The 43,656-nt window shown below is 72.3% G+C and carries 38 protein-coding genes (1 of these 38 running past the window's edge); 26 read left to right on the forward strand and 12 right to left on the reverse strand.

The window, feature by feature from the left end:
* Nucleotides 1-471, forward strand: the 3' portion of a protein-coding gene (locus AC07AW_RS11895; RefSeq protein ID WP_478815265.1) for a winged helix-turn-helix transcriptional regulator. It extends 159 nt beyond the left edge of the window; 471 of the gene's 630 nt are visible here — the last part of the coding sequence; its start codon lies off the left edge, out of view; it ends in the stop codon at nucleotides 469-471.
* A gap of 2 nt (nucleotides 472-473) precedes the next feature.
* Here the strand turns inward: AC07AW_RS11895 and AC07AW_RS11900 are convergent, their stop codons facing one another.
* The 3 genes from AC07AW_RS11900 to AC07AW_RS11910 all read right to left on the reverse strand — a co-directional run bounded on the left by AC07AW_RS11900 (nucleotide 474) and on the right by AC07AW_RS11910 (nucleotide 2,081).
* Nucleotides 474-821: a MerR family transcriptional regulator gene (locus AC07AW_RS11900; protein WP_478815266.1), complete on the reverse strand. Its 348-nt coding sequence runs from the start codon at nucleotides 819-821 to the stop codon at nucleotides 474-476.
* Between the two features lie 26 nt (nucleotides 822-847).
* Entirely contained in the window at nucleotides 848-1,600 is a 753-nt protein-coding gene (locus tag AC07AW_RS11905; RefSeq protein WP_478815267.1) for an SDR family NAD(P)-dependent oxidoreductase, read from the reverse strand.
* Nucleotides 1,601-1,664: 64 nt separating this feature from the next.
* Nucleotides 1,665-2,081 (reverse strand): VOC family protein, encoded by a 417-nt coding sequence (locus AC07AW_RS11910; protein WP_478815268.1) that lies wholly within the window; start codon nucleotides 2,079-2,081, stop codon nucleotides 1,665-1,667.
* 117 nt (nucleotides 2,082-2,198) lie between these two features.
* Between AC07AW_RS11910 and AC07AW_RS11915 the strand changes: the two genes are divergently transcribed.
* On the forward strand, nucleotides 2,199-2,834 hold the full coding sequence (locus AC07AW_RS11915) for a nucleoside/nucleotide kinase family protein (RefSeq protein WP_478815269.1): 636 nt from the start codon (nucleotides 2,199-2,201) through the stop codon (nucleotides 2,832-2,834).
* 30 nt (nucleotides 2,835-2,864) lie between these two features.
* Here the strand turns inward: AC07AW_RS11915 and AC07AW_RS11920 are convergent, their stop codons facing one another.
* The gene (locus AC07AW_RS11920; RefSeq protein ID WP_478815270.1) at nucleotides 2,865-3,779 is read right to left on the reverse strand and encodes a carbohydrate kinase family protein; all 915 of its coding nucleotides are present in this window, start codon (nucleotides 3,777-3,779) and stop codon (nucleotides 2,865-2,867) included.
* Nucleotides 3,776-4,744 (reverse strand): pseudouridine-5'-phosphate glycosidase, encoded by a 969-nt coding sequence (locus tag AC07AW_RS11925; RefSeq protein ID WP_478815271.1) that lies wholly within the window; start codon nucleotides 4,742-4,744, stop codon nucleotides 3,776-3,778. The genes AC07AW_RS11920 and AC07AW_RS11925 overlap by 4 nt, the downstream gene beginning before the upstream one ends.
* Before the next feature lie 275 nt (nucleotides 4,745-5,019).
* On the opposite strand from AC07AW_RS11925, the gene AC07AW_RS11930 reads away from it, so the two are divergent.
* The 4 genes from AC07AW_RS11930 to AC07AW_RS11945 all read left to right on the forward strand — a co-directional run bounded on the left by AC07AW_RS11930 (nucleotide 5,020) and on the right by AC07AW_RS11945 (nucleotide 9,309).
* A complete protein-coding gene (locus AC07AW_RS11930) occupies nucleotides 5,020-5,376 on the forward strand; it encodes a cupin domain-containing protein (protein ID WP_384565537.1) in 357 nt (118 codons plus the stop codon).
* Between the two features lie 326 nt (nucleotides 5,377-5,702).
* A complete protein-coding gene (locus tag AC07AW_RS11935) occupies nucleotides 5,703-7,043 on the forward strand; it encodes a discoidin domain-containing protein (protein ID WP_478815272.1) in 1,341 nt (446 codons plus the stop codon).
* Nucleotides 7,043-8,332, forward strand: coding sequence for an MFS transporter (locus tag AC07AW_RS11940; protein WP_478815273.1), 1,290 nt, complete (start codon nucleotides 7,043-7,045; stop codon nucleotides 8,330-8,332). Before AC07AW_RS11935 ends, AC07AW_RS11940 begins: the two co-directional genes overlap by 1 nt.
* Nucleotides 8,329-9,309, forward strand: coding sequence for a TolB family protein (locus tag AC07AW_RS11945; RefSeq protein WP_478815274.1), 981 nt, complete (start codon nucleotides 8,329-8,331; stop codon nucleotides 9,307-9,309). The genes AC07AW_RS11940 and AC07AW_RS11945 overlap by 4 nt, the downstream gene beginning before the upstream one ends.
* A gap of 167 nt (nucleotides 9,310-9,476) precedes the next feature.
* Here AC07AW_RS11945 and AC07AW_RS11950 read toward each other — a convergent pair whose 3' ends face one another.
* Nucleotides 9,477-10,769 (reverse strand): MFS transporter, encoded by a 1,293-nt coding sequence (locus AC07AW_RS11950; protein ID WP_478815275.1) that lies wholly within the window; start codon nucleotides 10,767-10,769, stop codon nucleotides 9,477-9,479.
* Between the two features lie 67 nt (nucleotides 10,770-10,836).
* Nucleotides 10,837-11,415, reverse strand: coding sequence for a methylated-DNA--[protein]-cysteine S-methyltransferase (locus AC07AW_RS11955; protein ID WP_478815276.1), 579 nt, complete (start codon nucleotides 11,413-11,415; stop codon nucleotides 10,837-10,839).
* Between the two features lie 332 nt (nucleotides 11,416-11,747).
* Here AC07AW_RS11955 and AC07AW_RS11960 point away from each other — a divergent pair, with 332 nt between their 5' ends.
* The 5 genes from AC07AW_RS11960 to AC07AW_RS11980 all read left to right on the forward strand — a co-directional run bounded on the left by AC07AW_RS11960 (nucleotide 11,748) and on the right by AC07AW_RS11980 (nucleotide 18,828).
* Nucleotides 11,748-12,659 carry an MHYT domain-containing protein gene (locus AC07AW_RS11960; protein ID WP_478815277.1) on the forward strand — a complete coding sequence of 304 codons (912 nt, stop codon included), beginning with the start codon at nucleotides 11,748-11,750 and terminating at the stop codon, nucleotides 12,657-12,659.
* Between the two features lie 71 nt (nucleotides 12,660-12,730).
* On the forward strand, nucleotides 12,731-14,869 hold the full coding sequence (gene uvrB, locus AC07AW_RS11965) for an excinuclease ABC subunit UvrB (RefSeq protein WP_478815278.1): 2,139 nt from the start codon (nucleotides 12,731-12,733) through the stop codon (nucleotides 14,867-14,869).
* Between the two features lie 152 nt (nucleotides 14,870-15,021).
* Nucleotides 15,022-15,600: a TerD family protein gene (locus AC07AW_RS11970; protein ID WP_478815279.1), complete on the forward strand. Its 579-nt coding sequence runs from the start codon at nucleotides 15,022-15,024 to the stop codon at nucleotides 15,598-15,600.
* 109 nt (nucleotides 15,601-15,709) lie between these two features.
* Nucleotides 15,710-17,599: a TerD family protein gene (locus tag AC07AW_RS11975; protein ID WP_478815280.1), complete on the forward strand. Its 1,890-nt coding sequence runs from the start codon at nucleotides 15,710-15,712 to the stop codon at nucleotides 17,597-17,599.
* Nucleotides 17,600-17,829: 230 nt separating this feature from the next.
* A complete protein-coding gene (locus tag AC07AW_RS11980; protein ID WP_478815281.1) occupies nucleotides 17,830-18,828 on the forward strand; it encodes a TerC/Alx family metal homeostasis membrane protein in 999 nt (332 codons plus the stop codon).
* A 75-nt stretch (nucleotides 18,829-18,903) separates the two neighbouring features.
* Here AC07AW_RS11980 and AC07AW_RS11985 read toward each other — a convergent pair whose 3' ends face one another.
* From AC07AW_RS11985 to AC07AW_RS11995, 3 genes are all read right to left on the reverse strand, one after another.
* A complete protein-coding gene (locus AC07AW_RS11985; protein WP_478815343.1) occupies nucleotides 18,904-20,190 on the reverse strand; it encodes an MFS transporter in 1,287 nt (428 codons plus the stop codon).
* Between the two features lie 135 nt (nucleotides 20,191-20,325).
* Complete coding sequence (locus AC07AW_RS11990) at nucleotides 20,326-20,982, reverse strand: MBL fold metallo-hydrolase (RefSeq protein ID WP_478815282.1); 657 nt, start codon at nucleotides 20,980-20,982, stop codon at nucleotides 20,326-20,328.
* Between the two features lie 35 nt (nucleotides 20,983-21,017).
* Nucleotides 21,018-21,707 carry a maleylpyruvate isomerase family mycothiol-dependent enzyme gene (locus tag AC07AW_RS11995; RefSeq protein WP_478815283.1) on the reverse strand — a complete coding sequence of 230 codons (690 nt, stop codon included), beginning with the start codon at nucleotides 21,705-21,707 and terminating at the stop codon, nucleotides 21,018-21,020.
* A 156-nt stretch (nucleotides 21,708-21,863) separates the two neighbouring features.
* Here AC07AW_RS11995 and uvrA point away from each other — a divergent pair, with 156 nt between their 5' ends.
* Nucleotides 21,864-24,908: an excinuclease ABC subunit UvrA gene (gene uvrA / locus AC07AW_RS12000; protein WP_478815284.1), complete on the forward strand. Its 3,045-nt coding sequence runs from the start codon at nucleotides 21,864-21,866 to the stop codon at nucleotides 24,906-24,908.
* Between the two features lie 293 nt (nucleotides 24,909-25,201).
* Nucleotides 25,202-25,627 (forward strand): Rieske (2Fe-2S) protein, encoded by a 426-nt coding sequence (locus AC07AW_RS12005; protein WP_478815285.1) that lies wholly within the window; start codon nucleotides 25,202-25,204, stop codon nucleotides 25,625-25,627.
* Nucleotides 25,628-25,637: 10 nt separating this feature from the next.
* Here AC07AW_RS12005 and AC07AW_RS12010 read toward each other — a convergent pair whose 3' ends face one another.
* Entirely contained in the window at nucleotides 25,638-26,567 is a 930-nt protein-coding gene (locus AC07AW_RS12010) for a hypothetical protein (protein ID WP_478815286.1), read from the reverse strand.
* Between the two features lie 236 nt (nucleotides 26,568-26,803).
* Between AC07AW_RS12010 and AC07AW_RS12015 the strand changes: the two genes are divergently transcribed.
* Nucleotides 26,804-27,454 carry a papain-like cysteine protease family protein gene (locus AC07AW_RS12015; RefSeq protein WP_478815287.1) on the forward strand — a complete coding sequence of 217 codons (651 nt, stop codon included), beginning with the start codon at nucleotides 26,804-26,806 and terminating at the stop codon, nucleotides 27,452-27,454.
* Between the two features lie 5 nt (nucleotides 27,455-27,459).
* On the forward strand, nucleotides 27,460-28,197 hold the full coding sequence (locus tag AC07AW_RS12020) for a hypothetical protein (RefSeq protein WP_478815344.1): 738 nt from the start codon (nucleotides 27,460-27,462) through the stop codon (nucleotides 28,195-28,197).
* Nucleotides 28,198-28,753: 556 nt separating this feature from the next.
* On the opposite strand, the gene AC07AW_RS12025 is transcribed toward AC07AW_RS12020, so the two are convergent.
* The gene (locus AC07AW_RS12025) at nucleotides 28,754-29,506 is read right to left on the reverse strand and encodes an SDR family NAD(P)-dependent oxidoreductase (protein WP_478815288.1); all 753 of its coding nucleotides are present in this window, start codon (nucleotides 29,504-29,506) and stop codon (nucleotides 28,754-28,756) included.
* Between the two features lie 58 nt (nucleotides 29,507-29,564).
* On the opposite strand from AC07AW_RS12025, the gene uvrC reads away from it, so the two are divergent.
* From uvrC to pgi, 11 genes are all read left to right on the forward strand, one after another.
* Nucleotides 29,565-31,571: an excinuclease ABC subunit UvrC gene (gene uvrC, locus AC07AW_RS12030; protein ID WP_478815289.1), complete on the forward strand. Its 2,007-nt coding sequence runs from the start codon at nucleotides 29,565-29,567 to the stop codon at nucleotides 31,569-31,571.
* Nucleotides 31,568-32,530, forward strand: a complete 963-nt coding sequence (rapZ, locus tag AC07AW_RS12035; RefSeq protein ID WP_352019132.1) for an RNase adapter RapZ — start codon at nucleotides 31,568-31,570, stop codon at nucleotides 32,528-32,530. Before uvrC ends, rapZ begins: the two co-directional genes overlap by 4 nt.
* Nucleotides 32,527-33,552 (forward strand): gluconeogenesis factor YvcK family protein, encoded by a 1,026-nt coding sequence (locus tag AC07AW_RS12040; RefSeq protein WP_392153201.1) that lies wholly within the window; start codon nucleotides 32,527-32,529, stop codon nucleotides 33,550-33,552. Before rapZ ends, AC07AW_RS12040 begins: the two co-directional genes overlap by 4 nt.
* Nucleotides 33,543-34,532 carry a DNA-binding protein WhiA gene (gene whiA, locus AC07AW_RS12045; protein ID WP_030205188.1) on the forward strand — a complete coding sequence of 330 codons (990 nt, stop codon included), beginning with the start codon at nucleotides 33,543-33,545 and terminating at the stop codon, nucleotides 34,530-34,532. Before AC07AW_RS12040 ends, whiA begins: the two co-directional genes overlap by 10 nt.
* A 186-nt stretch (nucleotides 34,533-34,718) precedes the next feature.
* The gene (locus AC07AW_RS12050; RefSeq protein WP_478815290.1) at nucleotides 34,719-37,670 is read left to right on the forward strand and encodes a M14 family metallopeptidase; all 2,952 of its coding nucleotides are present in this window, start codon (nucleotides 34,719-34,721) and stop codon (nucleotides 37,668-37,670) included.
* 217 nt (nucleotides 37,671-37,887) lie between these two features.
* Entirely contained in the window at nucleotides 37,888-38,898 is a 1,011-nt protein-coding gene (gap, locus tag AC07AW_RS12055; RefSeq protein WP_392153204.1) for a type I glyceraldehyde-3-phosphate dehydrogenase, read from the forward strand.
* Between the two features lie 105 nt (nucleotides 38,899-39,003).
* Nucleotides 39,004-40,215, forward strand: coding sequence for a phosphoglycerate kinase (locus tag AC07AW_RS12060; protein ID WP_478815291.1), 1,212 nt, complete (start codon nucleotides 39,004-39,006; stop codon nucleotides 40,213-40,215).
* 7 nt (nucleotides 40,216-40,222) lie between these two features.
* Nucleotides 40,223-40,999, forward strand: a complete 777-nt coding sequence (gene tpiA, locus AC07AW_RS12065; RefSeq protein ID WP_478815292.1) for a triose-phosphate isomerase — start codon at nucleotides 40,223-40,225, stop codon at nucleotides 40,997-40,999.
* A 97-nt stretch (nucleotides 41,000-41,096) separates the two neighbouring features.
* Entirely contained in the window at nucleotides 41,097-41,327 is a 231-nt protein-coding gene (gene secG / locus AC07AW_RS12070) for a preprotein translocase subunit SecG (RefSeq protein ID WP_086827885.1), read from the forward strand.
* Between the two features lie 77 nt (nucleotides 41,328-41,404).
* On the forward strand, nucleotides 41,405-41,740 hold the full coding sequence (locus AC07AW_RS12075; protein ID WP_078908267.1) for an RNA polymerase-binding protein RbpA: 336 nt from the start codon (nucleotides 41,405-41,407) through the stop codon (nucleotides 41,738-41,740).
* A gap of 161 nt (nucleotides 41,741-41,901) precedes the next feature.
* A complete protein-coding gene (gene pgi / locus AC07AW_RS12080) occupies nucleotides 41,902-43,563 on the forward strand; it encodes a glucose-6-phosphate isomerase (protein WP_478815293.1) in 1,662 nt (553 codons plus the stop codon).
* Nucleotides 43,564-43,656 lie beyond the last annotated feature (93 nt).

Consider the following 43,656-nt stretch of genomic DNA (forward strand, 5'->3'; position numbering starts at 1 on the left):
ACCGACATGCTCGCCGGCCGTCTCAAGGACATGGAGGGCGCCGAGCTCGTCACCCGCCGCCGGCTGCCCCCGCCCGTCTCGGCGTACGTGTACGAACTCAGCCCGCGCGGACGTGACCTGCTGCCCGTCCTGCGCACCCTCGCCGCCTGGGGCGCGCCCGACCTCGGCGAGCCGCGGCCCACCGACGCGGTCCGCGCCCACTGGTACGCGATCCCGCTCCTCGGCGCGCTGACGGAGCTCGGCGCGGGGGTCGTCCAAGTGACGCTCGACGAGGGCGAGTTCCACGTACGGATCGGGGCCGACGGGGGCATGGCGTACGGGGACGGGGCCGTGGACGCCCCCGACGCCCGGCTGCGGACCGACGCGGCGACCTGCCGGGCCCTCGCGGCGGGAGAGCTCACGCTGGGCGAGGCGGTGGATGCGGGCCGCGCCGTGCTGGAACGCCCCGCGGCGGTCGTCGCGTCGGCCTGAGCTCAGGACTGCGCCGCCAGGGCCTTCGCCAGGCGGTCGCGGGCCGCCGTCTGGGCCGCGATGCGCGCGTCGATCACGGCGAGCCGCTCGCGGGCGATCTCCAGGGCCCGGGCGGACGGCGGGGCCGCCGAGATGTCCCCGTCCAGACAGGTGCGGAACGCCGACACGTCGTCCAGGGTGAACCCCGCGTCCAGCAGGTACCGGATGTTCGCCACCCGCGCGACGGCGATCTCCTCGTACACCCGGTACCCGTTGGCCGCGCGGCACGACGTGATCAGCCCCGCCTGCTCGTAGTGCCGCAGCGCGCGGGCCGACACCCCCGTCCGCCGGGCCAGTTCACCGATGCGCAAGGACGCCACCTCCTCGCGCAGTCGTATCACGAGACCAGCGCGCCCCCGTCGACCGGCAGGACGGTGCCGGTCAGGAAGGCGGCGTCCGGGGCGGCGAGCGCGGTGATCGCCCAGGCGACCTCCTCGGGCCTGCCGACCCGGCCCAGCGGGGTGTGCGCGAGCTGCCAGGCCCGCACCGCCTTCCGCTGCTCGGGGGAGAGGCCCATGTGGTCTGCGATCGGGGTCTCGATCGCACCGGGCGCGACCGCCACGACCCGGACACCGGCCGGCGCCAGCTCCACCGCCCAGCAGCGCGTCAGGGTCTCCAGGGCGCTCTTGGTCGCCGGATAGAAGGAGTTGGCGGGCCAGCCGCGCTGACCGATCGTCGTCGTCACGTTCACCACGACGCCCCGGGACTCCCGCAGCGCGGGGACGGCCGCCTGGGTGAGCAGGACCGGGGCGACGAGGTTCGTCTCCAGCAGCGGGGCCATCACGGAACGGTCGAGGGTGCCGAGCGGGCCGCCGGCGGAGATCCCCGCGTTGTTGACGAGGACGTCGAGCCGGCCGTGGGCCGCCAGCGTGGCGCGGACGATCTCCTCGGCCGCGCCCTCCGCCGTGATGTCGGCGGCGAACGGGTGGATGCCCGGGTGCCCCTCGGCGGTCTCCCGCAGCGGCTCCGCCCGGCGGCCGACGGCGACGACCGTCGCCCCCTGCCCGGCGAACGAGCGCGCGGTGGCCCGGCCGATGCCGGTGCCCGCGCCGGTGACGACGACGACCCTGGTGGGTGTGGTGGTGTCCATGGACCGATCGTCGAACCCTGACGCCAGTGACAAGGTCAAGCCCGGCTCCCTGCCGGGGCCCGGCTCACTGCTGGGGGCAGAGGAACTCCAGCCGGTTGCCGTGGCAGTCGGCGACATAGAAGCGCCGGTGACCCGGGAAGTTGTCGTCCCACGTCACCTCGGTGCCCAGGCCGGTCAGCCGCTCCGCCAGGCCCTCGATGTCGGCGACCAGGATGCCCGGGTGCCCTTTGCGGGACGGCCGGAAGTCCTCCTCGACGCCCAGATGGATCTCCAGCGCGTCCGAGCGCACCCACAGACCGCCGCGCGCCGCGAGCACCGGCGGCTTCCGGATCTCGGTCATGCCGAGGACGTCCACGTAGAACCGGCGGCACACCTCCTCCTCGCCCGGCGGCAGGGAGAGCTGCACATGGTGCAGCCCGAGGCCGAAGGGCGTCGTCGCCTCCGTGGTCTCGTAGGGCAGTGCTTCCTGACGCCGGCTCATCGGGAACGGGTCCTCTCCTCCGTGGCTGCCGCGCGGTCGCGCAGCCACGTCACCGTACGGCCGAAGATGTCGGCCGGTACACGTCAGGGGTGGGGTGCGGCAGGCAGGATGGGCGTCATGCGATACGAGGCGATCACCTGGGACCGGCTGGCGGAGACGCTCGCCGGCCACCTCGACACGTCGCCCGCCGCGGCGGGCGACGACTGGCTCAAGGTGGGCATCGACGGCCCGCCGGCCGTGCCCGGGGGCGAACTCGCCGGGCTCCTCGCCGAGGCGCTGCGCACACGCGGGCGAGCGGTCCAGGTCGTGAGCACCGGCGGCTTCCTGCGGCCTGCTTCCCTCCGGTACGAGTACGGGAAGCAGGACCCCGACGCGTACTACAGCGGGTGGACCGACACCGGGGCCCTGTGGCGGGAGGTCTTCGGGCCGCTGGACCCCGGCGGCACCGGGCGCGTGCTGCCCGACCTGTGGGACCCGGTCACGGACCGCGCGACCCGCAGCCCCTATGTCACGCTGCCGCCGCGCGGGGTGCTCGTGCTGTACGGGACCTTCCTGCTCGGCCACTGGTTCCCCTTCGACCTCACCGTCCATCTGCGCCTCTCGCCCGCCGCTCTCGCCCGGCGCACGGAGGAGTCCTGGACCCTGCCCGCCTTCGCCCGGTACGAGATGGAGGTCGGCCCCACCGAGGCGGCGGACGCCGTCGTACGCGCCGACGACCCGCGCCACCCGGCCTGGACGGGGCTGCGGACCTAGGGCCCGTCCGTCGGGGGCCGGCCCGGCCCCTCAGTCGTCGGCCGGGCCCGCCGGGGGTCTGCCGCCCACCGTGGTGACCGCCTCCGCGCCCGCGCGGCAGCCCGCCTCGGCGGCCCGTGCCGGGTCCTCGCCCGCGAGCCGCGCCGCCAGGAACGCCCCAGTGAACGCGTCGCCCGCGCCCGTCGAGTCCACCGGCCGCACCGGGGGCGCCGCCACCCGCGCGGTGACCGCACCGCCCTCGGCGACCAGCGCGCCGGCCGCCCCGAGGGTCACCACGACCAGCGGGAACCGCCGGCTCAACTCCGCGGCCGCCGACTCCGGTTCGCCGCACCCGGTGAGCGACCGGGCCTCGTCGGCATTGGGCAGCAGCGTCTCGGCGCCCTCCGCCGCCGCGAGGAACCGGTCCGCGCCCAGCTCCGCCAGGAACCCGGCCGACGCCGGGTCCACACTCACCGGGACTCCCGCCGCCCGCGCGTCCCGCAGCGCCCGGCAGGCCGTCTCGCGGCTCGACGCGGCGAAGAACAGGTACCCGGAGAGGTGCAGCCGGGCCACACCGTCCAGGAGGCCGGGCGACCAGTCGGCGGGGGAGAGGCGCAGCGCGGCGCCGCTGTCCGTCAGGAAGGTGCGCTCCGCCGAGCCGTCCACGAGCGCGATCACGGTGGCCGTCGCCGCCTCCGCGTCCGGGACGAGCAGGGGGCGCACGCCCGCCCTCCGCAGCGCCCGTTCGTGCCAGCCGGCCGCGTCCGTCCCCACCCGGCCGAGCAGCCGCACCTCCCCGCCGCCCGAACGCGCCGCCCAGCAGGCCGCGTTCGCCCCGGCGCCGCCCGGCAGGGTCCGGATCTCCGCCGCCGTGTCCGTCGCCGGGGCGAGCGGGGTCCGGTGCCGGGCGACGACGTCCGTGACCACGTCCCCGACGACGAGCAGCGCGCCCCCGGCCCGGGTCACCGGCCGTCGGCTCCGGTCGCCGTGCCACGAGCCGCCGTGCCCGCGCCGCCCGGTGCCGCACCCGACGCGTAGGCCCCCGCGATGCTCGCCGCGAGCCGCACATTGCCCCGTACCGCCGCGAGGTTGGCCTCCAGGGACGCCCCTTCCGTGTGCACCGTCAGGTATTCGAGGAGAAACGGCGTCACGGCCTGCCCGGTGATCCCCTTCTCCTTCGCCGCCGCGAGGCCCCGCGCGAGCACCCGGTCGTGCAGCGCGGGATCCAACTGCTCGGCCACCGGCACCGGGTTCGCCACGATCAGGGCGGCCCGGGGGCCGCCCAGCGCGTCCTGCGCCCGTATCACCCCGGCCACCTCCGCCGGGGTGCGCAGGGTCCAGTCGACGGGCTCGCCCGAGGAGGAGAGGTAGAAGCCGGGGAAGCGGTCCGTGCCGTAGCCGACGACCGTCACCCCCAGGGTCTCCAGGCGCTGGAGCGTCGCGGGCACGTCGAGGATCGACTTGACCCCGGCGCACACCACGGTGATCCCGACCCGGGCGAGCAGCCGCAGGTCGGCGGACTCGTCCTGGGTCTCGCTCCACTCGCGGTGCACGCCGCCGAGCCCGCCCGTCGCGAACACCCGTATGCCGGCCGCGTCCGCAAGCCAGGCCGTCGCCGAGACCGTCGTCGCCCCGGTCGCCCCCGTCGCCAGGGCCGGGGCCAGGTCGCGGTGGCCCAGCTTCCGCACCGACGGGTCCTCGGCGATCCTGGTCAGCGCCGCCCGGTCGAGGCCGATCCTGGCCGTGCCGTCGACGACGGCGATCGTGGCGGGGACAGCGCCCCCGGCCCGTACCGACTCCTCCAGCTCCGCGGCCACGGCGAGGTTGCGCGGGCGCGGCAGGCCGTGGGCGATGATCGTCGATTCCAGCGCGACGACGGGCCGGCCCTCGTGGAGCGCCTCCCGTACCTCTTCGGACACCTGTGTGGACATGTCCCATTCCTTGGCGCGATCACCGGCCCCGCAAACCTCGTCGGCGACCTCCTGCCACGCGCGCGAAGGCGTCTGCGGAATCCGTGACCGGCCCCCCGCCCGAGGCGGCGGGGACGCCCGCGACGCCCTTGGGGCGCTGCGGCGGAGGGCCGGTACGGATTTCGTCGCCGCAGCGGGTTCTCGGCATCGCGCCTGGTGGGGGCCGAAACGGAGGCCGTGCTTCCAGCCGGTCCCGGCCTGGGGACGCCTCCGGACCCCCGCTACAGTCACCGCCCATGACCACTCATGACGTGCCCTCCTTCGCCGTGCACATCCCCGACGCGGAGCTCGAAGTCGAGCCCCTCGACCCCGCCCAGATCGTCTCCGGCACGCCCGAGGTGACGGGCAAGGTGCTGTGGGAGTCGGCCGACGGCAAGCAGCTGCGCGGCATCTGGCAGATCACGCCCGGCGTCGTCACCGACACCGAGGCCAACGAGCTGTTCGTGGTGGTCTCCGGGCGCGCGACCGTCGCCGTCGAGGGCGGCGAGACCCTGGAGATCGGCCCCGGCGACGCGTGCGTGCTGCGGGAGGGCGACCGGACGACCTGGACCGTGCACGAGACCCTGCGCAAGGCGTACCACATCAGCCTCTGAGGCCTGCCCGAGCCGTCCGAAGTCGGGGCGGACGAGCGGCGGTCGGGAGTCTGGTAGGAAACCTTCCTGTCCGCTATCCTCCCCGGCAGCGGCTTGGCGCGGCGCCCCACCCCAAGCTCCATCCCAGGGGCGTGACGCGCTCAGCGAGAGCTCTGACCCGGCCGCCGAGCACCACCCCACCGCGTGGCGCCCCGAATCGCCACCCGGCCGGTCGCCCGTGCCCGCACCGCGCGGCACGGGCGACCCGGTCCGTGCGTCCGGTGCGGCCGTGGTGCCCCGCACCGGTGTCCAGCTCTCGCCGACCCCTCAGGCCAGGGAGCCCAGGTATGCGCCTGTTCGCCTCCGCCCCACCTCGCCGCACCACCGACCGACTGCCCCTCGTCCTCGCCGCCGTGCTGCTGCTCGTCGGCGGACTCCTGCTCGCCCTCCCGGACCGGGCCGGAGCCGCCGCCGACACCCTGATCTCCCAGGGCAGGCCGGCCACGTCCTCCTCCGTCGAGGACAGCACCTTCGGCCCGGAGAAGGCCTTCGACGGCAACGCCACCACCCGCTGGGCCAGCGCCGAAGGCATCGACCCGCAGTGGATCCGGGTCGACCTCGGCCCCGCGGCCACCGTCTCCCGCGTCAAGCTCGTCTGGGAGGCCGCCTACGCCAAGGCCTACCGCGTCGAGATCTCCGCCGACGGCACCACCTGGACCCGGCTCGCCACCGAGACCGCCGGCAACGGCGCCACGGACGACTGGACCGGACTCACCGGCACCGGCCGCTACCTGCGCGTCTACGGGACCGCGCGCGGCACCTCGTACGGCTACTCCCTCTACACCGTGGAGGTCTACGGCACCACCTCCACCACACCCCCGCCCACCGGCGCCTTCACCGTCGTCGCGGCCGGCGACATCGCCGCCCAGTGCACCGCCTCCAGCAGCTCCTGCGCCCACCCGAAGACGGCCGCCCTGGCCCAGCGGATCGCGCCGTCCTTCTACCTGACGATGGGTGACAACCAGTACGACGACGCCCGTCTCTCGGACTTCCGCAACTACTACGACAAGACCTGGGGCGCCTTCAAGGCGCAGACCCGGCCCGTGCCCGGCAACCACGAGTCCTACGACCCGGCCGGCGCGTTCTCCGGCTACAAGTCGTACTTCGGCGCCATCGCCTACCCGCAGGGCAAGCCGTACTACAGCTACGACCAGGGCAACTGGCACTTCGTCGCCCTCGACTCCAACTCCTTCGACGACGCCGCGCAGATCCAGTGGCTCAAGGACGACCTCGCGCGGAACACCAAGGGCTGCCTCGCCGCCTACTTCCACCACCCGCTGTACTCCTCCGGCGGCCACGGCAACGACCCCGTCTCCAAGCCCGTCTGGCAGATCCTCTACGGCGCCAGGGCCGACCTCGTCCTCAACGGACACGACCACCACTACGAGCGCTTCGCCCCGCAGGACCCGGACGGGCGGGCCACCGCCGACGGCATCGTCGAGATCGTCGGCGGCATGGGCGGCGCCGAGCCCTATCCCATCGAGACGGTCCAGCCGAACAGCCAGAAGCGGATCAGCGGCACGTACGGCGTCCTGAAGCTGAACCTCACCGACACCACCTACACCTGGCAGTACGTCGGCACCGACGACCAGGTCAAGGACTCCGGCCCGACCTACACCTGCCACTGATGTACCTCGCGACCACCGGTCGCCGCGACGCGCCGCCCCGTCCCGCAGGGACCCGGCGGCGCGTCCCCGGCACCGTCCTCGCCCTCGGCACGGTCAGCCTCGTCACCGACGTCTCCTCGGAGATGGTGACCGCCGTCCTGCCGCTCTACCTGGTCCTCGGACTCGGCCTCTCCCCGCTCCAGTTCGGGCTCCTCGACGGCCTCTCCACCGGCGCCACCGCGCTCGTACGGCTCCTCGGCGGCGCCTCCGCCGACCGCGGCGGCCGCCACAAACAGGTCGCCGGCCTCGGCTACGCCCTCTCCGCCTGCTCCCGGCTCGGCCTCCTCCTCGCCGGCGGGGCGACCGGCTGGATCGCCGGAGCCCTCGCCGCCGACCGCCTCGGCAAGGGCGTCCGCACCGCCCCGCGCGACGCGCTCATCACCCTGCACAGCCCGCCCGAGGACCTGGGCCGCGCCTTCGGCACCCACCGCGCCATGGACACCACGGGCGCCCTCCTCGGACCGCTCGCCGCCTTCGCGCTGCTGTGGGCGACGGCCGAGACGTACGAGGCGGTCTTCGCCGTCAGCTTCTGCGTCGGCGCGTTCGGCGTGCTGCTCTGGCTGCTCTTCGTCCCGGGGCGTCCGCGGGACCCCGGGCCGGTACGGAACGACCGGGACACCCGGCCGAAGGCCCCGGCGGAGACACGCGCGCGTGGCGCACTCCTCGCGACCCTGCGACGCTCGCCCGCGTACCGCCGGATCGTGCTCTGCGCCGCCCTCCTCGGCGCCGCCACCGTCGGCGACTCGTTCCTCTACCTGCTGCTCCAGCGGCGCCTCCACCTCGACCCCACCTGGTTCCCGTTCCTGCCGCTCTGCGCGGCCGGCGTCTACCTCCTGCTCGCCGTCCCCGCCGGCCGCATCGCCGACCGCTTCGGGCGCCGCGGACCGCTCCTGTACGGGCACGGGGCCCTGGTCCTCGCCTACGGACTGCTCCTGGCCCCCGTGCCCGGCACGACGGCCCTCGTGGGCGTCCTCCTGCTGCTCGGGGTCTTCTACGCCGCCACCGACGGTGTCCTGATGGCCCTCACCGGACCCTTCCTCGCCGAGGGACGGCAGGCCGGCGGCCTCGCGGTCGTCCAGACCGCGCAGGCGCTCGCCCGGCTCGGTGGAGCCGTCGCCTTCGGCGCCGTCTGGACGGCGAGCGGACCGGAGACGGCGCTCGTCGCGGCGCTCCTGGCACTCGCCGTGGCCCTGGGCTGCGCCGCCCGGCTGCTGCCGTCCGGGCCCACCCCCGAAGGGACCACGCCATGAACATCACCGCCTCCACGCGCGCGCGTGTGGGGATCCTCGTCCTCGCCCTCCTGCTGCTCGGCGGCGGAGCCACCGCCTACACCCTGCGGACCGCCTCCGGGCATGCCGCCGCCGACAGCAGCGCCGACCCCGGCTTCACCCTCGACGGCGGCACCGGGGCGCTCTACGTCCGGGACACCGCGAGCGGCCGTATCGCGCGCGTGGACCCGGCCGCGCCCGGCCGCCGGGTGACGGGAGGCCCTTCCTGCGACCGCTTCCACGCGGCCGGTTCCACCGCCCTCTGCCTCCAGCGGCGGCCGGGCGTGCCGGCCCGCTCGTACGTCCTCGTGCTCGACGGGCGGCTCCACGAGGTCCGCCGCATCGGCCTGCCGGGCATCCCCAGCCGGGCCAGGGTCTCCGCCTCGGGACGCATGCTGTCCTGGACGATGTTCGCCACCGGCGACTCGTACGCGCGCTCGGCCTTCGCGACCCGCACCTCGATCCTCGACCTGCGCACCGGCTACCTGGTGAAGAACATCGAGCAGATCCCGCTCACCCTCGACGGCCGCCGCCACCACGCCCCCGACGTCAACTACTGGGGCGTCAGCTTCGCCGCCGACGACAACCGCTTCTATGCCACCGTCTCGACCGGCGGCCGCACGCATCTCGTCGAGGGGGACATGCGGAAGTGGTCCGCCCGGACCCTGCGGGAGAACGTCGAATGCCCTTCGCTCTCCCCGGACGGGACCCGGGTCGCCTTCAAGAAGCGGGTGTCCGACGGCCCGCGCGATCCGTGGCGGCTGTACGTGTACGAGCTGCGCACCGGGCGCGAGCACCCCGTCGCCGAGGGGCGCGGCATCGACGACCAGGCGCTGTGGACGGACGCGAACACCCTCGCGTACGGGTACGGGGGAGCGGTCTGGTCGGTGCCCGCCGACGGCACGGGCGCCCCGCGGCGGGTGGCCGCCGGGGCCTCGTCCCCGGCGGTGCCGCGCTGAGGGGCCTCTGTGCGGCGCCGCGCCGAGGGGGTCCGTGCGGTGCAGCGTTGAGGGGCCTCTGTGTGGTGCTGCGTTGAGGGCGTCCGTGCGGTGCCGCGCTGAGGGGCCTCTGTGCGGTGCTGCGTTGAGGGCGTCCGTGCGGTGCAGCGTTGAGGGCCTCCGGCGGCTCAGGCCTTGCGGAGGGCGCCGCGCAGCGCGAGGGCTGCCATCGGCAGCAGCAGGCACGCGGCGATCGCGTTCAGCGGTCCGTATCCCGCCTGCGAGACGATCAGGCCGGCGGCGAGGCCGCCGACCCCGGCGGCGGTGTTCATGACGAAGTCGGAGAGACCCTGGACGGCGGCCCGCGCGGCCTGCGGCACAGAGTCGGTGAGCAGCGCCGAACCGGACACGAGCCCTGCCGACCAGCCCAGGCCGAGTACGAACAGGCCCAGGGCGATCCGGCCGTGGGACGGTCCCGCCGTGCCCGCGATCAGCGCCGCCGTACCGATCAGCCCCACCGCGAGCCCGATCACAGAGAGCCGGCCGAGCCGGTCGGACAGCCAGCCCATCAGCGGCGAGAAGGCGTACATCCCCGTGATGTGCCCGCTGATCACGAGCCCGATCAGCTGGATGTCCGCGCCGTGGTGGGTGAGCGCCACCGGGGTCATCGACATGATCGACACCATGGCGGTGTGCGAGCCGGCGATGGTGACCAGGGCGATCCGGGCCCGTGGGGACTTCCGTACCGCGTCCATCCCGGACCGCAGGGAGCGGCCCTCCGCCGCCTCGCCCGGCCCGGCGTCCGCCAGCGCGCGGGCCGTGAGCAGCGGGTCCGGGCGCAGCAGCACGGCCACCACGGCCGCGGCGAGCACGAAGACACCGGCGGCCCAGACGAACGGGCCCGCGGCGGCCGGGATCCCCAGGCCCGAGACGCTCCTTCCGGCGGGCGCGGCGACGTTCGGACCGAGCACCGCGCCGATCGTCGTCGCCCACACCACCGTGGAGATGGCCCGGGCCCTGCGGTCGGGCTCGGCGAGGTCGGCGGCGGCGAAGCGGGCCGCCAGGTTCGCCGAGGACCCGGCACCGAAGCCGACGAGGCCGACGAGCAGGACGGGGAAGCTGTCGACGACCGCCCCGAGCACCACCACACCGGCGCCGACCGCCGCCAGCAGATACGCGAGGACGAGTCCCGTCCGGCGCCCCCGCCGGGTCATCAGCGTGGCCAGCGGCATGGCGAGCAGCGCGGAACCGGCCACCGACGCCGTCGACGCGAGACCGGACAGGGCCTCGGTGCCGCTCACGTCCCGCGCCAGGACGGCGGCGAGGGCGAAGCCGATGGCGATGCCGAGGCCTCCCAGGACCTGGGTGGCGATCAGCCCGGCCTGGACACGGCGGCGGAGCGCGGGCAGCTCGGCGGGGGTGACGGGGACGGATATCCGGCCGGGCACGGTGGCGTCAGGGGCACTGGGGGTATGTGTCACTTACGTGAGTGTGCCAGCCGTCCCATCCGATGGGAACGCCGCCTCCTTCCCCGACGCGCACCCACGCTCAGAAGAGCGGCGCCGGCAGCACCCCTTCCAGGGCCAGCAGCTGCCGCTTCGTCTCCAGACCGCCCCCGAAACCGCCGAGGCCGCCGTCGCTCTCCACCACCCGGTGGCACGGCACCACCACCGGCAGCGGATTGGCGCCCATCGCCGCTCCGACCGCCTGCGCCGCACCCGCCTGCCCCACGCGCCTCGCCAGTTCCCCGTACCCGACGACCGTCCCGTACGGAACACCCGCCGCCAGCTCGCGGAGCACCTGCCGGTTGAAGCCGGTCGTCAGGCTCCAGTCCAGCGGCAGGTCGAGCTCGTCGGGCTCGCCCGCGAAGTACCGGTCGAGCCGGCGTATCGCCTCCGCGAGCCGCCCCGAGGCGCACTCCACCAACTCCGCGCCGAGCTGTCCCGCCAGCCGGTCGAGCATCCGCTCCCGCCGGGCCGCGTCGGCGTGGAACTCGACCCGCACGAGCCCCCGCCCGGTCGCGGCGAGGAAGAGCGGCCCGATGTCGCTCTCCACGACCGTCCACTCCACCGTGCCGGCCCGCTCCCGGCCGGCCGGACCCTCTTCCGCCCCCGTGTCGATGTCCATGCCGCCCACGGTACGACCCGGCACCGACAACCCGGTCCGAGAAGGCTGCCGACCACCCGAGCGGGACGTCTGCCGACAACCCGGTCCGGACCGCCACCGAGTTCACGGACCCGCACCGCCATCGAGATCACGGACCCGCACCGCCACCGAGTTCACGGACCCGCGCCGCCGCCGAGATCACGGGCCGGTCTCGCTCCGGTCTCGCGAACGGAAAATCCCCGGTCACGTGGTCGCCCGGCCCCGGGCGCGCCATAATCTCGCCCCGGTAGTACTACCCAGCGGTACCGACTGTTTTCGGACGACGTTGCACCAGGGGTGGAGGACACACGCTCATGCAGGGCACGGTCGACGGATTCAGCTACGGGCTCGTCACGCCGGTGGCCGCCTTTCTCATGGCCTGCCTCGGCGGCGCCCTCGGCCTGAGGTGCACCACCAGATCGCTCCGCCACCGCGACAGCTTCAAGGCGGGCTGGCTCGCCCTCGGCGCCACCTCGATCGGCAGCGGCATCTGGACGATGCACTTCATCGCCATGATCGGCTTCTCCGTCGAGCAGGCGCCCATCGACTACGACCGCCCCATCACCTTCGCCAGCCTGGGCGTCGCCGTCCTCATGGTCGGCATCGGCATCTTCATCGTCGGCTACCGCGGGGCGACCGCCCTCACCCTGGTCACCGGCGGCACCATCACCGGCCTCGGCGTCGCCACCATGCACTACCTCGGCATGGCCGGTATGCGCCTCCAGGGCCGGATCGAGTACGACACGCTCACCGTCGCCCTCTCCGTGGTCATCGCCGTCGTGGCCGCCACCGCGGCCCTCTGGGCGGCCGTCTCCGTCCATGGATTTCTGGCCAGTCTCGGCGCGAGCCTGGTGATGGGCGGAGCCGTCAGTGGTATGCACTACACCGCCATGGCCGCCGTCAGCGTCCACCTGCACGGCACCGAGGCCCACCCCGGAGCCGGCCCCACCGCCACCTCGCTCCTGCTGCCCATGCTGATCGGCCCGGCGGTCTTCCTGATCCTGGCCGCCGTCGTCGTCATGTTCGACCCGCTGCTCGTCATGGGCGACCCGGACTGGCAGCGCCCCGCCGCCCGGACCCCGCACCGCCCCGGCGTGCCCGCCCCGCGCCATGTCCCGTCCTACGGCGAGCCCGCCAACTGGACCGCGCGCCCTCCCGGCCGGGCCGCCGGACGGGGCGCCCGCCGCAGCGTCGCGCGCGGCGGACACCGCTCCCAGGACTGGTGACGGAAGGCCCGGCGACCGGGCGGTGAGCCGATCACCGCCCGAGTGTCAGTGCCGGGTCGTACGGTGGTTGCATGCGGCCAGTTTCCAAGATCGAACGTTCGGTGGCGCCCTTCGAGGTCGTCAGCGAGTACAAGCCCAGCGGCGACCAGCCGACCGCCATCGCCGACCTGGAGCGGCGCATCCGCGCGGGCGAGAAGGACGTCGTGCTCCTCGGCGCCACCGGCACCGGCAAGTCGGCGACCACCGCGTGGATGATCGAGAAGCTCCAGCGCCCCACCCTGGTGATGGCGCCGAACAAGACGCTGGCCGCCCAGCTGGCGAACGAGTTCCGCGAGCTCCTGCCGAACAACGCCGTCGAGTACTTCGTCTCGTACTACGACTACTACCAGCCCGAGGCGTACGTCCCGCAGTCGGACACCTACATCGAGAAGGACTCCTCCATCAACGAGGAGGTGGAGCGGCTCCGTCACTCCGCGACGAACTCCCTGCTCACCCGCCGGGACGTCGTCGTGGTCGCCTCGGTCTCCTGCATCTACGGCCTCGGCACGCCCCAGGAGTACGTGGACCGGATGGTCCCGCTCAAGGTCGGCGAGGAGATCGACCGCGACCAGCTGCTCCGCCGCTTCGTCGACATCCAGTACACCCGGAACGACCTGGCGTTCACCCGCGGCACCTTCCGGGTGCGCGGCGACACCATCGAGATCTTCCCGGTGTACGAGGAGCTCGCCGTCCGCATCGAGATGTTCGGCGACGAGATCGAGGCCCTCTCCACCCTCCACCCGCTCACCGGCGAGGTCATCAGCGAGGACCGCGAGCTGTACGTGTTCCCCGCCAGCCACTACGTCGCGGGCCCCGAGCGCATGGAGCGGGCGGTCAACGACATCGAGCGCGAGCTGGAGACCCGGCTCGCCGAGCTCGACAAGCAGGGCAAGATGCTGGAGTCCCAGCGACTGCGGATGCGCACCACCTACGACATCGAGATGATGCGCCAGATCGGCTCCTGCTCCGGCATCGAGAACTACTCGATGCACTTCGACGGCCGCGAGCCCGGCTCCGCCCCCAACACCCTCCTCGACTACTTCCCCGAGGACTTCCTGCTCGTCATCGACGAGTCGCACGTCACCGTGCCCCAGATCGGCGCCATGTACGAGGGCGACGCCTCCCGCAAGCGGACCCTGGTCGACCACGGCTTCCGGCTCCCGTCCGCCCTCGACAACCGCCCGCTGAAGTGGGAGGAGTTCCAGGAGCGGATCGGCCAGACCGTCTACCTCTCCGCGACCCCCGGGACGTACGAACTCTCGCGCGGCGACGGCTTCGTCGAGCAGATCATCCGCCCCACCGGACTCGTCGACCCCGAGGTCGTCGTCAAGCCCACCGAGGGCCAGATCGACGACCTGGTCCACGAGATCCGGCTGCGCGCCGAGCGCGATGAGCGGGTCCTCGTCACCACCCTCACCAAGAAGATGGCCGAGGACCTCACCGACTACTTCCTGGAGCTCGGCATCCAGGTGCGCTACCTGCACAGCGACGTCGACACCCTGCGCCGCATCGAACTCCTCCGCGAGCTCCGCGCCGGCGAGTACGACGTCCTCGTCGGCATCAACCTCCTCCGGGAGGGCCTCGACCTGCCCGAGGTGTCCCTCGTCGCCATCCTCGACGCCGACAAGCAGGGCTTCCTGCGCTCCGGGACCTCCCTCATCCAGACGATCGGCCGCGCCGCGCGCAACGTCTCGGGCCAGGTCCACATGTACGCCGACCGGATCACCCCGGCGATGGAGCAGGCCATCGAGGAGACCAACCGGCGCCGCGAGAAGCAGATCGCGTACAACACGGAGCGCGGCATCGACCCGCAGCCGCTCCGCAAGAAGATCAACGACATCGTCGCGACCATCGCGCGCGAGGAGATCGACACCGAGGAACTGCTCGGCACCGGCTACCGGCAGGGCAAGGAGGGCAAGGGTGCGAAGGCCCCCGTGCCCTCGCTCGCCGCGCACGGCCCCGCGGCCAGGGGCAAGGGCGGCAAGGCGGGCGCGACGGTCGAGCTCGGCGACCGGCCCGCCACCGAACTGGCCGCGATCATCGAGGAGATGACCGACCGGATGCGCGCCGCGGCCGCCGAGCTGCAGTTCGAGGTGGCGGCCCGGCTCCGCGACGAAGTGGGGGAGCTGAAGAAGGAGTTGCGCCAGATGAAGGAGGCGGGACTCGCCTGACCGGACGGGCGCGGACGGACGGTCCGGTGTGTTGCAAGACCGACACAAAACCGGACCGTGTCTCCGCTGTGTCGGTGCGGCTGCGTAGGGTGCTCGACAACCGCACGCACCGGACAGCGGTCGCGGGGAACGCTCAACGAGAGGGGCAACGCGTGTCGGTCAACATGACCAAGGGTCAGGCCATCAGCCTGGAGAAGCGGGGCGGGGGCAGCCTCACCCAGGTGCGGATGGGGCTCGGCTGGCAGGCGGCGCCGCGCCGCGGTCTCTTCGGCTCGCGCACCCGGGAGATCGACCTGGACGCCTCGGCCGTCCTCTTCGCCGAGAAGCAGCCGGTCGACGTGGTCTTCTTCCGTCACCTGGTCAGCGATGACGGCTCGGTCAAGCACACCGGTGACAACCTGGTGGGCGGCGCCGGCCAGGGCGGCGACGACGAGGCCATCCTCGTGGACCTGGAGCGGGTGCCGGTCCACATCGACCAGATCGTCTTCACGGTGAACTCCTTCACCGGCCAGACGTTCCAGGAGGTGCAGAACGCCTTCTGCCGGATCGTCGACGAGACGAACGGGCAGGAGCTCGCGCGCTACACGCTCGACGGCGGCGGCAACTACACCGCGCAGATCATGGCGAAGGTGCACCGGGCCGGCTCCGGCTGGCAGATGACGGCCCTGGGCAACCCGGCCAACGGCCGCACCTTCCAGGACCTGATGCCGGCGATCCTGCCGCACCTGTAGAAGGGCCCGGCACGGCACTCACAGCTCCCGGAGGCACCAGGCCACCGGGAGCTGTCCGCATGAACCGCACCCGGACACACCGACCGGAAACACCGAGGGGACAGAGTCGATGACGGCCGAGCTGGTCCGGGGGCAGAACCACCCCCTGCCCGACACCCGACTGGAGATCCGGGTGTCCGCCGGTCATCCGGTGCTCGCCGGGGCCACCCTCGGCGACGAACAGGGCAGGGTCGCCGGCGCCGAGTGGATCGCCCACCCGGGCACGCCCTCGCTCCCCGGTGTCGACGTCCCCGGGCGGACCGCCGCCGACCACCGTCTCGCCGTCGACCTCGACGCGGTCCCCGAAGCCGTCCACCGTGTCTCGGTCCTCCTCGCGCTGACCGGCGGTACGGCCCGCTTCGGGGCCCTCGCCGCCCCCTACGTCGCCGTCAGCGGCCCCGACGGCACCGAGATCGCCAGCTACACCCTCACCGGCCTCGACCGGGAGTCCGCCGTCGTCGCCCTGGAGCTGTACCGCCGCCAGGGCGCCTGGAAGGTCCGCGCCATGGGCCAGGGGTACGAGGGCGGTCTCGCCGCCCTGCTCGGCGACCAGGGCCTGGAGCGCCCCGAGGCGCTCGCCGCCACGATCCTCGCGACGGCGGCCCCGGACGCCGCCCCCGCGCCCGCCGCCCCGCCGAGCGTCCCCGAGCCGGAGTTCGTACGCCAGGCTGCGCCGCCGACCGCTCCGGACCCGGCACCGGCGACACCGCCCCCCACCCCCGAGACGGGCGTCGCCACCGGCGGTCCCGTCGACTACTCCCACCCCCGGCGCCGGCCGGCCGCCGCCGACCCGGCTCCGGCCCCCGCCCCCGAGCCCCGGCAGGCCCCGCCCGTGCCGGTCGCCGGGGACGCCTCGGGCTGGTCCATGGACGAGCGGCTCTACAACCAGGTGTGGGGCATGTTCGAGGACCTGGCCCGTACCGCCGCCGCCTACCGCAGCGCCTGCGACTTCGCGGAGTCCCGGCTCGACCGCGAGCTCGACGAGACGCTCACCGACTACCGCGCCCGGGCCGGGGGCGCGAACGACGCCGCCCGGGCCGCCGCCCGTGCCCGGCACGACGAGCTCGTGGAGCGCGCCCGGGAGGTCCTGGACCGGGACCTCGCCCAGCTCGCCGCCGAGTCCGAGGTCGTCGAGCCGGCGCTGCCCGTCGCCTACGCCCGCTGGGACAACCCCGTCTGGCACGGCTACCGCGTCCCCACCGAGGAGCCGATGGCCGTGCGCCTCGGCGACCTCCACCTCCCCGAGCGCGCCGACCTGCGGATCCCCATGCTCGTCCGGCTTCCCCTTGAGCGCGGCCTCTGGGTGGACTCCGGCCGCGGCCGTTCCGAGGCGGCCGCGTTCCTCGACGAGGTCGAGCTGCGGCGGCTCGCGCTGGACTCCGCCGTCGCACACGCGGCGCGGCTGCTCGCGGCGCACCCGGCCGGCGGTTTCACCGTCCATCTCGTCGACCCGGCGGGCGCGGGCACGGCGGCCCTCGCGCCCCTCGTGGAGACGGGGGCGGCCGCCCCGCCCGCCCGGGGCGCGGCCGGTGTCACGGCGGTCCTTGAGCAGCTCACGGAGCGGGTCGACCTGCTGCAGATGGCCCAGCGGGGTGGCGCGGCCGACGCGCTGCCGCCCGGCCTCGACACGGCCCGGCAGCTGCTGATCGTGCACGACTTCCCGCACGGCTTCGACGACCGGGCGGTCACCCGGCTGCGGTACCTCGCGGACGAGGGGCCCTCGGTCGGCGTCCATCTGCTGATGGTCGCCGCACGGGAGGACGCGGCCGCGTACGGGCCCTTGCTCGACCCGCTGTGGCGCTCGCTGCTGCGGCTCACCCCGGTGCCGGACGACCACCTGGCCGATCCGTGGGTCGGCCATGCCTGGTCGTACGAGCCGCCGCTCCTTCCGCCGGGCAGCGTGATCCTCCGCCAGGTCCTTGCGCAGGTGGCGGCCGCTCGCCCGGGAAAGACGCTCTGACCTGGTCTTTTGGTGGCTCTTTACCCTGCCCTTTACCTTCTCTTGGTCTTTCGGGTAGTCTTTTTCGTGCGGAGGGGAGTACTCCCCATGCGCGGCGTACCCGTCAATACGGACGGATCCTCATCGATCCGATCCCGGGGCGTCGGCCCGGCGGCCCGTCCGCCGCCCGGGTGGAAGAGACCTCCGGCAGCGACGACGCTGATCAGTAGCCGTACGACGCCGGAGGCGCAGTGGACGTTTCAATGACCCTGTGGGTAGTGACCATTCTTGGTCTTGCTGCCCTGATCGGTGCCGACTTCTTCATCGGGCGCAAGCCCCATGACGTGTCGGTCAAGGAAGCCGGAATCTGGACGATCGTCTGGGTCGTGCTGGCCGGACTCTTCGGCCTCGGCCTGCTGTTCTTCGGCAACAGCCAGGCGTCCGGCGAGTTCTTCGCGGGCTACATCACCGAGAAGTCGCTCAGCGTCGACAACCTCTTCGTCTTCGTCCTGATCATGGCGAAGTTCGCGGTCCCCTCCCACCTCCAGCAGCGGGTGCTGCTCGTGGGCGTGGTGATCGCCCTGGTGCTCCGCACGATCTTCATCGCCGCCGGCGCCGCGATCATCGCGAGCTTCTCCTGGGTCTTCTACCTCTTCGGCGCGTTCCTGATCTACACCGCCTGGAAGCTCATCCAGGAGGCGCGCGCCGACGAGGAGGAGGACGACTGGGAGGAGAACCGTCTCCTCAAGACCGTCGAGAAGAAGTTCGGCGTCGCCGACCGGTACCACGGCACCAAGCTCTTCATCCGCAACAACGGCAAGCGGGTGCTGACCCCGCTGATGGTCGTCATGCTCGCCATCGGCACCACGGACATCCTCTTCGCCCTCGACTCCATCCCGGCGATCTTCGGCCTCACCCAGGACCCGTACATCGTCTTCACCGCCAACGCCTTCGCCCTCATGGGTCTGCGGCAGCTGTACTTCCTGATCGGCGGCCTGCTCAAGAAGCTGGTCCACCTCAGCTACGGCCTGTCGGTGATCCTCGGCTTCATCGGCGTGAAGCTGGTGCTCCACGCCCTGCACGAGTCCGGGGTGCACGTCCCCGAGATCTCCATCCCGTTCTCGCTGGCGGTCATCGGCGGTGTCCTGGTCATCACGACCATCACCAGCCTGATCGCCTCCAAGAAGCAGGCGCAGCGCGAGGCGGCCGAGGCCGTGGAGGAAGCCCCGAAGGACAGCGTCGAGGCCTGACGCCCTTCCCGCACACGACGACGGCCGACCGGATGCACTCCGGTCGGCCGTCGCTGTGCTGTCCGCAGGTGCCGCTCAGGCGGCGGCCGGCTCGGGCGCCGGCCGGCCGGCGCGGCCCGGGAGGGTCTCCGGGAGCAGGGCGAAGCAGCCGAGGCTCACCAGGGCGACCAGCGTGAGATAGGCCGCGACACCCCAGGGCGGCCCGGAGCCGCCGTCGGAGAGGGTCGTGGCCACGATGGGCGTCAGCGCGCCGCCCAGGACGCCCGCCAGGTTGTAGCCGACGGCGGCGCCGGTGCAGCGGACGTGCGGCTCGTACAGCTCCGGAAGGTACGCGGCGACGACCGCGAACATCGTGATGAAGGCCAGCATCGAGCCCAGGAACCCGAGGAACATCAGCGGCGGCCGCGCGGTGTGCAGCAGGGCCACCATCGGGAACATCCAGAGCGCCGAGGCCGCGCACCCCGCCAGACAGAGCGGCCGGCGGCCCCAGCGGTCGCCCAGGAGCGCCACGAACGGGGTGACCGCGCCCTGGACCGCCACCGCCGCCATGACACAGGTCAGCATCACCGTGCTGCTCACCCCGAGCCGCTCGGTGCCGTAGGCCAGCGCCCAGGTGGAGACCGTGTAGAAGACGGCGTACCCGACCGCGAGCGCCCCGGCCGTCAGCAGCACAAGTCGCCAGTGGTCGCGGACGATCTCGGCCAGCGGGGAGCCCGTGCGCCGCCCGGACGCGGACAGCTCCTCGAACTGCGGGGTCTCCGCCAGCGAGGAGCGCAGCAGCAGTCCGACCAGGGCCAGCAGCCCCGCGGCCCAGAACGGCACGCGCCAGCCCCAGGCGCGGAACTCGGCGTCGCTCAGCCCGGCGGTGAGCGCCAGCATCACCCCGTTCGCCAGGAGGAAGCCGATCGGAGGGCCGATCTGCGGGAAGCTCGCCCACAGCGCGCGCCGGCGCTCGGGGGCGTGCTCGGCGGTGAGCAGGACCGCCCCGCCCCACTCGCCGCCCAGGCCGAGACCCTGCAGGAAGCGGAGGGTGAGGAGCAGCACCGGGGCGGCGATGCCGAGCGTCGCGTACGTGGGGACGCAGCCGACCGCGACGGTGGCGCAGCCGGTCAGGAGCAGCGAGGCGAAGAGGACCGGCCGCCGGCCGTACCGGTCGCCGACGTGCCCGAAGAGGACCGAGCCGAGGGGACGGGCGAGGAATCCGACGGCGAAGGTGCCGAAGGCGGCCAGGGTCCCGGCGAGCGGCGAGAAGGTGGGGAAGAAGAGCGGCCCCAGGACGAGGGCGGCGGCTGTCCCGTAGACGAAGAAGTCGAAGAACTCGATGGCGGTGCCGACGAGCGAGGCGGCGGCGAGCCGCCCCATCGAGGGGGCCGGGGCCGGGGGCGTCGGGGACGGCGACGGAGGGTGACTTTGGCGCATGTCGCGCCAACTACCCCGCCGCCGTCCGGGTTACGGGGGCGTGCGGAGGTGCGCAGCTCGGAGGCTGCGCGCCGGGCGTCACCAGCCGCGCTCGTGCCACTCCGCGAGGTGGGGGCGCTCGTCACCGAGCGTGGTGTCCTTGCCGTGGCCGGGGTAGATCCAGGACTCGTCGGGCAGGACCGCGAAGAGCTTGGTCTCCACGTCGTGGATCAGGCTCGCGAAGGCCTCCCGGTCCTTCCAGGTGTTGCCCACGCCGCCGGGGAAGAGGCAGTCGCCGGTGAAGACGTGGGGGTGGCCGTGCGGGTCGTCGTAGATCAGGGCGATCGAGCCCGGGGTGTGCCCGACCAGGCGGCGCGCGGTCAGCTCGACCCGGCCCACCCGGATCGTGTCGCCGTCCTCGACGGGCACGTCGGTCGGGACCGGGATGCCCTCCGCGTCGTACGCGCCCGCGAAGGTCGTGGCGCCGGTCGCGGCGACGACCTCCTCCAGGGCCTGCCAGTGGTCGCCGTGCCGGTGGGTGGTGACGACGGCCGTGATGCCGTCGTCACCGATCAGCGTGAGCAGCGTCCCGGGCTCGTTGGCCGCGTCGATCAGCAGCTGCTTGCCGGTCGCCCGGCAGCGCAGGAGATAGGCGTTGTTGTCCATCGGGCCGACCGCGACCTTCGAGATCATCAGGTCCGTGAGCTCGTGCACGTCCGCTGCGCCGCCGACCTTCACCACTCCGCTGTACGTCATGGCCTCAGACTAGCCCCGGGGAGTGACAGTGGCGGCTACAGCGGAGGAAGCTCCGGCAAGGGGCCGCCCTCGGTCTTCAGGCCGGAGCCGTCGCGGCGCCCGGCGAGCCAGCCGAGGATCTCGGGCGAGGGGCCGGAGACGCCCACGGGGCCTCCCTCGGCGCCGCCGCCTGTCGTCCAGACCTGACCGCCCTCCGCCCGGATGCCGGTCGACGGTACGTCCTTGTGGCCGGCGAAGCGCTCCGCGAGGAAGTCGATCTCGCGCTGGACGAACTCCTCGGGCAGGTCCTCCAGCTCGTAGCCGACGCCCAGGTCGACGTGGTGCAGGGCGACCTCCACCCAGCGGCGGAAGGGGATCCGGGAGGCGCTGTCGGTGACCCCGTTGCGGAGCTCGACCGTGCGGCTCCAGTCGGCGGGCTCGGCGGCCACGGCCTGGAAGCGGTCGGCGGACTCGCGCAGGTCGGCGAGGTGGACGTCGAGCGGGCGGGCGGCGTCCCGCTCGATGTCGGCGTCGCGGGTCGCGGCGTCGGCGTACATGGGCCGGCCCTGGAGGACGTTGACCAGAGCGTCGGCGTTACGGGCGACGTGGGCCAGCACGTGGCCGCGGGTCCAGCCGGGAAGCCGTGACGGCTCGGCCGTCGCCGCGTTGTCCCATGAGGCGGCCGCGGTCAGCAGCCGCTCGGTCGCCTCGCGTACGGAGGCAAGGTCGAGTTCGTGGTCGATCATGGCGCCGACCCTAGCGCCGCCACTCATTCGGGTGAAGCGGTCTCGACGCGGGCGGAAATCGAATGTGCGTGCTATAGGCTCGGCGGAAGCATCCGGCATCCTTGGTTGTTGGGTGTGTCAGGCACATCCGTTCTCTCCAGAAAGGTGCGGACCGGCGTGGCCGACCGTCTCATCGTCCGTGGCGCTCGCGAGCACAACCTCAAGAACGTCTCGCTCGACCTCCCGCGTGACTCCCTCATCGTCTTCACCGGGCTCTCGGGGTCGGGCAAGTCCTCCCTCGCGTTCGACACGATCTTCGCCGAGGGGCAGCGCCGGTACGTCGAGTCGCTCTCCTCGTACGCCCGGCAGTTCCTCGGCCAGATGGACAAGCCGGACGTCGACTTCATCGAAGGTCTCTCGCCCGCCGTCTCCATCGACCAGAAGTCGACCTCGCGCAACCCGCGCTCGACGGTCGGCACCATCACGGAGGTCTACGACTACCTCCGCCTGCTCTTCGCCCGCATCGGCAAGCCGCACTGTCCCGAGTGCCGCCGCCCCATCTCCCGCCAGTCGCCGCAGGCCATCGTCGACAAGGTCCTGGACCTCCCCGAGGGCAGTCGCTTCCAGGTGCTCTCCCCGCTCGTGCGCGAGCGGAAGGGCGAGTTCGTCGACCTCTTCGCCGACCTCCAGACCAAGGGCTACAGCCGCGCCCGCGTGGACGGCGTGACCATCCAGCTCAGCGAGCCGCCGACGCTGAAGAAGCAGGAGAAGCACACGATCGAGGTGGTCGTCGACCGCCTCACCGTGAAGGACAGCGCCAAGCGCCGGCTCACCGACTCCGTCGAGACCGCGCTCGGACTCTCCGGCGGCATGGTCGTGCTCGACTTCGTCGACCTCGCCGAGGACGACCCCGAGCGCGAGCGGATGTACTCGGAGCACCTCTACTGCCCGTACGACGACCTGTCCTTCGAGGAGCTGGAGCCGCGCTCCTTCTCCTTCAACTCGCCCTTCGGCGCCTGCCCCGACTGCACCGGCATCGGCACCCGCATGGAGGTCGACCCGGAGCTGATCGTCCCCGACGAGGAGAGGTCCCTCGACGAGGGCGCCATCCACCCCTGGTCGCACGGCCACACCAAGGAGTACTTCGGCCGGCTCATCGGCGGACTCTCCCAGGCCCTCGGCTTCCGCACGGACATCCCGTACGCCGGGCTGCCGCAGCGCGCCAAGAAGGCCCTGATGCACGGCCACAAGACCCAGGTCGAGGTCCGCTACCGGAACCGGTACGGACGCGAGCGGGCGTACACCACCCCGGCCTTCGAGGGTGCCGTCTCCTTCGTCAAGCGGCGGCACACCGAGGCCGAGAGCGACTCCAGCCGCGAGCGCTTCGAGGGCTACATGCGCGAGGTGCCCTGCCCCACCTGCGAGGGCTCCCGCCTCAAGCCGATCGTCCTCGCGGTCACGGTCATGGACCGGTCCATCGCCGAGGTCTCCGCCATGTCCATCAGCGACTGCGCCGAGTTCCTCTCCCGCCTCACGCTCAACGCCCGTGACAAGAAGATCGCCGAGCGGGTCCTCAAGGAGGTCAACGAGCGGCTGCGCTTCCTCGTCGACGTCGGCCTCGACTACCTCTCCCTCAACCGGGCGGCGGGCACGCTCTCCGGCGGAGAGGCCCAGCGCATCCGGCTCGCCACCCAGATCGGCTCCGGCCTGGTCGGCGTGCTGTACGTGCTCGACGAGCCGTCCATCGGCCTCCACCAGCGCGACAACCACCGGCTCATCGAGACCCTGGTCCGGCTCCGGGACATGGGCAACACGCTCATCGTCGTCGAGCACGACGAGGACACCATCAAGGTCGCCGACTGGGTCGTCGACATCGGCCCCGGCGCCGGCGAGCACGGCGGCAAGGTCGTCCACTCCGGCTCCCTCAAGGAGCTCCTCGCCAACGAGGAGTCGATGACCGGGCAGTACCTGTCCGGCCGCAGGGCGATCGCCACCCCGGACATCCGCCGCCCCATGGACCCCGGACGCCGGCTCACCGTGCACGGGGCCCGCGAGAACAACCTGCGGGACATCGACGTCTCCTTCCCGCTGGGCGTCCTCACCGCCGTCACCGGCGTCTCCGGCTCCGGCAAGTCGACCCTGGTCAACGACATCCTCTACACCCACCTGGCGCGCGAGCTGAACGGCGCCAAGTCGGTGCCCGGACGGCACACGCGCGTGGACGGCGACGACCTCGTCGACAAGGTCGTGCACGTCGACCAGTCCCCGATCGGCCGCACCCCGCGGTCGAACCCGGCGACGTACACCGGCGTCTTCGACCACGTCCGCAAGCTCTTCGCCGAGACGATGGAGGCCAAGGTCCGGGGCTACCTGCCCGGCCGCTTCTCCTTCAACGTCAAGGGCGGCCGCTGCGAGAACTGCTCCGGCGACGGCACGATCAAGATCGAGATGAACTTCCTCCCGGACGTCTACGTCCCGTGCGAGGTCTGCCACGGCGACCGGTACAACCGGGAGACCCTGGAGGTCCACTACAAGGGCAAGTCCATCGCCGAAGTCCTGAACATGCCGATCGAGGAGGCCCTCGACTTCTTCGAGGCCGTCCCGACCATCGCCCGGCACCTGCGCACGCTCAACGAGGTCGGACTCGGCTACGTCCGCCTCGGTCAGTCGGCGCCGACGCTCTCGGGCGGCGAGGCGCAGCGCGTGAAGCTCGCCTCCGAGCTCCAGAAGCGCTCGACGGGCCGCACGGTCTACGTCCTCGACGAGCCGACCACCGGTCTCCACTTCGAGGACATCTCGAAGCTGATCAAGGTGCTGTCCAACCTGGTCGACAAGGGAAACTCGGTGATCGTCATCGAGCACAACCTCGATGTCATCAAGACCGCGGACTGGGTCATCGACATGGGCCCCGAGGGCGGCAGCGGCGGCGGCCTGGTGGTCGCCGAGGGCTCGCCGGAGGAGGTCGCCTCGGTCCCGGCGAGCCACACCGGCAAGTTCCTCCGCGAGATCCTCAGCGCCGAGCGGATCAGCGACGCCGCGGGGACGATCCCGGCGGCCCGCGGCTCGAACAAGGCGGCGGCGAAGAAGCCGGCGGCGAAGACGGTGGCGGCGAAGGCCCCCGCCAAGAAGACCGCCACCAAGGCGGTGGCCCCCGCGAAGAAGGCGGCCACGGCCACCAAGACCGCCGCGAAGAAGGCGACGACCCGGGCCCGCGAGGCGTGAGGTCCCGGCAGGGCCCCCGACCGGGGGCCCTGCCGCGCGCCGGGGGCTGCGGCGGCTCGGCCCTGCCCGTACGCCCCGGGCGCTGGCTGTACGGCCAGGGTCCTGCCCTACGAGCTGGGCTCTGCCCGTACGCCCCGGGCCCTGCCCGTACGCCCCAGGCCCGGGTCGTACGCCTCGGGGCCCGGCCCTGCCTCCCGGGTCAGGCCCGGCCGATGGGGTGGGAGAGGGCGCCGGTATCGTCGGGTCGGTCACCCCCTGGGGTGTGTTGTCCCCGATCTCACCGTGGAGCGCTCATGTCCGGCCAGTCCAGCCGCCGCACCGTACTGAAAGGCGCGGCCCTCGCCGGAGCCGCCGGGCTGGGAGTCGCCGCCTGCTCCACGGAGTCCAAGCTCGGCCACGCCGAGGTCCCGACCCCGACCGCCCCGGTGCCCCTCGGCGCCCCGGACGAGATCCCGGTCGGCGGTTCCAAGCTCTACCGCGAGCAGCGGCTCGTCGTGAGCTGCCCCGCCAAGGGCCAGTACAAGGCCTTCAGCGCCCAGTGCACCCACGCCGGCTGTGTCCTCGACAAGGTCGAGGACAACGAGGGCAACTGCCCCTGCCACGGCAGCCGCTTCGACGTGACGACCGGCAAGGCGGTCCAGGGCCCCGCCACCGTCCCGCTCCCCGAGGTCCCGATCCGCGTCGAGGACGGCAAGTTGGTGGCCGGACCCGAGGCCTGACCGCCGGCGTTCACGCCCAGTCCCAGTCGATCCCCAGGATCCCCGGGCGTACCCCCTGCTCCACGAGGTGCACCGTGCGGTGCCGGCCGCTCAGGGTCAGCTCCGCACGGCCGCCGCGCGGCGCCCCCGCCGAGGCCTGCGCGAACCTCCGGCACCGCACCGGCAGCGCCGCATCGTCGAAGCGGACCTGGAGCACGTACTGCCCGCCCGCGAAGCTGAACCCGCGCACGTACTCCCCGCTCGGCCCCGCCGTACCGTCCTCGAAGCCGTACGAGAACAGGTACGTGTCCCCGGCCCGCAGCCGCGCGTCGAAGAGCAGCTCCGCGACGAGCACGCCCGTCCCGGCGTGCCACCGCACCCGCCCCCTCCGGCAGTTCTCCACCGCCCGCACCACCACCCGCGACGGGTCGCAGCCCGGGTCGCCGTGGTGGATGGCGAGATAGCGGTCCACGCCGTCCCGGTGCGCCCGCACCACGTGCTGCGACTCGCGCCCCACCAGCTCCCGCCCCGCCCCGATCCGTACCCGCTCGTGGTGCCCCACCGTGTGCAGCCCGCCGTCCACCGGGGACTCGAGCTCCGCGAGCAGCTCCTCGACCGAGCCCGAGGCCTCCACCAGTGAGCGGTACGAGCGGCCCGCCGGGCGCTCCACCTCGGAACGGGCGGCCGCGTCCTCCGTCAGAAGCCGCAGCAGTGAGTTCCCGGGCAGCTGGAGCACCTCCTCCAGGGCCCGGACGGCCTTCAGGGATTCCGGCCGCTGGGGCCGGCGGGCGCCCTGCTGCCAGTAGCTCAGACTCGTCACCCCGACCTTCACGCCCCGGTGCGCGAGATGGTGCTGCACCCGCTGGAGCGGCAGCCCGCGCACGGCGAGCGCGGTGCGCAGCGCCAGATGGAAGGGGCCGGTGTGCAGCAGCTGCACCAGATCGGCCTCGGTGTGGCTCACGAGGACTCCTCGGTGAACGTTCACGACGGGGGCACGGACCGTCGCGCCGCGAGGGGTGGGCGGGCAGGTGGGCCATGGGAGTCCGTTCACACCCGGGTCACACCGTTCACAGTCCGATGTCACCCCGCATTGAAGCGTGTTGACCCGGTCCCGACAACGGCCGATGCTCCTGACCAGCGTCCGGACGCGCTCCTCCGACTCCCCACATCCCCACCCCCCACCCTGGGAGGAACGCGATGCGCAGAAGACTGATCGACCTCGCGGCACTCGCCGCGGCCGCCCTCTTCCTCGTCCCCACGACCCCGGCCTCCGCCGCCCCCGCCGCACCCGCCGTGCCCGCCGTGCCTGCCGTGCCTGCCGTGCCCGCCGTGCCCGCCGTGACTTCGGACGAGGGTGTCTCCGCCCTCGCCTACAAGCGGCTGAACATCACCATGCAGGCCCAGCAGAAGACCAACTGGTGCTGGGCGGCGAGCGGCAACACCATCGCCACCTGGTACGGCCGGAACTACAGCCAGAACCAGTTCTGCAACGCCGCCTTCAACCGGCAGCAGGGCTACGACTGCCCCAACTGGCAGGCCACGCTCGGCAACGTCCAGACCGGCCTGAGCTGGGCCGGCATCAGCCCCGGCTCGTACGTCGACGGCTGGCTGCGGTACTCGACCGTCCAGACCGAGATCAACGCCGACCGGCCCGTCGAGACCCGCATCCAGTGGTCGAGCGGCGGCGGCCACATGCACGTGATCTACGGCTACGACGACGCGAACAGCTGGGTCTACTGGGGCGACCCCTGGCCCTCCAGCGACCGCTACAACTGGGCCTCGCACGCCTGGTACATCAACAACAACTCCTTCTCCTGGACCCACTCGCTCTACCGGATCGGGGCGTGACCACCATGAACGCACGCGCCACCGCCACCGGCCTCCTCGCCGCCGCGCTCGTCGCCCTCGGAGCGCTCCCCGCGGCCGCCGCCGAGGGGCTGCCGCCCGCGCCGACCCCCGAGAAGGCCGCCTCCGCGCCGCAGACCCTCGACACCCTGTCCCGGTTCTTCGCCCGCGACGGGGCCCTCGCCCGCACGGCGGCCGCACCGCGCGTCGACGGCGCCTCCGTCCCGGTGCGGCTCCTCTCCCCGGACTTCGTCGCCGGGAAGCCGGGGGCACCGGTCGCCCGCGTCGAGTTCCGCGCCAGCAGGGCCGTGGCCTCGGACGGGCAGAAGGCCTCGCTGTGGACGGTGAAGCAGCCGGGCGGCTGGCAGGTGGTGAACATCGCCACCGGCGACGACGAGATCCGGTACGCGGAGATGGGCCGCGGCGGCCTCGTCTTCCGCGAGCCGCAGATCGACGCGTGGTACGTCCAGAAGGGGGCGAAGGTGCTGCCGCTGGACGAGGACGCGGTACGGGCCGTCGGCCGCGACGGGACGAGCCTCACGGCCTACCGGGAGCGGGTCGTACGTGCGTACGGCGACAAGCTGCCGGGCTCCGCGTACGCGCGGAAGGGGGCGGCGGGGGGTTACGAGGCGTCGCCGCGGGACGAGGGGCGGGGTGTCGCGGCGGGTGCGGCTGCGGCGGGTGCGGGCGGGCTGGTGGTCCTGACCCTGGCGTCCCGGACGCTGCGCCGCCGCCGCGCGACCTGACGGCCCCCACCGCCCGCCGCGGGCACCCGCTCCGCCGGACGGTGACGGGCAGTCGCTCCGCCGGGGCGGTGCCCCACCTCCCCGTTGTGGGCAACCGCTCCCCGGGGCGGTGCCCACCCCGTTGGGGGCACCCCTTCGGCCGGGGCGGTGCCCACCCGCCCCCGTTGTGGGCAATCGTTCCGCTGGGGCGGAACGGGTGGGCACAACGGACCCGCGCCCTGCCGGCGCCAGAGGCTTCTGCTCCCTGACCCGCACCACGCGTGCGCCGCACAAGGTGGTGCGGGTCCAGGCTCGGAACGCGGAGGCGCCGCTGGAGGGCGCCGTCCCGTGTGCCCACCCGTCCCGCCCTGCGGGACGATTGCCCACACGGGCGGGGGTGGGCGCCGCCCAGCGCGTGCCCAGCCCACACGGGCGGGGGCGCCGCCCAGTGCGGGCGCGGCCCGCGCGGCGGGTGGGCACCGCCCAGCGTGGGCGCGGCCCACACGCCGGCGTGCCGCTCGACGGCGGCGCGGGTCCGCGTGGTGCGGGTGTGGGCACCGCCCAACGGAGGGTGCGCTCAGCGGGCCAGGTAGCCGCCGTCTACCGGGAGGATCGCGCCCGTCACGAACGACGCCTCCTCCGACGCCAGGAACAGGATCGCCGCCGCCACCTCCTCCGGCGTCCCGAAGCGCCCCATCGGGTGGGCCCGGACGATCTCCGCGAGGTATTCGGGGCCGCCCGGCTCCACGCGCGCGGCGGCCACCCGCTCGGTCTCGATGGTGCCGGGGGCGACCGCGTTGACACGGATGCCGTGCTCCGCCCACTCCACCGCCAGGTGCTTCGTCAGGCCGGTCGCGACGAACTTCGCCGGGCCGTACACCGCCTGCCTCGCCTGGCCGGCCACGCCCGAGATCGACGAGGTGCACACGATGGCCCCGCCGCCCGTGACGAGCATGGCCTCGATCGCGTACTTGCAGGTCAGGAACATGCCCCGGCCGTCGACGGCCATCACCCGGTCGAAGTCCGCCGCCTCGGCCTCCGTGACGGAGAGCAGCGGGATCACGCCCGCGTTCGCCACGAGGACGTCCAGCCGTCCGAAGCGTTCCACGGCCGTGTCGATCATGCGCCGGGCGTCCTCCTCCCGGGAGACGTCCCCCACCACCGGGGTCACGCCCGGGAGGGTCGCGAGGCGGTCCGCGTCGACGTCCGTCGCCACCACCCGCGCCCCCTCCCGCAGGAAGCGTTCCGCGGTCGCCCGGCCGATTCCGCTCGCCGCACCCGTGATCACGCACACCCGGTCCGACAGCCGTCCTGAAGTGTCCTGAGCCATGTCCGGCCAACGAGCGTGCCCGCCCTGAGTGTCGGTCCCCGCCAGTAGGGTGGGGAGCATGGCAGACCCCTCCAGCTACCGCCCCAAGCCGGGTCAGATCCCCGACTCCCCGGGGGTCTACAAGTTCCGCGACGAGCACCGCCGGGTGATCTACGTCGGGAAGGCGAAGTCCCTGCGCCAGCGGCTGGCGAACTACTTCCAGCCGCTGACGAGCCTGCACCCGCGCACGGCCACCATGGTGACGACGGCGGCCTCCGTGGAGTGGACGGTGGTGTCCACCGAGGTCGAGGCCTTGCAGCTGGAGTACTCCTGGATCAAGGAGTTCGACCCCCGGTTCAACGTCAAGTACCGGGACGACAAGAGCTATCCGTACCTCGCCGTGACCATGAACGAGGAGTTCCCCCGCGTCCAGGTCATGCGCGGTCACAAGAAGAAGGGCGTGCGCTACTTCGGGCCGTACGCGCACGCGTGGGCGATCCGCGAGACCGTCGACCTGATGCTGCGGGTGTTTCCCGTGCGGACCTGCTCGGCGGGGGTCTTCAGGAACGCCGCGTCGGCCGGACGGCCCTGCCTGCTCGGGTACATCGGCAAGTGCTCGGCGCCCTGCGTCGGCCGGGTCACGCCCGAGGAGCACCGCGAACTGGCCGAGGACTTCAGCGACTTCATGGCCGGCCGCACCGGCACGTACATCCGCCGGCTCGAGAAGCAGATGATGATCGCGGCCGAGGACATGGAGTACGAGAAGGCCGCCCGGCTGCGCGACGACATAGAGGCCCTGCGCCGGGCCATGGAGAAGAACGCGGTGGTCCTCGCCGACGCCACCGACGCCGACCTGATCGCCCTCGCCGAGGACGAGCTGGAGGCCGCCGTCCAGATCTTCCACGTGCGCGGCGGACGCGTCCGGGGCCAGCGCGGCTGGGTCACGGACAAGGTCGAGGCCGTCGACACGGCGGGGCTCGTCGAGCACGCGCTCCAGCAGCTGTACGGCGAGGAGAGCGGCGACGCCGTCCCCAAGGAGGTCCTGGTCCCGGCGCTGCCCGAGGACACGGAGTCGGTCTCCGCCTGGCTCTCCGGCCGCCGCGGCTCCCTCGTCTCGCTGCGCGTCCCGCAGCGCGGCGACAAGAAGGACCTGATGGAGACCGTCGCGCGCAACGCCCAGCAGGCGCTCGTCCTGCACAAGACCAAGCGCGCCAGCGATCTCACCACCCGCTCCCGGGCCCTGGAGGAGATCGCCGAGGCCCTGGACCTGGACTCGGCGCCGCTGCGGATCGAGTGCTTCGACATCTCGCACCTCCAGGGCGAGGACGTCGTCGCCTCGATGGTCGTCTTCGAGGACGGGCTGCCCCGCAAGAGCGAGTACCGCCGCTTCCAGATCAAGGGCTTCGAGGGCCAGGACGACGTCCGGTCCATGCACGAGGTGATCAGCCGCCGCTTCAAGCGCTACCTCGCCGAGAAGGACCGTACGGGGGAGTGGGGCCCGGTCGGCGACGGCGAGGTCCCCGCCGGCGGTGAGGTCCCCGCCGAGGACGCCCAGGACGACGGGCGGCCCAAGCGCTTCGCGTACCCGCCGCAGCTCGTCGTCGTCGACGGCGGGCAGCCGCAGGTCGCCGCGGCCCGCCGCGCCCTGGACGAGCTCGGCATCGACGACGTCGCGGTCTGCGGCCTCGCCAAGCGCCTGGAGGAGGTCTGGCTGCCCGGCGAGGACGACCCGGTGGTCCTGCCCCGGTCCAGCGAAGGGCTCTATCTGCTCCAGCGGGTGCGTGACACGGCTCACGACTTCGCCATCCGCTATCAGCGGTCCAAGCGGACCAAACGCCTCCGGACCAGCCCGCTCGACGCCGTCCCCGGCCTCGGGGAGTCGCGCAAACAGGCTTTGATCAAGCATTTCGGCTCGGTGAAGCGGCTGAAGCAGGCGACAATCGAGCAGATCTGTGAGGTCCCCGGCTTCGGCCGGAAGACCGCGGAGGCGGTCGCCGTGGCCCTGGCCCAGGCGGCCCCCGCCGCACCCGCCGTGAACACGGCCACAGGAGAGATCATGGAAGACGACGGGGGCACCACCGCATGACCGAGCACCACACGCACGACGAGCACGACCGAGAAGACGGAGCAGGACACGTGAGTACGGGCACGAAGGAGACCCCCGGCGACAACGGCGCCGAGGCGGCCATTCCCGAGCTGGTGATCATCTCCGGCATGTCCGGAGCCGGCCGGTCCACCGCGGCGAAGTGCCTGGAGGACCTCGGCTGGTTCGTCGTGGACAATCTGCCGCCCGCGCTGATCCCCACCATGGTGGAGCTCGGCGCCCGCTCCCAGGGCAATGTCGCCCGGATCGCCGTCGTCGTGGACGTCCGCGGCCGGCAGTTCTTCGACAACCTCAGGGAGTCCCTCGCCGACCTGGACGCCAAGCAGGTCACCCGCCGGATCGTCTTCCTTGAGTCCTCCGACGAGGCCCTGGTCCGGCGCTTCGAGTCGGTCCGCAGGCCGCACCCGCTCCAGGGCGACGGCCGCATCACCGACGGCATCGCCGCCGAGCGCGACCTGCTGCGTGAGCTGCGCGGCGACGCCGACCTGGTGATCGACACCTCCAGCCTCAACGTCCACGAGCTGCGCGCCAAGATGGACGCCCAGTTCGCCGGCGACGAGGAGCCCGAGCTCCGGGCCACCGTGATGTCCTTCGGCTTCAAGTACGGCCTGCCGGTCGACGCCGACCTCGTCGTCGACATGCGCTTCCTGCCGAACCCGCACTGGGTCCCCGAGCTGCGCCCCTTCACCGGCCTCAACGAGGAGGTGTCGAACTACGTCTACAACCAGCCGGGCGCCAAGGAGTTCCTCGACCGCTACACCGAGCTGCTCCAGCTGATCGCCGCGGGCTACCGCCGCGAGGGCAAGCGGTACGTGACCATCGCCGTGGGCTGCACGGGCGGCAAGCACCGCTCCGTCGCCACCGCCGAGCGCCTCGCCGCCCGCCTCGCCTCCGAAGGGGTCGAGACCGTCGTCGTCCACCGGGACATGGGGCGCGAGTGAAGCCGTACCGTCGGCGTACCTCCACCCTCGCGGTGCGGCGTACGCTCCGCAGGCGCGGCGCCCAGCCCAAGGTGGTCGCGCTGGGCGGCGGCATGGGCCTGTCGGCCTCCCTCGCCGCGCTCCGCCGGATCACCGGCGACCTCACCGCCGTCGTCACCGTCGCCGACGACGGGGGATCCAGCGGCCGGCTCCGGGAGGAGCTCGGCGTGCTGCCCCCCGGCGACCTCCGCAAGGCGCTCGCCGCGCTCTGCGGCGACGACGACTGGGGCCAGACCTGGGCCCGGGTGATCCAGCACCGCTTCCAGTCCAAGGGCGAGATCAACGGCCACGCCGTCGGCAATCTGCTGATCGTCGCCCTCTGGGAGCAGCTCGGCGACCCCGTCCAGGCCCTCGACCTGGTCGGCCGGCTGCTCGGCGCCCAGGGCCGGGTGCTGCCCATGTCCGCCGTGCCCCTGGAGCTCCAGGCCCTGGTCAGGGGCCACGACCCGGAGCGCCCGGACGACGTGGACACGGTGCGCGGGCAGGCGACCGTGGCGCTCACCCCCGGTGAGGTGCAGTCCGTGCACCTCGTGCCGCACGACCCGCCGGCCGTGCCCGAGGCGGTCGCCGCCGTCCTGGACGCGGACTGGGTGGTGCTCGGTCCCGGCTCCTGGTTCTCCTCGGTGATCCCGCACCTCCTGGTCCCCGAGCTCCTCGACGCCCTGGTCGAGACGAAGGCCCGGAAGGTGCTGTCGCTGAACCTCGCGCCGCAGCCCGGAGAAACCGAGGGCTTCTCCCCGCAGCGTCATTTGGAGGTTTTGGGACGACACGCCCCTAAACTCGCCCTGGACGTGGTGCTGGCCGACGAGGCCGCCGTGCCCGACCGCGAGTCCCTCGCCGATGCCGCCAAGCGGCTCGGTGCCGCGGTCGAGCTGGCGCCGGTGGCCGGGCCCGACGGCTCCGCGAAGCATGACCCGGAGCTGTTGGCCGCCGCGTACGACCGTATTTTTCGGATGCATGGAAGGATCGGCCCATGGCGATGACGGCAGCGGTGAAGGACGAGATCTCCCGGCTTCCCGTCACCCGGACCTGCTGCAGGAAGGCAGAGGTCTCGTCGATCCTGCGGTTCGCGGGCGGGCTGCACCTGGTGAGCGGCCGCATCGTGATCGAGGCGGAGCTGGACACCGCGATGGCGGCCCGCCGCCTCAAGCGGGACATCCTGGAGATCTTCGGGCACAGCTCCGAGCTGATCGTGATGGCCCCCGGCGGGCTGCGGCGCGGCTCGCGCTTCGTGGTGCGGGTGGTGGCCGGCGGCGACCAGCTGGCCCGGCAGACGGGTCTCGTGGACGGCCGCGGCCGCCCCATCCGGGGTCTTCCCCCACAGGTGGTCTCCGGCGCGACCTGTGACGCCGAGGCGGCCTGGCGCGGCGCGTTCCTCGCGCACGGCTCGCTGACCGAGCCCGGCCGCTCCTCCTCCCTGGAGGTGACCTGCCCGGGTCCGGAGGCCGCCCTCGCGCTGGTCGGCGCGGCCCGCCGGCTCTCCATCGCGGCGAAGGCCCGGGAGGTGCGGGGCGTGGACCGGGTCGTCGTCCGTGACGGCGACGCGATCGGCGCGCTCCTCACCCGGCTCGGCGCGCACGAGTCGGTGCTCGCCTGGGAGGAGCGGCGGATGCGGCGCGAGGTCCGCGCCACCGCCAACCGCCTGGCGAACTTCGACGACGCCAACCTGCGCCGTTCGGCCCGTGCCGCGGTCGCCGCGGGTGCCCGGGTGCAGCGCGCCCTGGAGATCCTCGGCGAGGAGGTGCCCGAGCACCTCGCCGCCGCCGGCCGGCTCCGCATGGAGCACAAGCAGGCCTCCCTGGAGGAGCTGGGCGCGCTCGCCGACCCGCCGCTGACCAAGGACGCCGTGGCCGGCCGGATCCGCCGGCTCCTCGCGATGGCCGACAAGCGGGCGCAGGACCTGGGCATCCCCGGGACCGAGTCCAACCTGACGGAGGAGCTCGACGACAGCCTGGTCGGCTGACCCCGAGCCGTCGCCGTACGGAAGCGGGAACGCGGACGTACGGAACCTCGAACTCCGCGCTGCCGGTGCCTTTCTGAGGCACCGGCAGCTTTTTCGTACACCCGCGAGGCACCCTTGACAGTCCCATGAGCGCCCAAGAGCCTGGCGTCTGTTCGCCTTCGTGACAGACAACAGCAAGGGGGGCTCATGAGACGCAGAGCGAGATCGATCCTCGCCGCGGCTTCACTGCTGATCGCCGGAGTGGCGGCGGCACCCGTCGCCGGAGCACAGCCGAACGACCGGGACGGCGGGGACGCCCTCTCCGTCTGGCGCGCCGAGGTCACCCAGGAGCAGGTTCCGCTGCTCCTGGAGGCCGGCGCCGACGCCCATGAACTCACCGAGCAGGTCCCGGCGAAGGGCTCAGCGACGGTCGAGCTCTTCCTCACCGGCCGGCAGGCCGGGCGGCTGCGCGGCCAGGGCGTCGAGATCGCCGAGCACAACCTCACCGCGCAGGCCGAGAAGCGGGTCGCCGCGGCCGGGGACGGCGTCTTCCGCCCGTACGGAGGCCCGAACGGCCTCAAGCAGGAGATCCTGGACACCGCGCGGGCCAACCCCGGCCTCACCAAGGTCGTCTCCATCGGCAAGACCGTCAACGGGCAGGACATCCTCGCCCTCAAGCTGACCAAGGGCGCGCGGAAGGCCAAGGACGGCTCGAAGCCCGCCACGCTGTACATGTCCAACCAGCACGCGCGCGAGTGGATCACCCCGGAGATGACCCGGCGGCTGATGCACCACTACCTCGACCACTACGGCAAGGACGAGCGGATCACCCGCATCGTCGACTCCACCGAGCTGTGGTTCGTGCTCTCCGCCAACCCGGACGGCTACGACTACACGCATGCCGACCCGGCCAACCGGCAGTGGCGCAAGAACCTCCACGACAACGACGGCGACGGGAGGATCGGCCCCGGCGACGGCGTCGACCTCAACCGCAACTTCGCCTACAAGTGGGGCTACGACAACGAGGGTTCGTCCCCCGACCCGGCCGACGAGACCTTCCGCGGCAAGGGCCCCATGTCGGAGCCCGAGACGAGGGCCCTCGACGCCTTCCAGAAGCGGATCGGCTTCGCGTACGGCGTCAACTACCACTCGGCCGCCCAACTCCTGCTGTACGGCGTCGGCTGGCAGGTCGCCACCGACACCCCCGACGACGTGGCCCTCAAGGCCCTCGCCGGCACCCCGCAGAACTCCGCCGTGCCCGGCTACCGGCCGCAGGTCTCCTCGGAGCTGTACATCACCAACGGCGAGGCGGACGGGCACGCCGCCAACGTCAACGGGATGCAGATGTTCACCCCGGAGATGTCGACCTGCGCCACCGCCTCCCGCGTCGACCCGAACGACGCGTGGAACCCGGGCGACTGCGCCTCCGTCTTCACCTTCCCCGACGACGAGAAGCTGATCCAGGCCGAGTTCGCCAAGAACATCCCCTTCGCGCTCGCCGTCGCCGAGACGGCCGCCCACCCGGACCGGCCCGTCTCCCCGGTCGGCATCGACGCCCCGGACCTCACCCCGAAGACCTTCACCACCTCCTACGCCCGCGGCGCGGAGCAGGAGGTCGCCGTCACCGCCCGCAAGTCGCTGCGCGGCAAGACCCTGAAGTACCGGATCAACGGCGGCCGCACCCACAGCGAGGAGCTCGACGCCTGGAAGGGCGGCGAGACCTTCGGCGGCGACGACAACCTCTACTTCGACGAGTACCGCGCCGAGGTCGAGGGAGCCCGCCCCGGCGACTCCGTCGAGGTCTGGTTCACCGCCCGCACCCGTGAGGGCCGGGCCACCTCCTCCGCCCCCTTCACGTACAAGGTCGCCGAGCGGCCCCGCGGCGACGTGCTCGTCCTCGCCGACGAGGGCGGCACCACGGCGGCCACCCACACCGCCGCGTACGTCCAGGCGCTCGCCGGCAACGGCCGCAAGGCCGCCGTCTGGGACGTCGCCACCCAGGGCGCCCCGGACGCCCTCGGCGTCCTCTCCCACTTCCGCACCGTCGTCTGGTACACCGCCGCGGAGCGCCCCTCCGGCGGCGCCCAGCTCGCCGTCCGCGCCTACCTCAACGAGGGCGGCAAGCTGATCAACGCCGGTGAGAAGTCCGGCGGGCTCACCCAGGTCGGCCGGGCCGAGTCCAACGACTTCGCCCAGTACTACCTCGGCGCCTACCACCGCGCGGGCCTCAAGAACCCGCCCGCCTTCGCCGGCACGGGCGCCTTCGCGGGCACCGGCGCCACGCTCGGCGCCGTCGCCGACAACCCGCTCGACAACGCGGGCGCGTACACCGTCACCTCGGACACGCTGAAGCCGGAGCAGTTCCCGCAGTTCGCGAGCAGCGCCTCCGCCGGCGACTACCCGGGCATCCGCACCCCCTTCGAGCCCGCCGAGGGCACGTCCTTCGCGGCCGTCAAGCACGCCGACGACACCTGGGCCCGGCTCGCCAGGACCGTCGACCTCACCGGCGTCGCCGCCGCCTCGAAGCCGCGCCTGGACTTCCAGGTCAGCTACGACACCGAGCCCGGCTACGACAACCTCGTCGTCGAGGCCCACACCGTCGGCCAGGACGACTGGACGACCCTGCCCGACGCCAACGGCGGCACCTCCGCCGAGCCCCCGGCCGACTGCGGCGAGGGCTACTACCTCCGCGGCCACCCCTTCCTCGCCCACTACCTCACCGTCGGCGAGGACGGCTGCGCGGCCACCGGCACCACCGGCGCCTGGAACGCCTTCACCGGCCCCTCCAACGGCTGGCGGCAGGCCTCCGTCGACCTGAGCGCCTGGGCGGGCAAGAAGGTCGAGCTCGCCGTCTCGTACATCTCGGACCCCGGTACGGGAGAGATGGGCGCCTTCGTCGACGACACCCGGCTCGTCACCGGGACCACCACCGAGGCGGAGGGCTTCGAGACCTCCCTCGGCGCCTGGTCCGCTCCGGGCGCCCCGGCCGGCAGCCCCGGCAACGCCTCCGACTGGACGCGCTCCGGGGCCCTCTTCCACTCCCAGGCCGCGGTCACCACCCGCGACACCGTCCTCCTCGGCTTCGGCCTGGAGCACGTGCCCGGCACGGCGGAGCGCGCACGGCTCCTCGGCCGCGCCCTCGGGGCTCTCCGGCGCTGACGGAGAGTAGCGGGGACAAAGGTCCCAAGGCGGCCCGTACCCGTTGGTAGGCACGGGCCGTCGGCCGTTTTCCCTCACTTTCCGGGCTCGTACGGCTGCGCGCGATGTCACTCGCGGGCAGCCGGGGAGGTAGGGTCGTAAGCGGTCGGGGACATCCCAAAAAACAAAAATCTCGCCGGCGTCGATACACCGGCGTTCCTAACGAGGAGATCGGTTCGTGACGATCCGCGTAGGCATCAACGGCTTTGGCCGCATCGGCCGGAACTATTTCCGCGCGCTCCTTGAGCAGGGTGCTGACATCGAGATCGTGGCTGTCAACGACCTGGGTGACACCGCGACCACCGCGCACCTGCTGAAGTACGACACCATCCTGGGCCGCCTCAAGGCCGAGGTGACCCACACCGCCGACACCATCACCGTCGACGGTCACACCATCAAGGTGCTGTCCGAGCGCGACCCGGCCGACATCCCCTGGGGCGACCTGGGCGTCGACATCGTCATCGAGTCGACCGGCATCTTCACGAAGAAGGCCGACGCCGCGAAGCACCTCGCCGGCGGCGCCAAGAAGGTCCTCATCTCGGCTCCGGCCACCGACGAGGACATCACCATCGTCATGGGCGTCAACCAGGACAAGTACGACCCCGCGCAGCACGACGTCATCTCCAACGCGTCCTGCACCACCAACTGTGTCGCGCCGATGGCCAAGGTCCTCGACGAGAACTTCGGCATCGTCAAGGGCCTCATGACGACGGTCCACGCGTACACCAACGACCAGCGCATCCTGGACTTCCCGCACAAGGACCTGCGCCGCGCCCGCGCCGCCGCGGAGAACATCATCCCGACCACGACGGGCGCCGCCAAGGCCACCGCCCTGGTCCTCCCGCAGCTCAAGGGCAAGCTCGACGGCATCGCCATGCGCGTCCCGGTCCCGACCGGTTCCGCCACCGACCTGGTCGTCACCCTCGACCGCGAGGTCACCAAGGACGAGGTCAACGCCGCGTTCAAGAAGGCCGCCGACGGTGGCGACCTCAAGGGCATCCTGTTCTACACCGAGGACCCGATCGTCTCCTCGGACATCGTCAGCGACCCGGCGTCCTGCACCTTCGACGCCTCCCTGACGATGGTCCAGGAAGGCAACACGGTCAAGATCCTCGGCTGGTACGACAACGAGTGGGGCTACTCCAACCGTCTCGTCGACCTCACCGTCTTCGTCGGCGGCCAGCTCTAAGCTTCAGGGCGGGTTTTCGATGGGAGCAGGGCTCGGGCAGCGCAACGTCGCGCTGTGCGAGCCCTGTTTGTGTGCTCCACCGCGTACCAAGGAGTCTGTTAACAGATGAAGACGATCGACGAGCTGCTCGAAGCCGGCGTCGAAGGCAAGCGCGTGTTCGTGCGTGCCGACCTCAACGTGCCGCTCGAAGGCACCAAGATCACCGACGACGGCCGCATCCGCGCCGTCGTCCCCACGGTGAAGGCGCTCGCCGACGCGGGTGCCCGCGTCGTGGTCGCCTCGCACCTGGGCCGCCCCAAGGGTGCCCCGGACCCGGCGTTCTCGCTCGCCCCGGCCGCCACGCGGCTCGGCGAACTGCTGGGCACCGAGGTCGCGTTCGCGACCGACACCGTCGGCGACTCGGCCACGGCGACCGTCGCGGGCCTCGCCGACGGCGACGTGGCCGTCATCGAGAACCTCCGCTTCAACGCCGGCGAGACCTCGAAGGACGACGCCGAGCGCGGCGCCTTCGCGGACGCCCTGGCCTCCCTCGCCGACCTGTACGTCGGCGACGGCTTCGGCGCCGTGCACCGCAAGCACGCCTCGGTCTTCGACCTCCCGGCGCGCCTCCCTCACGCCGCCGGCTACCTCATCGCCACCGAGGTCGGCGTCCTGAAGAAGCTCACGGACGAGGTCCAGCGGCCGTACGTGGTCGTGCTCGGCGGCGCCAAGGTCTCCGACAAGCTCGGTGTGATCGACCACCTCCTGGAGAAGGCCGACCGCATCCTCATCGGCGGCGGCATGGCGTACACCTTCCTCAAGGCCAAGGGCCACGAGGTCGGCATCTCGCTGCTCCAGGAGGACCAGGTCCCGACGGTCCTGGAGTACCTGGCGCGTGCCGAGAAGCGCGGCGTGGAGTTCGTGCTCCCCGTCGACGTGCTGGTCTCGGCCGACTTCCCGGACCTGAAGACCAAGGCTCCGGCCAACCCCACCACGGTCGCCGCGGACGCCATCCCGGCGGACCAGGAGGGCCTGGACATCGGTCCGGAGACCCGTAAGCTCTACGCCTCGAAGCTCGCCGACGCGGCCACCGTCTTCTGGAACGGGCCGATGGGCGTCTTCGAGCACCCCGACTACGCCGAGGGCACCAAGGCCGTCGCCCAGGCGCTCGTCGACTCCCCGGCCTTCACGGTGGTCGGCGGCGGCGACTCCGCCGCGGCCGTCCGGATCCTGGGCTTCGACGAGAATGCCTTCGGCCACATCTCGACCGGCGGCGGCGCCTCCCTCGAATACCTCGAGGGCAAGAAGCTCCCCGGCCTCGTCGCACTGGAGGACTGACCCCCTTATGACCACGCGCACCCCGCTGATGGCGGGCAACTGGAAGATGAACCTCAACCACCTCGAGGCCATCGCCCACGTCCAGAAGCTCGCCTTCGCCCTGACCGACAAGGACTACGACGCCTGTGAGGTCGCGGTCCTGGTTCCCTTCACCGACCTGCGGTCCGTCCAGACCCTGGTCGACGGCGACAAGCTCAAGATCAAGTACGGCGCCCAGGACATCTCGGCGCACGACTCCGGTGCCTACACCGGCGAGATCTCGGGCCTGATGCTGTCCAAGCTGAAGGCCGCCTACGTCGCCGTCGGCCACTCCGAGCGCCGCCAGTACCACGCCGAGAACGACGAGGTCTGCAACGCCAAGGTGAAGGCCGCCTTCAAGCACGGCGTGACCCCGATCCTCTGCGTCGGCGAGGGCCTGGACGTCCGCAAGGCGGGCGACCAGGTCGCGTACACCCTGGCCCAGCTCGACGGCGGTCTGAAGGACGTCCCGGCCGAGCAGGCCGAGACGATCGTGATCGCGTACGAGCCGGTGTGGGCCATCGGCACCGGCGAGGTCGCCACGCCCGAGGACGCCCAGGAGGTCTGCGGGGCGATCCGCGGCCGCCTCGCGGAGCTGTACTCGCAGGAGCTGGCCGACAAGGTCCGCATCCAGTACGGCGGCTCGGTCAAGGCCGGCAACGTCGCCGCGATCATGGCGCAGCCGGACGTCGACGGCGCCCTGGTGGGCGGCGCGGCGCTGGACGCCGACGAGTTCGTCAAGATCGTGCGCTTCCGCGACCAGTGAGTATGCGGTAGCGGAGTTACGTCGTACCCTTGCGGGGGTCGGGCAGGTGCCCGGCCCCCGTCCGTATAAGTCCGAGGAAGTTGGTCCAGCCGTGGTTATGGGGTTCTCGATCGCCCTGATCGTCTTCAGCGCGCTGCTGATGCTGCTCGTGCTGATGCACAAGGGGAAGGGCGGCGGCCTCTCCGACATGTTCGGTGGCGGCATGCAGTCCTCCGTCGGCGGCTCCTCGGTCGCCGAGCGGAACCTTGACCGGATCACGGTCGTGGTCGGTCTGCTCTGGTTCTCCTGCATTGTGGTACTTGGTCTGCTGATGAAGTTGGACCGGTAACTCCAATCACTGGACGCGCGTTGGGCCTTACGTAGACTGGGGCATCTTCGAGCACCATCACGCAGGGAGTTACGACCGTGGCAAGTGGCAACGCGATCCGGGGAAGCCGGGTCGGAGCGGGGCCGATGGGGGAGGCCGAGCGGGGCGAGTCGGCACCGCGCCTCCGCATCTCCTTCTGGTGCTCGAACGGGCACGAGACGCAGCCGAGCTTCGCCAGCGACGCGGCGGTCCCGGATACCTGGGACTGCCCGCGCTGCGGCTTCCCGGCAGGTCAGGACCGGGACAACCCGCCGGACCCGCCGCGCACGGAGCCGTACAAGACCCACCTCGCCTATGTGCGTGAGCGGCGCAGCGACGCGGACGGCGAGGCCATCCTCGCCGAGGCGCTGGCCAAACTGCGCGGCGAGATCTGAAGCGTGGTGTGACGGTGTGACGAACGGGCCTTGCCCGCGAACTCGATTCGCGGGCGGGGCCCGTTCGGCGTTCGCGCCCGCCTTCGCGTCGACCGCTCCCCAGATCAATTAGGTTTGGGGGTGCAGCGGGGCAGACAAGCAGTATTGAGAAGAAGTGGGCGATGTCCGAGATGACCAGCGAAGGCCGTACCAGGCTCAACCGGCTGCCCGAGTGGGCGGCCCTCGGCAAGCACCGTGAGCAGCTGGGCGAGACCCATCTGCGCGAACTGTTCGCCGCCGACCCGGAGCGGGGCACCCGCAACACCCTGCGTGTCGGCGACCTCCACCTGGACTACTCCAAGCACCTCGTCACCGACGAGACGCTGACCCTGCTGCGCGAACTCGCCGCCGTCACCGGCGTCGCCGAGCTCCGCGACGCCATGTTCCGCGGCGAGAAGATCAACACCACCGAGGACCGCGCTGTCCTCCATACCGCGCTGCGCGCCCCCCGCGGGGCCGTCGTCGAGGTCGACGGGGAGAACGTCGTCCCCGGCGTCCACGCCGTCCTCGACCAGATGGGCGCCTTCGCCGACAAGGTCCGCGCGGGCGAGTGGACCGGCCACACCGGCAAGCCGATCAAGAACATCGTGAACATCGGCATCGGCGGCTCCGACCTCGGCCCCGCCATGGCCTACGAGGTCCTGCGCTCCTACACCCGGCGGGACCTGACGTTCCGTTTCGTCTCCAACGTCGACGGCGCCGACCTCCACGAGGCCGTCCGCGACCTCGACCCCGCCGAGACGCTGTTCATCGTCGCCTCGAAGACCTTCACCACCATCGAGACGATCACCAACGCCACCTCCGCCCGCACCTGGCTCCTCACCGGGCTGCGGGCCGGTCAGGAGGCCGTCGCCAAGCACTTCGTGGCCCTCTCGACCAACGCCGAGAAGGTCGAGGAGTTCGGCATCGACACCACGAACATGTTCGAGTTCTGGGACTGGGTCGGCGGCCGCTACTCCTACGACTCCGCCATCGGCCTCTCCCTGATGATCGCCATCGGCCCGGAGCGCTTCCGCGAGATGCTCGACGGCTTCCACCTCGTCGACGAGCACTTCCGCACCGCCGCGCCCGAGGAGAACGCGCCGCTGCTCCTCGGCCTCCTCGGCGTCTGGTACGGCGCCTTCTTCGACGCCCAGTCGCACGCCGTCCTGCCGTACTCCCACTATCTGTCCAAGTTCACCGCCTACCTCCAGCAGCTCGACATGGAGTCCAACGGCAAGTCGGTGGACCGCGAGGGCAAGCGCGTCGACTGGCAGACCGGACCGGTCGTCTGGGGCACCCCCGGGACCAACGGGCAGCACGCCTACTACCAGTTGATCCACCAGGGCACCAAGGTCATCCCCGCCGACTTCATCGGCTTCGCCCGTCCCGTCGACGACCTGCTGCCCGGGCTCGTCGCCCAGCACGACCTGCTCATGGCCAACTTCTTCGCCCAGACCCAGGCGCTCGCCTTCGGCAAGACGCCCGAGGAGGTACGGGCCGAGGGCGTCGCCGAGGAACTCGTCCCGCACAAGACCTTCCAGGGCAACCACCCGACCACCACGATCCTCGCCGAGGCACTCACCCCCTCCGTCCTCGGCCAGCTGATCGCGCTCTACGAGCACAAGGTCTTCGTCCAGGGCGCCATCTGGAACATCGACTCCTTCGACCAGTGGGGCGTCGAACTCGGCAAGGTCCTCGCCAAGAAGATCGAGCCGGTCCTGACGGAGGGCGAGGGAGCCGAGCAGCTCGACAGCTCCACCGCGGGGCTCGTCTCCGTCTACCGCTCGCTGCGCGGACGGTAACCTCCTAATGATGTTGTCAAGCCGTCGCAGTGACGGGTAGGACGCTTTGGTAGCACTGTCCGTCACGGATGAGGGCCCAGAGGACGTTCACGC

The organism is Streptomyces sp. NPDC044003, from assembly GCF_056435185.1.

Coding starts and splice junctions, on each gene's coding strand:
- AC07AW_RS11905 (WP_478815267.1), bottom strand. CDS start 1,600: ATGGACACCACCACACCCACCAGGGTCGTCGTCGTCACCGGCGCGGGC.
- AC07AW_RS11910 (WP_478815268.1), bottom strand. CDS start 2,081: ATGAGCCGGCGTCAGGAAGCACTGCCCTACGAGACCACGGAGGCGACG.
- AC07AW_RS11915 (WP_478815269.1), top strand. CDS start 2,199: ATGCGATACGAGGCGATCACCTGGGACCGGCTGGCGGAGACGCTCGCC.
- AC07AW_RS11925 (WP_478815271.1), bottom strand. CDS start 4,744: ATGTCCACACAGGTGTCCGAAGAGGTACGGGAGGCGCTCCACGAGGGC.
- AC07AW_RS11930 (WP_384565537.1), top strand. CDS start 5,020: ATGACCACTCATGACGTGCCCTCCTTCGCCGTGCACATCCCCGACGCG.
- AC07AW_RS11935 (WP_478815272.1), top strand. CDS start 5,703: ATGCGCCTGTTCGCCTCCGCCCCACCTCGCCGCACCACCGACCGACTG.
- AC07AW_RS11940 (WP_478815273.1), top strand. CDS start 7,043: ATGTACCTCGCGACCACCGGTCGCCGCGACGCGCCGCCCCGTCCCGCA.
- AC07AW_RS11945 (WP_478815274.1), top strand. CDS start 8,329: ATGAACATCACCGCCTCCACGCGCGCGCGTGTGGGGATCCTCGTCCTC.
- AC07AW_RS11955 (WP_478815276.1), bottom strand. CDS start 11,415: ATGGACATCGACACGGGGGCGGAAGAGGGTCCGGCCGGCCGGGAGCGG.
- AC07AW_RS11960 (WP_478815277.1), top strand. CDS start 11,748: ATGCAGGGCACGGTCGACGGATTCAGCTACGGGCTCGTCACGCCGGTG.
- uvrB (WP_478815278.1), top strand. CDS start 12,731: ATGCGGCCAGTTTCCAAGATCGAACGTTCGGTGGCGCCCTTCGAGGTC.
- AC07AW_RS11975 (WP_478815280.1), top strand. CDS start 15,710: ATGACGGCCGAGCTGGTCCGGGGGCAGAACCACCCCCTGCCCGACACC.
- AC07AW_RS11985 (WP_478815343.1), bottom strand. CDS start 20,190: ATGGGGCGGCTCGCCGCCGCCTCGCTCGTCGGCACCGCCATCGAGTTC.
- AC07AW_RS11990 (WP_478815282.1), bottom strand. CDS start 20,982: ATGACGTACAGCGGAGTGGTGAAGGTCGGCGGCGCAGCGGACGTGCAC.
- AC07AW_RS11995 (WP_478815283.1), bottom strand. CDS start 21,707: ATGATCGACCACGAACTCGACCTTGCCTCCGTACGCGAGGCGACCGAG.
- AC07AW_RS12005 (WP_478815285.1), top strand. CDS start 25,202: ATGTCCGGCCAGTCCAGCCGCCGCACCGTACTGAAAGGCGCGGCCCTC.
- AC07AW_RS12015 (WP_478815287.1), top strand. CDS start 26,804: ATGCGCAGAAGACTGATCGACCTCGCGGCACTCGCCGCGGCCGCCCTC.
- AC07AW_RS12020 (WP_478815344.1), top strand. CDS start 27,460: ATGAACGCACGCGCCACCGCCACCGGCCTCCTCGCCGCCGCGCTCGTC.
- AC07AW_RS12025 (WP_478815288.1), bottom strand. CDS start 29,506: ATGGCTCAGGACACTTCAGGACGGCTGTCGGACCGGGTGTGCGTGATC.
- uvrC (WP_478815289.1), top strand. CDS start 29,565: ATGGCAGACCCCTCCAGCTACCGCCCCAAGCCGGGTCAGATCCCCGAC.
- rapZ (WP_352019132.1), top strand. CDS start 31,568: ATGACCGAGCACCACACGCACGACGAGCACGACCGAGAAGACGGAGCA.
- whiA (WP_030205188.1), top strand. CDS start 33,543: ATGGCGATGACGGCAGCGGTGAAGGACGAGATCTCCCGGCTTCCCGTC.
- AC07AW_RS12050 (WP_478815290.1), top strand. CDS start 34,719: ATGAGACGCAGAGCGAGATCGATCCTCGCCGCGGCTTCACTGCTGATC.
- AC07AW_RS12060 (WP_478815291.1), top strand. CDS start 39,004: ATGAAGACGATCGACGAGCTGCTCGAAGCCGGCGTCGAAGGCAAGCGC.
- tpiA (WP_478815292.1), top strand. CDS start 40,223: ATGACCACGCGCACCCCGCTGATGGCGGGCAACTGGAAGATGAACCTC.
- secG (WP_086827885.1), top strand. CDS start 41,097: ATGGGGTTCTCGATCGCCCTGATCGTCTTCAGCGCGCTGCTGATGCTG.
- pgi (WP_478815293.1), top strand. CDS start 41,902: ATGTCCGAGATGACCAGCGAAGGCCGTACCAGGCTCAACCGGCTGCCC.